This is a genomic window from Chloroflexus sp. (assembly GCF_034434295.1).
Taxonomy (GTDB): Bacteria; Chloroflexota; Chloroflexia; order Chloroflexales; family Chloroflexaceae; genus Chloroflexus.
Map to the genome: position 1 here is coordinate 1 of NZ_DAOTZQ010000130.1, position 46,228 is coordinate 46,228.

Annotated in this window: 43 protein-coding genes and 2 tRNA genes; 18 read left to right on the forward strand and 27 right to left on the reverse strand. The window is 55.9% G+C overall.

Annotation, left to right across the window (positions count from 1 at the left end; genetic code table 11):
- Positions 1–58: 58 nt before the first annotated feature.
- The 4 genes from dnaK to VAE57_RS17370 all read right to left on the reverse strand — a co-directional run bounded on the left by dnaK (position 59) and on the right by VAE57_RS17370 (position 5,262).
- Positions 59–1,933 carry a molecular chaperone DnaK gene (gene dnaK, locus VAE57_RS17355; protein WP_322823093.1) on the reverse strand — a complete coding sequence of 625 codons (1,875 nt, stop codon included), beginning with the start codon at positions 1,931–1,933 and terminating at the stop codon, positions 59–61.
- Positions 1,934–2,052: 119 nt separating this feature from the next.
- Positions 2,053–3,273, reverse strand: a complete 1,221-nt coding sequence (locus VAE57_RS17360) for an NAD(P)/FAD-dependent oxidoreductase (RefSeq protein ID WP_322823094.1) — start codon at positions 3,271–3,273, stop codon at positions 2,053–2,055.
- Positions 3,274–3,575: 302 nt separating this feature from the next.
- Complete coding sequence (locus VAE57_RS17365; protein ID WP_322823095.1) at positions 3,576–4,502, reverse strand: LysR family transcriptional regulator; 927 nt, start codon at positions 4,500–4,502, stop codon at positions 3,576–3,578.
- A gap of 4 nt (positions 4,503–4,506) precedes the next feature.
- Complete coding sequence (locus VAE57_RS17370) at positions 4,507–5,262, reverse strand: TerC family protein (protein ID WP_322823096.1); 756 nt, start codon at positions 5,260–5,262, stop codon at positions 4,507–4,509.
- A 454-nt stretch (positions 5,263–5,716) separates the two neighbouring features.
- Here VAE57_RS17370 and VAE57_RS17375 point away from each other — a divergent pair, with 454 nt between their 5' ends.
- From VAE57_RS17375 to VAE57_RS17390, 4 genes are read left to right on the forward strand one after another with little or no spacing between them, the layout of a single operon-like run.
- Positions 5,717–6,217 (forward strand): hypothetical protein, encoded by a 501-nt coding sequence (locus tag VAE57_RS17375; protein WP_322823097.1) that lies wholly within the window; start codon positions 5,717–5,719, stop codon positions 6,215–6,217.
- Positions 6,218–6,247: 30 nt separating this feature from the next.
- Complete coding sequence (locus VAE57_RS17380) at positions 6,248–9,346, forward strand: SMC family ATPase (RefSeq protein ID WP_322823098.1); 3,099 nt, start codon at positions 6,248–6,250, stop codon at positions 9,344–9,346.
- A gap of 56 nt (positions 9,347–9,402) precedes the next feature.
- A complete protein-coding gene (locus VAE57_RS17385) occupies positions 9,403–9,546 on the forward strand; it encodes a hypothetical protein (protein WP_322823099.1) in 144 nt (47 codons plus the stop codon).
- A gap of 3 nt (positions 9,547–9,549) precedes the next feature.
- Entirely contained in the window at positions 9,550–10,437 is an 888-nt protein-coding gene (locus tag VAE57_RS17390; protein WP_322823100.1) for a metallophosphoesterase family protein, read from the forward strand.
- On the opposite strand, the gene VAE57_RS17395 is transcribed toward VAE57_RS17390, so the two are convergent.
- The gene (locus VAE57_RS17395; protein ID WP_322823101.1) at positions 10,377–11,282 is read right to left on the reverse strand and encodes a PIG-L family deacetylase; all 906 of its coding nucleotides are present in this window, start codon (positions 11,280–11,282) and stop codon (positions 10,377–10,379) included. The genes VAE57_RS17390 and VAE57_RS17395 overlap by 61 nt on opposite strands.
- A 500-nt stretch (positions 11,283–11,782) precedes the next feature.
- Between VAE57_RS17395 and VAE57_RS17400 the strand changes: the two genes are divergently transcribed.
- The 4 genes from VAE57_RS17400 (at position 11,783) to VAE57_RS17415 (ending at position 17,278) form a co-directional block, all read left to right on the forward strand.
- Positions 11,783–14,074: a delta-60 repeat domain-containing protein gene (locus VAE57_RS17400; protein WP_322823102.1), complete on the forward strand. Its 2,292-nt coding sequence runs from the start codon at positions 11,783–11,785 to the stop codon at positions 14,072–14,074.
- Positions 14,075–14,282: 208 nt separating this feature from the next.
- A complete protein-coding gene (gene proC / locus VAE57_RS17405; protein WP_012258104.1) occupies positions 14,283–15,101 on the forward strand; it encodes a pyrroline-5-carboxylate reductase in 819 nt (272 codons plus the stop codon).
- Positions 15,102–15,872: a hypothetical protein gene (locus VAE57_RS17410; protein WP_322823103.1), complete on the forward strand. Its 771-nt coding sequence runs from the start codon at positions 15,102–15,104 to the stop codon at positions 15,870–15,872.
- Between the two features lie 5 nt (positions 15,873–15,877).
- On the forward strand, positions 15,878–17,278 hold the full coding sequence (locus VAE57_RS17415) for a MurT ligase domain-containing protein (protein ID WP_322823104.1): 1,401 nt from the start codon (positions 15,878–15,880) through the stop codon (positions 17,276–17,278).
- A gap of 300 nt (positions 17,279–17,578) precedes the next feature.
- Here VAE57_RS17415 and VAE57_RS17420 read toward each other — a convergent pair whose 3' ends face one another.
- The 12 genes from VAE57_RS17420 to VAE57_RS17475 form a co-directional block, all read right to left on the reverse strand.
- A complete protein-coding gene (locus tag VAE57_RS17420) occupies positions 17,579–19,354 on the reverse strand; it encodes a peptide ABC transporter substrate-binding protein (RefSeq protein ID WP_322823105.1) in 1,776 nt (591 codons plus the stop codon).
- Positions 19,355–19,596: 242 nt separating this feature from the next.
- Positions 19,597–20,559 carry a P1 family peptidase gene (locus tag VAE57_RS17425; protein WP_322823106.1) on the reverse strand — a complete coding sequence of 321 codons (963 nt, stop codon included), beginning with the start codon at positions 20,557–20,559 and terminating at the stop codon, positions 19,597–19,599.
- Positions 20,556–21,068, reverse strand: coding sequence for a zinc ribbon domain-containing protein (locus VAE57_RS17430; RefSeq protein WP_322823107.1), 513 nt, complete (start codon positions 21,066–21,068; stop codon positions 20,556–20,558). Before VAE57_RS17430 ends, VAE57_RS17425 begins: the two co-directional genes overlap by 4 nt.
- A 10-nt stretch (positions 21,069–21,078) precedes the next feature.
- Positions 21,079–21,405 (reverse strand): cyclic-di-AMP receptor, encoded by a 327-nt coding sequence (locus VAE57_RS17435; protein ID WP_012258098.1) that lies wholly within the window; start codon positions 21,403–21,405, stop codon positions 21,079–21,081.
- Between the two features lie 34 nt (positions 21,406–21,439).
- Entirely contained in the window at positions 21,440–22,120 is a 681-nt protein-coding gene (tmk, locus tag VAE57_RS17440; protein ID WP_322823108.1) for a dTMP kinase, read from the reverse strand.
- Between the two features lie 70 nt (positions 22,121–22,190).
- Positions 22,191–23,810 (reverse strand): R3H domain-containing nucleic acid-binding protein, encoded by a 1,620-nt coding sequence (locus VAE57_RS17445; protein ID WP_322823109.1) that lies wholly within the window; start codon positions 23,808–23,810, stop codon positions 22,191–22,193.
- Positions 23,811–23,816: 6 nt separating this feature from the next.
- Complete coding sequence (locus tag VAE57_RS17450) at positions 23,817–24,812, reverse strand: hypothetical protein (protein ID WP_322823110.1); 996 nt, start codon at positions 24,810–24,812, stop codon at positions 23,817–23,819.
- On the reverse strand, positions 24,809–25,381 hold the full coding sequence (gene pdxT, locus VAE57_RS17455) for a pyridoxal 5'-phosphate synthase glutaminase subunit PdxT (RefSeq protein ID WP_322823111.1): 573 nt from the start codon (positions 25,379–25,381) through the stop codon (positions 24,809–24,811). The genes VAE57_RS17450 and pdxT overlap by 4 nt, the downstream gene beginning before the upstream one ends.
- A 41-nt stretch (positions 25,382–25,422) precedes the next feature.
- The gene (pdxS, locus tag VAE57_RS17460; RefSeq protein WP_322823112.1) at positions 25,423–26,304 is read right to left on the reverse strand and encodes a pyridoxal 5'-phosphate synthase lyase subunit PdxS; all 882 of its coding nucleotides are present in this window, start codon (positions 26,302–26,304) and stop codon (positions 25,423–25,425) included.
- A gap of 268 nt (positions 26,305–26,572) precedes the next feature.
- Positions 26,573–27,589 (reverse strand): 3-deoxy-7-phosphoheptulonate synthase, encoded by a 1,017-nt coding sequence (gene aroF / locus VAE57_RS17465; protein WP_416208474.1) that lies wholly within the window; start codon positions 27,587–27,589, stop codon positions 26,573–26,575.
- 95 nt (positions 27,590–27,684) lie between these two features.
- On the reverse strand, positions 27,685–28,104 hold the full coding sequence (gene aroH, locus VAE57_RS17470; protein ID WP_012258091.1) for a chorismate mutase: 420 nt from the start codon (positions 28,102–28,104) through the stop codon (positions 27,685–27,687).
- Positions 28,105–28,344: 240 nt separating this feature from the next.
- On the reverse strand, positions 28,345–28,929 hold the full coding sequence (locus VAE57_RS17475) for an ANTAR domain-containing response regulator (protein WP_012258090.1): 585 nt from the start codon (positions 28,927–28,929) through the stop codon (positions 28,345–28,347).
- Positions 28,930–29,098: 169 nt separating this feature from the next.
- Between VAE57_RS17475 and VAE57_RS17480 the strand changes: the two genes are divergently transcribed.
- From VAE57_RS17480 to VAE57_RS17495, 4 genes are all read left to right on the forward strand, one after another.
- Entirely contained in the window at positions 29,099–29,752 is a 654-nt protein-coding gene (locus tag VAE57_RS17480) for an O-methyltransferase (RefSeq protein ID WP_322823114.1), read from the forward strand.
- Between the two features lie 252 nt (positions 29,753–30,004).
- Positions 30,005–31,777: a GAF domain-containing SpoIIE family protein phosphatase gene (locus VAE57_RS17485; protein ID WP_322823115.1), complete on the forward strand. Its 1,773-nt coding sequence runs from the start codon at positions 30,005–30,007 to the stop codon at positions 31,775–31,777.
- Positions 31,778–31,850: 73 nt separating this feature from the next.
- A tRNA-Ser gene (locus tag VAE57_RS17490) sits at positions 31,851–31,941 on the forward strand.
- A gap of 56 nt (positions 31,942–31,997) precedes the next feature.
- On the forward strand, positions 31,998–32,297 hold the full coding sequence (locus tag VAE57_RS17495; RefSeq protein WP_322823116.1) for a DUF2203 domain-containing protein: 300 nt from the start codon (positions 31,998–32,000) through the stop codon (positions 32,295–32,297).
- A gap of 929 nt (positions 32,298–33,226) precedes the next feature.
- Here the strand turns inward: VAE57_RS17495 and VAE57_RS17500 are convergent.
- From VAE57_RS17500 to mbhE, 8 genes are all read right to left on the reverse strand, one after another.
- Positions 33,227–33,320 (reverse strand) — tRNA-Sec (locus tag VAE57_RS17500).
- A gap of 244 nt (positions 33,321–33,564) precedes the next feature.
- Entirely contained in the window at positions 33,565–33,918 is a 354-nt protein-coding gene (mnhG, locus tag VAE57_RS17505; protein WP_322823117.1) for a monovalent cation/H(+) antiporter subunit G, read from the reverse strand.
- Complete coding sequence (locus VAE57_RS17510) at positions 33,918–34,187, reverse strand: monovalent cation/H+ antiporter complex subunit F (protein WP_322823118.1); 270 nt, start codon at positions 34,185–34,187, stop codon at positions 33,918–33,920. The genes mnhG and VAE57_RS17510 overlap by 1 nt, the downstream gene beginning before the upstream one ends.
- 12 nt (positions 34,188–34,199) lie before the next feature.
- Positions 34,200–34,712, reverse strand: a complete 513-nt coding sequence (locus VAE57_RS17515) for a Na+/H+ antiporter subunit E (protein WP_322823119.1) — start codon at positions 34,710–34,712, stop codon at positions 34,200–34,202.
- Positions 34,713–34,720: 8 nt separating this feature from the next.
- Positions 34,721–36,238, reverse strand: coding sequence for a proton-conducting transporter membrane subunit (locus VAE57_RS17520; protein WP_322823120.1), 1,518 nt, complete (start codon positions 36,236–36,238; stop codon positions 34,721–34,723).
- Between the two features lie 27 nt (positions 36,239–36,265).
- Positions 36,266–36,616, reverse strand: a complete 351-nt coding sequence (locus tag VAE57_RS17525) for a sodium:proton antiporter (RefSeq protein ID WP_322823121.1) — start codon at positions 36,614–36,616, stop codon at positions 36,266–36,268.
- Positions 36,613–37,101 (reverse strand): Na+/H+ antiporter subunit B, encoded by a 489-nt coding sequence (locus tag VAE57_RS17530; RefSeq protein WP_322823122.1) that lies wholly within the window; start codon positions 37,099–37,101, stop codon positions 36,613–36,615. Before VAE57_RS17530 ends, VAE57_RS17525 begins: the two co-directional genes overlap by 4 nt.
- A complete protein-coding gene (gene mbhE, locus VAE57_RS17535) occupies positions 37,088–39,460 on the reverse strand; it encodes a hydrogen gas-evolving membrane-bound hydrogenase subunit E (protein WP_322823123.1) in 2,373 nt (790 codons plus the stop codon). Before mbhE ends, VAE57_RS17530 begins: the two co-directional genes overlap by 14 nt.
- Here mbhE and VAE57_RS17540 point away from each other — a divergent pair.
- Together VAE57_RS17540 and VAE57_RS17545 are read left to right on the forward strand one after the other, a co-directional pair.
- Positions 39,459–39,623 (forward strand): hypothetical protein, encoded by a 165-nt coding sequence (locus VAE57_RS17540; protein ID WP_322823124.1) that lies wholly within the window; start codon positions 39,459–39,461, stop codon positions 39,621–39,623. The genes mbhE and VAE57_RS17540 overlap by 2 nt on opposite strands.
- Before the next feature lie 177 nt (positions 39,624–39,800).
- Positions 39,801–40,178 (forward strand): cupredoxin domain-containing protein, encoded by a 378-nt coding sequence (locus tag VAE57_RS17545; RefSeq protein ID WP_322823125.1) that lies wholly within the window; start codon positions 39,801–39,803, stop codon positions 40,176–40,178.
- A gap of 9 nt (positions 40,179–40,187) precedes the next feature.
- Here VAE57_RS17545 and VAE57_RS17550 read toward each other — a convergent pair whose 3' ends face one another.
- Positions 40,188–41,291, reverse strand: coding sequence for a calcium/sodium antiporter (locus VAE57_RS17550; RefSeq protein ID WP_322823126.1), 1,104 nt, complete (start codon positions 41,289–41,291; stop codon positions 40,188–40,190).
- Positions 41,292–41,442: 151 nt separating this feature from the next.
- Between VAE57_RS17550 and VAE57_RS17555 the strand changes: the two genes are divergently transcribed.
- Positions 41,443–41,586 (forward strand): hypothetical protein, encoded by a 144-nt coding sequence (locus tag VAE57_RS17555; protein ID WP_322823127.1) that lies wholly within the window; start codon positions 41,443–41,445, stop codon positions 41,584–41,586.
- 64 nt (positions 41,587–41,650) lie between these two features.
- Complete coding sequence (locus VAE57_RS17560; protein ID WP_322823128.1) at positions 41,651–42,655, forward strand: TerC family protein; 1,005 nt, start codon at positions 41,651–41,653, stop codon at positions 42,653–42,655.
- Here the strand turns inward: VAE57_RS17560 and VAE57_RS17565 are convergent.
- Positions 42,641–43,582 carry an alpha/beta hydrolase gene (locus tag VAE57_RS17565; RefSeq protein WP_322823129.1) on the reverse strand — a complete coding sequence of 314 codons (942 nt, stop codon included), beginning with the start codon at positions 43,580–43,582 and terminating at the stop codon, positions 42,641–42,643. The two genes, VAE57_RS17560 and VAE57_RS17565, sit on opposite strands and share 15 nt — an antisense overlap.
- 284 nt (positions 43,583–43,866) lie before the next feature.
- Between VAE57_RS17565 and panB the strand changes: the two genes are divergently transcribed.
- Complete coding sequence (gene panB, locus VAE57_RS17570; RefSeq protein WP_322823130.1) at positions 43,867–44,712, forward strand: 3-methyl-2-oxobutanoate hydroxymethyltransferase; 846 nt, start codon at positions 43,867–43,869, stop codon at positions 44,710–44,712.
- Between the two features lie 424 nt (positions 44,713–45,136).
- Positions 45,137–45,982 carry a pantoate--beta-alanine ligase gene (panC, locus tag VAE57_RS17575; RefSeq protein WP_322823131.1) on the forward strand — a complete coding sequence of 282 codons (846 nt, stop codon included), beginning with the start codon at positions 45,137–45,139 and terminating at the stop codon, positions 45,980–45,982.
- Positions 45,983–46,228 lie beyond the last annotated feature (246 nt).

The following is a 46,228-nucleotide window of genomic DNA, read 5'->3' on the forward strand; positions in this document are numbered from 1 at the left end:
ATGCAAAAGTGCGGCAGCTTTTGCTGCCGCACTTGCAAGGAGCAGGTGACAGGAGCGCTTAGTTCACGGTATACTCACCCTCTACCACGCCATCGTCTTTACGACCACTGCTACCGGCACCCGGTGCAGCGCCATCACCGTAGGCCGCCTGCGAGACCTTGAACATCGCCTGCTGCAAGTCGTTCGAGAGTTGCTGGATGCGGCTGCGATCCTCTTGCGCAATCGCTTCGCGCAGATCCTTGATCAGGCCCTCGATGCGACTACGCTCGATGCTGTCAACCTTATCGCCCAACTCCTTGAGCGACTTCTCGGCCTGATAAGCCAGGCTATCGGCCTGATTCTTCAGCTCAACCAGTTCACGGCGAGCCTTGTCTTCAGCAGCATGAGCCTGGGCGTCGCGGATCATGCGCTCGACCTCCTCCTTCGAGAGGTTTGTGCTGGCCGTAATCGTGATCCGCTGTTCCTTACCGGTCGCTTTGTCGCGTGCGCTCACGTTCAAGATACCGTTCGCGTCAATATCGAAGGTCACCTCAATTTGTGGCACACCACGCGGCGCCGGTGGAATCCCTTCGAGGCGGAACCGACCCAACGTGATGTTGTCGGCTGCCATCTCGCGCTCACCCTGCAGAATGTGAATGTCAACCGCCGTCTGCCCATCAGCCGCCGTCGAGAAGATCTCGGTCTTGCGGGTGGGGATGGTCGTGTTGCGCTCGATCAGCTTCGTCATTACCCCACCGAGCGTCTCGACACCGAGCGAGAGCGGCGTTACGTCAAGCAAGAGCACGTCCTTGACTTCACCACCCAACACACCGGCCTGGATTGCCGCACCGACCGCGACCACCTCGTCCGGGTTCACGCTCTTGTTCGGCTCCTTACCGAGCATCTTGCGCACCAGTTCCTGTACAACTGGCATCCGGGTCGAACCACCGACCAGCACCACCTCATCGATCTGGCTGGGTTGCAGGCCGGCATCCTTCAACGCCCGCAACACCGGCTCGCGCAGCCGTTCGGTCAGGTGTGCCGTCAACTGCTCGAACTTCGCCCGCGTCAGCTTCATCGCCAGGTGCTTTGGCCCGCTCGCGTCGGCGGTGATGAAGGGCAGGTTGATCTCAGTCTCCATCATCGAGCTGAGTTCCATCTTGGCCTTCTCTGCCGCCTCTTTCAAGCGTTGCAGCGCCTGCCGGTCTTTGCTCAGATCAATACCCTGATCCTTGCGGAACTCTTCAATAATCCAGTTGACGATGGCTGCGTCGTAGTCATCACCACCGAGGTGGGTATCACCACTGGTCGCCTTAACCTCGATCACACCATCACCAACTTCGAGGATGCTCACATCAAAGGTACCACCACCGAGGTCAAAGACCAGGATGGTCTCATCTTTCTTCTTATCGAGGCCATACGCCAACGCAGCCGCCGTTGGCTCGTTGATAATACGCAGTACTTCCAGACCGGCAATCTTACCGGCATCCTTCGTTGCCTGGCGCTGACTGTCGTTGAAGTAGGCCGGCACCGTGATCACGGCCTGCGTTACCGGCTCGCCCAGAAATGCCTCGGCATCGGCTTTCAGCTTCTGCAAGACCATTGCCGAGATCTCTTGCGGCGCATACTCTTTGTTCGTTTGCGGTACGTAGATTCGTACATCGTTGCGTGGCCCCTTCACCACTTTGAACGGCACACGCTCACGTTCTTCGGTCACTTCATCGAACGAACGCCCGATAAAGCGCTTCACGGAATACAGTGTATTTTCGGAATTGATGGTCGCCTGCCGCTTAGCGGTCAAGCCCACCAGCCGCTCACCATTCTTGGCGAAAGCTACTACCGATGGCGTCGTGCGGTTACCTTCCGCGTTTGGAATGACGACCACATCGCCACCTTCCATGACTGCAATGCACGAGTTCGTCGTGCCAAGGTCAATTCCTACAATCTTGCCCATATGACTGGCCTCCCATTGCAACGTTGTTGTGTCCCCTGCGGGCTTTTGTATCTGTGTGTAGTGTACCTGTTTTCTACCAACGATACACTAGCAGTATGTTAGAGGTGTGTTTGAATCTGCTACCCCTGGGCCAGCAGGATCGCCCGCGCTGCCCGGCGCCCACTCTCAAAGGCGCCATGCACCGTCGCAATCTCGGCACCGGTCACCGTTGCTTCACCGGCAAAATGAATGGGGCCGAGTGGTGCTGCTAACGCGACACGCGCAGCCGGCGTATTGGCCGCACTGAAACTGTACGCCCCCCGACTCCACGGGTCGCACGACCAGTCAACCAGACGCCCATCCCGATAGTACGGCCTGACATCCACCCCAAACAGATGCTGTAACTCACCCAACGCCACGCTGATCGCTTCATCTTGCCCCAAATCGGCCACCGTCAATGCCTGCCGCCCACCCATATAGCCCATCAGCGTAGGCGTGTGAGCACTCAACACCGGCCACCAGGTAGCAATCACGCCATCGGTACTGAGCACCGTAAAATCCGGCCAAAACTGGCGGTCGAACCAGATCACAAGTTTGGTCACGTGCCCCATCGGAATCGCGGCTATCGCCGCCTGCTTCTCGACCGGTAGCGGCGGATCAAATGCCGGAATACCGGCTTGCAGCAATGAAACGGGCACCGTCACCACCAGATAGTGCGCCTGAAGCCATCGTCCATCGGCCAGCCCGACCTCAACCCAATCAGAATCCCAACGCACCTGCGTTACCGCTGCCCCCAGTTCAATCCTCAAACCGGCGCTGAGCGGTGTCAGCAGACGCTCGTACCCGCAATCGATATGAAAATTATCTTCGCCGATGGTACTCAATCGCCGTTCGCGGGCCAGTGCGGTCGCACTCAACCGGTTGAGATCAGCACCTTCGATATTGGCCAGCCAGCGCCCAACCAGCAGCTTCACCTCTGGCGACGCGACTGACTGCTCAATCAATTCGGCAACGCTCAACTCAGGACCACGATAATTGCAGATATGCTGGTAGAGCGCGATCACCGACTGCCCAAACGAATGATCGGCTGACAGAATCTGACCACCAACGGCGAAAAGACGATCACGACCCCACCGCGAAGTCGGCAAGCCAGCCCGCCGCACCAACTCCCAGGTTGCCGCCCGCTGCCCGTGAATAAACTCAGCCCCACATTCAACTGGCCCGTAGCGCGTATCCGTCCAAATACGACCGCCAATACGCTGCCGTGCCTCAACCACAAGCACCTGCAAACCGCCAGCCTGCAACGCATGAGCAGCGGCTAAGCCGGCAATACCCGCTCCAATCACCAGTACATCGTACATAACAGCTCCACTGGATACGTGTTTGATGAGATTCACTGCGTGGTTGCACACCAGGCGCTGTAACCAGCGCCGCTTCTTCCTGCCCTGCCTTCATGGGTGAGAGTGTCTCCTCGCGCCGATCATGTACCTGACCGGCGACACCCGCTCCAATCACCGGTGCATCGTACACAACAGCGCCACTGGATATGTGTTTGATGAGATTCACTGCGTGGTTGCACCCCAGGCGCTACAGCCTGCGCCGCTGCTACCCGCCCCGCCTTCATGGGTGAGAGTGTCTCCTCGCACCGATCAGACGCTCATCATCATGCCGACAATCCCAGGCGCAGGAGCGTTGAGCGCGCCTCTTCACCCAACAGGCACTCGACCAACAAATCAACAATCCGGGCCGTTGTTCGCTCACGCAACCGAATCAGGTACCACTCCTGCACCAGTGGCTGACCGGCTAACGCCACCACTCCCAACCGATCCAGACGTGTAGGTAGCACACTGACCGGCAAAAAGGCCAGCGCCTGGCCGGCCTCTACTGCTGCCCGTAGCAGTAACGGACTATCAGTTTCACAGACAACACGCAATTCGCCAGCCGAAAGACCGCGCCGCCGTAAACCATCTTCGATAGAACGGCGCAACGGATGGCCGACACGTGGCAGTGCCAGCGGATAGTCACGCAGCACACCGGCAGGTACCTGCTCCTGCTGCAACAGGTCGTGTCCAATCGCTGCCATCAATGCCAGCCGTTCACCGGCCAGTAAGCGAGTTTCGAAACCGCGTCGCCGCGGTGCATCGCTCAGAATTGCCAGATCAAAGCGCCGCTCGGCCAGTCCCTCAAACAAGCGCTCAGCCTGCTGCAACTCGATATCTACCGTCAACGCCGGATACTGACGCTGCACAATCGCCAGCAGATGCGGCAGAAATGCCTCAACCCCCCCGGCAAGACAACCAATCGCCACCCGCCCACCAACCTGACCGCGTAACGCACTGACCGCCTGCACTGTGCGTTCAGCCAGGGCTACCATTTCACGGGCGCTGGTCAGCAACTGCTCACCAGCCAACGTCAGCACCATCTGTTGCCCACTCCGCCGAAACAACCGCACACCGCCAACCTGCTCTTCTAAAGCCCGAATCTGCTGACTCACTGCCGGTTGTGAGAGATGCAGTCGCTTGGCGGCGGCTGAAAACGATCCCGTCTCTACAACGGCAAGAAAGGTTTGCAAATAGACGGTATTCAGCATACGATCAATGGCTCAGTTTGGTCGTGTCGTAGCGTTGATGCAACTGTACCGGCTGGCGCGCCCTGGCCGCTACCCGCAGATTCAGCAACTCGACCATCACCGAAAAGCCCATCGCGAAGTAAATATACCCCTTTGGAATGTGCAATTCAAAGCCTTCGGCAACCAGCGAGAAACCGATGAGTAACAGGAAGCTGAGCGCCAGCATCTTGATCGTGGGATGATCGCTGACAAACTTTGCAATCCCTTCAGCCAGAAAGAGCATCACCCCCACCGCAATGATCACTGCGGCCATCATTACCCACAACTCATTCGCCATGCCAACCGCTGTAATGACCGAGTCGAGTGAGAAGACGATGTCCAGCAAGATGATCTGAACAACCACCGCCTGCATTGTTGTCACTGCCGCTGATTTTTCTGAATGCTCGACACCCTCCAGCTTCTCGTGGATTTCGGTCGTCGCCTTGTAGATGAGGAACAGGCCACCACCGAGCATGATCAGGCTCCGACCGGTAACGTGCCACGGCCCAATCTCAAAGAGCGGCTGGGTGAGACCAGCAATCCAGCTAATCGAGAGTAACAACAGGAGTCGGGTAATCAGCGCCAGGGTCAGGCCGATCTGCCGCGCCGGACGTTGCTGCGCAGTGGGCAATTTGCCGGCCAAAATGCTGATGAAGATGATATTATCAACACCGAGCACAATTTCCATCACTGTCAACGTTACCAGCGCCAACAGGTTTTCGACCGAAAAGATAGCTTCCATAACCTTCCTCATTCTCCCCGTGCTGCAAGGATTGCACATTGCGCTAATAGTAGCACTCGCCAATAGGCCGGTCAATAAGCGATCACTAGCGCTTATTGCATAAAAAGCCGTGCTGTCGTGCCACCCAACCATTACACAGGCGCATGCACGTTTGCCAATCACCAAAGATAGTCTACCGCTCCTGGCCCGTTAGCAGAGCGCAGCTTCGGGCGTGTTATCAACTCGCTGAATTGGTTGCCTTGCCCGTTCGCCATGCGCGTGTCGCGGCGTTTGGAGTGCGGCAGCATGGCTGCCGCAGCAGCCGTGCTCACGATCCGGCGTGTGGCACGCCGTTGACCATACTGGTCACGGGAATGCTGTGTGATGGTCACGATCATGGAGACGGTCAGTAATGCATGAGATAACTTCTAACCTGATATAATGGCAATAGCGACAGTACACATAGGTGAACAGTATGACCTGGCAGTTAGCGCAGCGTAATCCCGAACGTCTGACCATTCACTTTATTCCCTGGCTAACCTGGAGTTTTGTTGGCCTGGTAGCTTACGGAGTAGGCACCATCGTGCAGTCAATCGTTAGCGGTAACCAACCATTGACCGGCGGTACCGCCATCGCCCTTGCTCTGCTCGTTGGCATGGCATTCTTTGCCCTGATCACCGGTGGTCAGTTGGGAATTTGCCAGATTGACCATCGTCGCAAACTGGTGACCGTCACCTCATACGGGCTGCTTGGACGCAGGCACCAGGAACGTCAGCTCGTCGATGTCAAGGGGTTAGAAGTTCGCGTCTTGCGTCGGTCCCAATACCGGCTGCTCCTGGCCCTTCGTTCGGGAGAACGCTTACCGCTGGCGCCATTTTATCTGATTAGCTTCAGCGATCAGGTCATTCGCCGCATCGCCGAAGCACTGAACGTCGAACCAGAACTGATCCCAGAGAAGCCTGTTGGGCGCAGATAGCGCTCGCCATGACAATACTGAAATCACCCTATGATCCCTCTCCAACTGGCCCTGCGCAACTTTATGTGCTACCGCGCCACCGAAGATGGTGATCCGCTCCGCCTCGACCTCGACGGCCTGCACGTCCTTTGCTTATCGGGCGAAAACGGGGCCGGAAAATCCACCCTGCTCGACGCGATTACCTGGGCATTGTGGGGCGAAGCACGCCGACCCGACGATGATCTGATTACCCAGGGCGAGACAGAGATGATGGTGGAGCTGGTCTTTGCCCTTGACGGACGCAAATACCGGGTTATTCGCCAGCGTCAACGCGGGCGGAGTAGTGGGCGCGGCACGGGCGCTGGCAAAACCTGGCTTGATCTACAACAGTTTGACGGTACCACCTGGCGCCCCATCGGGGAAAACACCATCCGCGAGACCCAGCGCAAAATTACCGAACTGTTGCGCATGTCGTATAACACATTTGTCAACGCTTCCTTCCTGCTACAGGGCAGAGCCGACGAGTTCACCAGCAAAACCCCAGCCGAACGCAAAGAGGTACTGGCCGAAATCCTCGATCTGGCCGAATACGCCGAACTCGAACGCCGTGCCCGCGAACGGGTGCGAAACCTCGAAGCCGATCTGATTCGGGTACGTGGCCAGCTCGAAGCACTCCAACCGCTTGCCAGTCAGGTACCATTCTGGCAGCAAGCCGTCGCTGAAGCCGAACAACGACAGCACGCACTCCAACAGCAACGCACAGCGCTAGAAGCAGAGTTCACCCAGGCATCCGAACAGTTACGTCACCTGGAGCAAGCAGCGCATCGGCAACGCGAAGTCCAGAACCGCATTGCCATCCTGACCGATGAGATTCAACGCTACAGCCATGAGCTACGTGAGCTGAATGAACGCATTGCCCAGGCTGAGCAGACCATCGCCCAACGTCCGCTTATCGAGGCCGGTCTGGCCGACTTGCACGCAGCTCGTGCCGATTTGGAACGACTTGAGCAGCTTCGTAACCGCTACGACGAATTAATCGCCCGCAAACGCGAGTTACAACAGGAATTAAAGGCTGCACTCAACCTGCTCAACGAGCGGTTGTCACACGCCATTCAGCAACGTGATCGGCTGTACGCCGAAGCCCAACGCCTTGTCGGGTTGCAGCAACGGGTAGCAGCGATTCACCAGCGCCTCCGCGAACTGGTACCAGTTCACGAACGGCTGGTACAGTGTCAGCACCAGCGCACTGCACTTGAACAACACCTTAACCACATTCGTGACCTGGTGATGCGACAGCGCCTTCTCCAGAATCAACTCGAACAACAGCGGAATATGCTGCAAAGTGAGCTAAACCGTTCGCATGAGGAACTTGCCCGCCTCGACCGCCAGCTCAGCGACATTGAAACCTGGCGAAATGCGTTGCGTGCGGCACAGGATGCCCAGGCCCGTGTCCAGACCCTTGAAGCTGAACAGCTTGAACGTCGCCAGCAAGAGCAAGTCGTGCTGGATCGGTTGAGCGCCGCTCGTGCAGAGGCTGCCCAGGCCCGCCGTGACATCCAGACATTGCAGACCAATCAGGCATTACTCGCCACCGGCCAGGGGGAGTGTCCGGTCTGTCGGCGTCACCTGGCCGCTAACGAAGCCGACCACGTGTACGCCCATTACCGGCAAGAACTGGAACGGCTGCAAGCCCAGGAGACCCAGGCGCAAGCAGCGATCCGGGCCGCCGAACAAGAACTGAAACAGATTCGCCACATTCTGACCAGCACAGAACAGGAGCTAGCCAGACTCCGTCAACAGGCTGCAACGATTGAATCCCTGCACCACCAGCTCAATCAGGCTGCCACCTGGCAAGCCGAACGTGACCAACTGGCGCAGCGCATTGCCGCACTGACCGAACAACTGGCCACCGGCTCCATCAATCCGGCGGTACAGGCCGAGCTGGACACCCTGATCGCCAATCTGCAGGCGGCGGGAGACATTGAGAGTGTGCAGCGCGATCTCCGCATGCTCAACGACGAGATGATGATACTTGAGCAGCAGTTGCGCGAACACAGCCGGCTCGAAGGCGAATTGAGTACCTGCCAGAACGATATTGAACGCATCGAGCATGCACTGCGTGATCTGCCCGCTGCCGAAGCGACAGTAGCTGAATTGCAACGCCAGATCGCCGAAAATGACTTTGGTCACGAGATTCGGGTTGCCGGACGCCAGGTGGTTGCCGAACTTGAATCTCTCAACTACCGACCGGAAGACCTCGAAGTGGCACGTGCGCTGGTACGCAGCCTCACCCGCTGGGAACAGGCAGAACGCGATCTGCTTCTGGCCGAGCAACGCTACACCACCGACCGCAAACTACGCGAGCAGGCCCAACAGCTCTGCGATCACGCCGAACGCGAACGGCAAGCCCTACACACCGAAGCTGAAGCATTGGCCCATCAGTTGCGAATCTTACCGACCGTACAGGCAACGGTCAATCAGGTAAAACAGCAACTCAGCGCGAACGAACAGGCACTTCAGGCAGCCGGACGCGATCTGGCTGAAAAGCAAGCCTACTGTAAACAGGCTGAATCTGCGGCAGCCGAGGTTGAGTCGCTTCAGTCACAGGAACGTCAGCTTAGCGAACGCACCGCTCTCTTTTCCGAGCTGGCGGAAGCCTTCGGCAAAAAGGGCGTTCAGGCCATGCTGATCGAAACTGCCATTCCTCAACTCGAAGACGAGGCTAACCGGCTGCTGGCACGCCTGACCGATGGGCAGATGCATCTGCGCTTCGAGATGCAGCGTGACACCAAAAAAGGGGATACGGTTGAGACATTAGAGGTACGGATCGCTGATGCCCTCGGCACCCGCGATTACGCTGCGTTTAGCGGTGGTGAAGCGATGCGGGTCAATTTTGCTATTCGGATCGCTCTTTCGCGGTTGCTCGCCCACCGCGCCGGTGCCCGGCTCGAAACCCTCGTGATTGATGAAGGTTTTGGCGTGCTCGATACCGATGGTCGTGAACGCATGGTCGAAGCAATCACCGCTGTGCAACGCGATTTTGCTCGTATCATCGTAATCACGCATATTGATGATTTGAAGGATCGCTTCCCGGCGACGGTCGAAATTCGCAAAACGCCGCTCGGTAGCCGCTGGGAACTCCGTGGATAGACGAGACATTCCTGAAGTTGAACGAACCTGCTCTACCCAAGAAGAAAGGAACCGCCGTGGAGATCATACCAACGCTACTCAAGTATGGCTTCGTACTGGCAGTCGCGGTCGAACTCCTGCTCATCGTGCGCGCCATTGTCCGTCTCGCCCGCGAGAAGGCTTGTGCTACCGATACCACATCCCCAACCAGCGGAGAGTAAGCTATGCCATTTCGCATTCTCCACATCTCCGACATCCATACCGGCCCACCGTTCAACCCCGCTGCCGCTGAACGGTTGATCGTCGATGCGCACGCACTCAACCCCGATCTCATCGTTATCTCAGGGGATTTTGTGCAACGCGCCGATTTCTCTCGCCAATGGCAGGCCGCCTGTGAGCTACGCCGTCGTCTACCGCAGCCACAACTGGTCGTGGCCGGCAATCACGATGTTCCCCTCTTCCTGCTCCACGAGCGGCTGTTCAGACCACTCGACCGCTATCGCCGTTATATCACTCCTGATCTAAACCCGGTCTTCACCGCACCTGGCCTTGCCGTAATCGGGGCGTGCACCGCGCATGGCTGGACGATTGACGGCGGCAGGCTCAATCGCGACCAGATGCAGGCACTGCGCAATCAGCTTGCCGGTCTCGCTGCCGACACCTACAAAGTTGTGGTCTGGCATCATCCGGTTGGCTTTCCGCCTGCGTACCGGCGCAAGCGCCCCCTGGTTGCCAATGCCGGCGAAGCGATGCAGCTTCTCGCCGAATTTGCCGTCGATCTGCTGCTGTGTGGGCATCTCCACCTGAGCTTTGTCGGCAACACCCGTGATTTTCTACCCGAACTCCGGCACGGCACCTACATCGTGCAGAGCGGTACAACAACATCGCGCCGTGGCTACGGTGACGAGCACGGCGCAAATACCTGCAATCTGATCACTATCGAGGCTGATGGTGCCCGTGTCCAGCATCTCCGTTTTGATCAACGCAGCACCGGCTTCCAACCGGTCGCCGAACACTGGCTACCGCGCCCCAACACCACCGGCGGCGATCATCACCACGTAACGCCGGCAAACAGATCATCTTCGCGCACATCGGGCGTCGCCGGCGGATAGGCGCGCATAAACGTATCTGTCCGCCCCAATAAACTCAACACCTTACTCAATGGGCCACGGGTCAGTGGCCCACCGGCGCCCTGGCTGACGTGAGCCAGCGCCGCAGCTCGCACCTGGGACTGCACCGCGGTCGTATCAATCCGGGCATGGGTCGGAAACTCAACATTGGCGAGCTGGGTCAAATCAACGTCCCGATTACGGCCAAAGGCCCGTGGATCACGCCCAAAGAGTGGCATCAGCCTGACCAGCAAACGCAACAGGCGCCGCGAGAAGGTCGTGTAATAGAGCTTTTGTGGCGCATACGGCACACCGGCTGCCGGAAAGGCAGCCGGATCACCTGCGGCGTGAAATGCGGCAACCGTTGCCTCGTGAATGGCAATGTGATCGGGATGCCGGTAACCACCGATTGGATCAAATGTGATCACCGCCTGTGGCCGAAAGTGCCGGATCAGGCGCACCAACTGCGTAACCACCTGCTCGCGTGGCTGATTAATGAGAGCCGCCGGGTGCTGATTGGCTGCGCTACCAGCCATACCCGAATCGCGATACCCAAGCAGCGTCACACTACTCAAACCCAACGCCTCGGCAGCACGCAGCAACTCTGCCCGGCGCAACGCTGCTACCGACTCGTACCCTTGCAACAGTTCGGCGTCAACCGTTCCCTCTTCGCCACCGGTGGCACAAATCAAATGCACGGCGGCACCCGACCAGGCGTAACGGGCGAGAGTCCCACCCGGCCCAAAACTCTCATCATCAGGATGCGCAAACACCGCCAGTAGCGTCGGTCGTGTACCTGCCGCCACTGCCGGGCGTAAGACGATAGTCTCTTCGTGTGTGAGGGTCATATGCTTTACACCTGCATTCAAAACGATCTCGCACTACATCGTATAACACAATACAACTATCCGAATCATTTTGCTGACCGTGGCACCACTACTGCGCCTGCTTGTAGCATCATCGTACCACGCATAGCCATGATACACAGAAATAAATGCTAATCCTGAAGCTATAACCGTCAATGAATACAACCGAAAGACAACCGTAACATTGCGTATAGACTCACAGATATCAATCCCATTAAATCAACAACTGCATAGATTCAGGTGTTTTTGCAGATTGGCAAAACATATTGAACTGAGAATTGATACATTGGTCAGTTGTTGGTAAGCCTGGAAAGATTATTATGAGCAGTTACCAACCCTTCACACCAAATAGAGGATTCGTACATTGTTAAAGAAAAAAACAGCGTTATTGTTATGATAACGCTGTAACAATTTCTGCTCAACGTTTAGCCCCCGGTTCACTCAACACCAACAAAACCACTTACAGAAACGAAGGACCACCTATGAACACCATTGCATCCCACCTGACAAGATGGCTTCTGACGGGGCTATTACTCTGTGCGCTCGTAACACCGACAACCGACACATCCCTTGCCCAACCTGAATCATACGGTGATCAGGCTATTCCTACTACAAGCACTACCGATACGTTATTTACAATGAACCCGGCCATCTTTACCTCACCAGGCACCATTAACACGCTGGTTCCGCTAAGCGATGGACGAACATTAATCGGGGGACGTTTCGTCAGTATTGGTGGACAGCCGACTCCACGCAGTCTGGCTATCCTCAACAGTGATGGAACTGTTGACACCACCTTTCAGGTTGATAGCCGCCTCATGGTAACAGAAATCTATGAAGCTGCCGTCCAGTCTGATGGTAAGATCATCATTGCCGGTACATTTAGGGTATTACCGTCACCATTTACCTATTTCCTCTTGCGTCTTTACCCAAATGGATTGGTGGACGAAACATTCAATGTCATAAGCATCGGTGGACCGGTTTTTGCCGTACTGGTTGATGAAGCCAAGATAGTGATTGGTGGAGCTTTTTATCAACCAACTCCGTATGTTGCCCGTCTGAATCCTGATGGAACGGCTGACACAACCTTTAACGGCACAGGCAGTGGCCCCAACGGTACTGTACGAGATATTGCCAGACAACAAGACGGCAAATATATCATCGTTGGTGACTTTACTCAGGTGAACAACACCCCTCAAACTGGCATCGCTCGCCTGGGAAATAATGGCGTGCTCGATACCGGATTTGTGCACGGCGGTTCGATGGAGAGTAAACGAGTAGCCGTGTTACGCGATAATTCGGTCGTCGTTGGCCGCGAGGACATTTGCGGTGATAGTTCATTTGCGTGGTACACACCGGATGGTGTTCTCAAACGCATGCCTCTCGATCTCGATCCCGATCCAAACTGGCTTGAATCGATTACCACCTTAGTCGCACTGCCCGATGGGGGGTTCTTGATCGGAGGCTGGTATTCAGCAGTATGTATCAACGGTTCCCCAACGCAACATCAGGGCCAGGTATGGCGGTATGCTGCTGATGGCAGATATAGAACAATGGTCAGTTTTGGCGACAACTCAGATGTTCTGGCCCTCGCAGTCCGCAGTGATGGTCACGTTGTCGCTGGCGGGAAAGGCTTACCTGCACGTTCAAGCGAGATTGGTATCTTCGATGGATTGGCACTGCTCAATTCTGACTACAATGGTTTAGAGAGAGTACCTGCATTCCACCCGCTGGTTGGAGACGAAGCAACTATCTACAGCATCAGCCGGTATGCAGACGGCAAACTACTGATCGCCGGTAATTTCAGTCATGCCAACGGTTCTCCCCACTTTGGCCTGGCCCGTCTTCTCGCCAATGGCACCCTCGATCCGGACTTCTATCCATTTGCGAACGATCCTGACGGATACAGTCGCACCACGCTCACGTTACCCAATGGCAGTGCGCTTACAGGGTTTTGGCCTAATCGACTTTTTCTGGTTGGAACGAACGGCAACCTCACCGATATCTCCGCCTTGAATGATTATAGTTATGTGACTGCATTAGCGATTCAAAGTGACAATAAAGTGTTAGTCGGATCGTGGGGATGGCTAAGACGACTGAACGCTGATGTTTCAGGTACGGATCCAACCTTCACGATTGGTAATGTCAATGGGACAGTCTATGCACTTGCTATACAGGGGAACAAGATCGTTGTGGCCGGCGATTTCAGCAGCTACAACGGAGTCAGCGTACCCGGCCTGCTTCGCCTCAATAGCGATGGCAATATTGATAACACGTTTACGCCTCCGGCATTTCGGACTTCATCTACCCAGCTCGGCTCCCTGTACAGCATTACACCACTACCTGCTGGTGATTTGATGGTGGGCGGATTCTTTACAATGGTTGATAGTGAAGAACGCCCCAACCTGGTTCGTTTGAATAATGACGGAACAGTAGACACTGGCTTCTCTTCCCCAACCAGTTTTCATACCGTCCAATCCACGTGCCTGGCAGGAGATGGGTCACTATGGGTCGGTGGGATAGCGAACACATATGAGCGTCACCCGTTTCTCACTCATCTTGATCGCAACGGACAGATCATACCCACTACCTTTCCAAATACTTATCAAACTGCTCACTACTATGACGACGCAATCCACAAGCTGCTGTGCGACGCCAACGGCCTGACCTGGGTAAGTGGGACGTTTAGCCTGATTGATGGGAAGGCATTTTACGGGCTGGTCAGATATGTCCCTCTGCGCAGTCAGGTCTTTCTCCCCCAGATCATCAGATAATCAGCACCAGAGATGCAGGTTTTGGGTACTGAAGTCTGGCCTCAGTACCCAAAACACTCAGTGATAGCGATCCGACAGCACCTGACCCACCAGCCTCAATCTGCGCTTCCTCTTCCCCACCCATCCCGTGGTATCATATTCCCCAGAACAGACATGATTTGCCGTCCAACGGCGAACAGACAAAGCACTAGCTACAGGTACAACAACTATGCTCTCAGATTTACCAATTGCCGTTATCGGGGCCGGCGCGATGGGCGAAGCAATTATCGGTGGCCTTTTACGCAACGAGCTGGTTGCCGCCGATCAGATTTTAGCCAGCCATCCCCGCGAAGACCGCCGGCGCGAATTGAGCCATCACTACGGCATTCAGACCACGCACGATAATCTGGCCGCTGCCCAATGGGGACGGGTTGTCATCTTCGCCGTCAAGCCGCAGCAGTTACGCCGGGTGCTGCCACCACTGCGCGGCGCTTTGCGTGACGACGATCTGGCGATTTCGGTCATCGCCGGCGCTACCATCGCGTCGTTTGCTGAAGCTCTTGACCATCAGGCGGTTGTGCGCAGCATGCCCAACACTCCCGCCCAAATCGGTTGCGGGATGACGGTGTGGACTGCGGCACCGGCGGTGAATGAGCGTCAGCGCGGCTGGGCAGCTACTGTGTTGGGTGCGCTCGGTCGTGAGTTGTTTGTCGATAACGAGACCTATCTCGATATGGCAACCGCGATCAATGGCACCGGGCCGGCGTATGTCTTCCTGATGATGGAAGCGATGATCGATGCCGGTGTTCACCTTGGCCTGTCGCGGCGGATTGCCGAAGAGCTGGTACAGCAGACAATGCTCGGCTCGGTGCAATACGCCATTCAGAGTGGTTTGCATCCGGCACAATTGCGCAATGCAGTCACCTCTCCCGGTGGTACCAGCGCCGCCGCGTTGAGTGAGCTTGAGCGCGGTGGTCTGCGCACTGTCCTGGCCGATGCCATTTGGGCGGCTTATCGGCGGTCGGTTGAATTGGGAAGGAATGGTTAGATGGCGGTGAGCTATGCGCGGGTGCGCTTAACAACCGAAGACGACCGTCGCTACCGGGCCTTTGTCGAGCAGTTCAGGCTGCAACGCAAAAATCAGAAAGCGATTCGTCCACCACGCCAGCGCGATATTTTTGGTGGACAGGCTGAAGCTGCGTTGCGCGACTGGCTGGCTACTCACCTGACCCTCGACGAACGCCGGATTCTTGAGTACGAAGAGCGTCGCAACCGGACGGCCCAGATTAAGTATCGCGAGCTGGATGCCCTGGCAATTGTTGATGGCACAGCCTGGGTGTTCGAGATCAAAGCCAGTCGCACCGCCAGTGCCCTGCGCCGGGCAGTTGCCCAGCTTAACGAGACCCGCCAGATTCTGCGTTTGCTCTTTCATCGGGTAGGCATCACGATTTTGCTGGTTGATACCGGTATACCGGCTGATAGTGCTGCCGCCGATGCGCTGATGGCAAGTGATCATCCGCCACCCCGCCGACCAGAACCGCTCGCTGAAGTGCTCGCCGCCCTGCCACAACTACACCTGATTGACGACCTGTCCCTCCGCTCCGCAGCGGATGATCAGGTCAACCTGATGTTGTTCAGTGTCGATGATATTATTGCGCTGGTCGGCGCCGAAAACCTGGCATTGGATTGGGAAGAAGACGATCTCTTCGATGAAGTTGAAGTACCCCCATCAGCATCGCTCTTTGCCAGCAGTGGCGATGACGATGACGACGATGATAATCCGCTGGCTGCTGCTCTGCGCCAAGCAGGCTTGAGTTAAAAGCTATGTACCGTCTCCGCACAACCGCAGCACTCGCACTCGCTCGCACTGCCGGTACTCTCTCGCGACGGTTGGGCTTAGGTGGTGGTACCAGCCTTCCCGGCCAGGTCGCTCGCATCCTTGATCCGACCATTCTGACCAACTTCTGCACCGCTTTGCCCGAAGGTGTTGCGTTGATCGCCGGTACTAATGGCAAGACGACCACCAGTCGGATGATAGCCGCTATTCTCGAACATGCCGGGCAACCGCTCCTACACAATCGCGCTGGCGCGAACCTGTTGCCCGGTCTGACCACAGTTGCCATTGCCGATGCCGACTGGCGCGGACGGCCACGTGCACACAGAGCACTTTTCGAGACGGATGAAGCGGCACTGCCCCAGGCAATCGCCGAGACTCAACCACGCCTGGTTGTGCTGTTGAACCTGTTCCGCGATCAACTTGATCGCTACGGTGAGATCGACACCATCGCCAGGCATTGGCGAACCGCACTGCAAACACTTCCCCCAACCAGCACCGTCGTCTTCAATGCCGATGATCCGGCATTGGCCAGTATCGTACAGAGGTTATCGGCACAGGTTATTGCCTTTGGCCTGGCAGATGTTCGCCATGCTACCGGTGCGGCACTGCACATCGCCGACTCACAGTTCTGCCACACCTGTGGTCATCGCTATCACTACCAGCACGTGTTCTATGCTCACATCGGTCACTATACCTGCCCGCAGTGCGGTCAGCACCGTCCAGAACCTGAAATTGCCCTGACCGTGCTTGAACCACGCGGACTTGATGGGAGTGACCTTCAGATTACCCATCCCGATGGCACGTTCCAGTTCCGTCTACCACTGCCCGGCCTCTACAATGCCCAAAACGCCCTGGCAGCCGCAGCAGCGACGCTGGCATTAGGAATCCACCCTACCACCATTAGCAGTGCCCTCCAGAACTTTCAGGCCGCTTTTGGTCGGATTGAACGAATTACTGCCGGCCCTCATGGGCCACCGCTCTTGATTGCGTTGATCAAAAACCCGGTCGGTGCTTCCGAGACGGTACGGATGTTTACAACAGCCACCAGCCAACCCCTGCATCTTTTGATTGCTATCAACGACCGTTTCGCCGACGGCACCGATGTCTCGTGGTTGTGGGATGCCGATTTTGAACCGTTGGCAAACCGGGTTGCCCACGTCACCGTCAGTGGCACCCGCGCCGCCGACATGGCCCTGCGTCTCGACTACGCCGGTGTGGCCGGTGAGGTTATTACCGTTATCGATGATCTTCCCACTGCCCTGGACACCGCCCTGTCCAGACTACCACCCGGTGAAACGCTCGCCGTTCTACCCACCTACACCGCCATGCTCGATTTACGGAGCGAAATCAGTCGTCGCGGTTGGGCCAAACCCTTTTGGGAAGCGTAACCGCGACGACCTGTTGTGCCGGTAGCTGATGCAGTCACATCGGGTAGGAGAGAAGGCGTGGGTACAGTTTCCAGACCGGATTACCCGAAGACGAAGCCACGCTTCCGAGTCTGCCGGTGCGCAACGGTAGACGCGGCGTGTAGCGCGACCCCATGCCGGTACGTCACCCTGGTAACGGGGATGGATGAGGAGGGGCGGGAAACTCGCCCTACGAGGAGCGGCATCGCAGCAGAACGCCGTGAAGCGCCTGACCGCAAAGTATCCTCAACCAGGATACACCGTACCCATCAAGATGTAATCTTACTCACCGGCAACCCGCCACTCCTGAATATTCCACGTAAACGGTGCCGTTGGATTAAGCCGCCAGCCGCTCAAACCAGGCCGGGCAATCAGCGCATCAATCCGCTGAAAGAGTGGCAACACCGGCACCTCCTGCGTGAAGAGCTGTTGCTGGCGGAGGTAGGCAGCAATCTGCTCATTGGGATCAAGCGCCGTCGTCGCCGTATTAATGGCCTCATTTGCCTCGAAGAAGCACCAACCGGCAAAATTATTGCCCGTCCAGTTGTTTGCTTCACCCGGCACCCCGCTACAACTCCACAACTCCCAACCCCGCGGATGCGCGCCGGCAATCCAGCCAAACAGCGCTAACTGGAACGTTCGCTGATATAACGGCCCTTCAGTGCTGTACAACTCGCCCGGCGGTAATGGTACGACCTCAATATTCAAGCCAACTTGAGCCAGATCATTCGCAATCTGAGCTGCTACCGCTTCGCGTAATGGCGAATTGGCCGTAGTCACCAACGACAGTACAATTGGCAAATCTTCATATTCACGCCAGCCATCACCATCGGTGTCGAATAAACCCGCCTCATCGAGTAGGCGCCGGGACTCTTCGGGATTGTAAGCATAGCGCGTAATCTGGTCGAGAGGCGGTTCGCCGAGCTGTCCCGGCAGAATCCAGCTTTCCAACACATTACTCCGGCCACCGAGGAGCTGTTCAACGAGTGCAGGGCGATTGATGGCATAGGCAATGGCCCGGCGAACCCGAATATCTTGCAGTAATGGAACATCGAGATTGAAATCGAGGTGTTCCCAGATGGTGTTCGGTGAGGTACTGAGCTGAAGTTCTTGTTGATCGGCACCAGCCAGCAATTGATCGAGCAGGGCCGGTGTTGGCTGTTCAATGAATGCCAGATCTAATCCGCCACCACGCACCAGATCTACCAACTGACCGGGTTCACTGCGAAAAACAACAACAATGGTATCGAACGACGCTGCTTCACCCCAATAGTACGGATTACGAACTAATTCGAGTGTTCCCCCCTCGAAACTTTTAATTGCGTATGGCCCATACCCCAGCGGACGGCGGGCAAATTCACTCTGACCTATCTGCTGTGCATCCAGATCGGCCAATAGATGGCGCGGCAATGGCGTCCAAAAACTGGTAATATACGCCGGATCGGTAACATCAGGGGGCAACACCGCTCGCGTGGTGTATTCGTCGATTTGCTCGTAGCGTTCCGTCATCGCCAGCCGACTATTTGCCGCTTGACCGAGGTCGATCTGTTGCGCCAGTTCGTAGGCAAATACCGAATCGGCTGCGGTCACCGGTGTTCCATCAGCCCAGCGCAGATTGGGGTTCCAATGAAACGTCACGCTCACCTGAGTGACATTATCAGTCGTGTCGGTGGGTGTTTCTGAGATTTGCCCCAACGCATCACGAAAGACCGTCACTGTTGCTGTCATCACATCACCGTTTGTGAAATCGGGAAGATGTGTTAACACGTCGGTTGGTTGCAGTTGAAAATCAACTGCCAGCATTGGTGATGGGAAGATCAACTCAGTCAGTGGCGCTGTTAAACGCTCATCGGTGGGATTGCTGTGATACGGCAGCAGATCAGGTGGTTCGGTCACCATTCCGATGCGCAACACCTGTTCTCTGACTACCGTTGGCGTTGATTCTGGAACCGCAGTGCTCACAAACGGACTGGCTGTCGGCACATCGGTAACGATCGTGCAGCTCACCAGCACCATCAACGCGAACATGGCGATTAATGATGTTGTCCAACGCTTCATGGCGTGATCTCTTCTATTGTATTGAGTAACTACCTGCCTTACCGCACGTGGGTACGTTCTTGTTGCACGAGTGTGACCTTGCCGGCTCGACACGGGCTCACATTAACCGGGGAAAGAGTGCAAGACCTGACGGGCAGATAGCTACTGCTAACGTTGTAACCCGTATTCCGATGATACCACTATCTGTGCATCAGGGTAACAGGAAAATGAAGCCAGATGGCTCGCCACGCAAAACCAGAGAATTACCGATCGCACGCTGCCGGTATGCCAGCCGCTGCTGTGGCAGCCTGGACGGCTCGCATAATTGCAGTTGCCAGCACATCAGCCGCAACCGCGCCCAACGTCACCAGCGGCGGTGCTTCGTAGACACCTGTTGCCAGGGCAAACACGGTATCACCATCGAAAGGTGAATGCGCCGGTCGAATCGCCCGTGCCAGACCATCCTGGGCCATTATTGCCAGTCTGGTTGCAGCCGCTTTGTCGAGCCGTGCATCGGTTGCCACAACCGCAATCGTTGTATTCTGTCCAGTAGTATCAGCAAATGACCGGCGACTCAATCCACTGCGCAATAACGCACCGGTACCAACCAGCGATTGATCAGGAGCGCGCGCACCGGCAATGATCCGTCCATTGTCGTCTACGACATCACCAAACGCATTCACCACTGCCAGCGCACCTACCGTTACGCCATCAGCCAGTGTTTCACTCCAGCTACCAACGCCGCCTCGCATTGCGGTTGCCATACCGCCCACCTTACCGACGGTCGCGCCAATACCGGCGCCCACACTCCCCTCCGCAACAGCGGCTTCCGCTGCCATACAGGCCGCATAACCCATCGTAGCATCTGGCCAGACGTCAGACCGACCAATGCCTAAGTCAAAGATAACCGCCGCCGGCACAATCGGCACCTTCGTCAGGCCAACATCAAAACCATAGCCACGCTCGTGGAGCCACGATACAACACCTGTCGCCGCTGTGAGACCAAATGCACTTCCACCTGTCAGCACCACGGCATGCACCTGTTGCACCAGATTTACCGGACTAAGCAAATCGGTCTCGCGTGTTCCCGGTGCGCCACCGCGTACATCAACGCCAGCGGTCGCTCCATCAGGCGTGAGCACAACCGTCACCCCGGTAAGTGCATCCTGGTCGGCAACCTGACCAACCAGGACACCCTGAACAGCCGTGATCGAAGGAATAGTCATCGTTGAGTCACCTCTACTGGCGGTGCAACTGCATAAGCCTCGGCTCGTACTGTCGGCGCACTGCCCGTCTGTGAGTGACCACAGTACGGACAAATTCGCCACGTCAGGTCAACAACTTTCTGACATGCATCACAGCGTCGGCGCAACTGCGTATGGCAGTGCGGGCAGAACAGATAATCTGGTTCAATAGGCCGTTGGCATTCGGGACAAACAAACTGTTCTTCGAGATCGCGGCGCAGAAATTCTTCTTCCAACGTCCGCTCATACTTCTCGGCCAGCGTCTGAGGAGGGCGCAAAATCAAATGCAACGGGATACCTAAAAAAGGCAGTAACAACACAATTCCAACCGCCAGCACTTGCACCGAGACATCTTCGGTACGCCGAAGAATATCGCGATAGGCCCACAAGACTGATGCTGCCCACAGCAAAACCGCATATGCGCCTAGAAAAATTGCTCCCAGGCGAATAAGTGGTAGAACATTGGCTAAAAACTCTTGTATTGCTTCCATAATATCGCCACTATAACTTGCGTGTCTCGGCGCGTAACACAAAGACTGTCGCCCCACCGACCTGCACTTCAAGCGGTGCCGGTGGATAAAATTCACCCGACTCCGCAATCGGCGGCATGGGTGAAACGTAGCGGGTACGGGTCGAACAGTGCTCCCGAATAATACTGATCACCGGGTTTACCTGCTGATCTTCGACACTCAGTAACAAAGTAACATTGCCCTCGCGCAAAAACCCACCCTGGCTGCTCAGGCGTGTTACCCGATAGCCGTGCTCGGTTAGCGCTTCTACCAGATTTGTTGCGTCTTGAGACTGAACAACAGCAAGAATGAGGCGCATGATCTTCACCCTTATACACTATGCAATACACGCATCATTGCGCAGCAAGTGGCATTACCTGCGCTAACCGGGCCATCACAACCTGCCAGATCTGTTCGGCCAACTCGTCTACCGGTTGATCGGCATTCAACGCATACCAGCGCTCAGGCTCTTGCGCCATCAACTCGTTGAAGCCCTGGGCTACCCGTTGATGGTACGCCAGATCACGGGCGTCGAGTCGATTCCATTCCGGCGGTTGCGCACTGCCAAGTTCAATTCGTTCCCGACCGGCTCGTTTACGCTGCAAACCGACTTCGACATCAATTTGCAAATACAGCGTCAGATCGGGTTTCAAGCCACCGGTAGCAATATCGGTAATCGTCCGTAACTCTTCAAGATCGCGCCCCAGACCGTACCCCTGATAGGCAAACGTCGAGTCAGCGTAGCGATCACATACCACGATTCCACCAGTTGCCAGGTATGGCCGGATCAACTCGCTCACCAATTGGGCCCGGGCTGCCGAAAACAGCAATATCTCAGTTGTTGGTGCCATCTCGGTATGGCGGAGATCCACCAGAATTCGCCGAATCAATTCACTAATGCGAGTACCACCCGGCTCACGAGTTAAAATTGTTGGATAGCCGATAGACTGCAATCGCTCATACAATCGACGAGCCTGTGTGCTTTTCCCGGCTCCTTCTGGCCCCTCAAACGTGATAAAGAACCCTTGTTTCATGAAATCGCTACCAGCAATGACGGTTTAACCTTCGTTAAGGATAGCCGATCTTCAGCGATCTGTCGATCTACTACCGGAAGATCTTCACCCGTCGGTTAGGATCATCACCTCGACTCTCCGAGCGCAAATTATACCGATCAGCCATCTGATGTTGCAAGCGGCGAATATAGCTGCTACGCGGCGTCAACTCTACTGCATTCCGCTCACCATTAATCACTTGCGTAATCGCCTGCTCCGTTTCCAGCAACGCCTCTTCAACCACCGAATCGTTGCCAAAAGACGTCGGTTCATCGTCAACCAGCTCGCGTAACTGAAAGACCTGGGCGAGCTGTCGTTCCATCTGAGTAATCGTATTGTTGCGCAACACGTAGACCGGCACACCCTGCTCTTCGGCCTGCCGCAACTGTTGCGAGCTTTGCCGGTAGTAGTTTTTCAACGTCATGACCAGGGTAGCCTCTTTCAAATCACGCACAATCACCGCCGGCACTCGCAGGCGTTCAATTGCGCTTTGCAACCGGTTACGACTGACGCCGAATGGAAAGATGCGCTGTGGCGGCATTGTTAGTGTGGAGGAAGTGGAGCCATTGCGATCACGTAAGCGAGGACCACTACCACCCATCTGGCCTTGTTCACGGCCACCACGACCACGCCGCAGACCAAACGCCGGGGCATCAATCGGTACCCGTCGCACCGGTTCCCGGTGAACCACACCGTTTGCATCGCGGAAGCGCTGTTCGCAGGGCGGGTCTTCGCCGCGCAAAATCGCATCGACGGCTGCCGCAACATCGGGATAGACCATCACTCTATCCCAGGACTGAATCTCAACCAGAATGCTGAAGGTCGGTGGAGCCTTCCGCTCTAACACCGTCTTCTGCGTGCCACGGCGCCGGGCCTCTTCATCACCCAGGGTCACTGCCTGAATGCCACCGACCAGATCGGACAACGTTGGATTGACCATAAGATTGTCGAGCGTATTTCCGTGCGCTGTCCCGACCAACTGAACGCCACGTTCAGCGATAGTACGGGCTGCGGCTGCCTCCAGCTCAGTACCGATCTCATCAATGACGATCACTTCCGGCATGTGGTTTTCGACTGCCTCGATCATCACGTTATGCTGCTCGGCAGGTCGTGGCACCTGCATCCGGCGTGCCCGCCCAATACCGGGATGGGGAATATCACCATCACCGGCAATCTCATTTGAGGTATCCACAATCACTACCCGCTTCCGCAGCTCATCACCCAGGACACGCGCCGTCTCACGTAACAGGGTTGTCTTACCGGTACCAGGTTTCCCTAACAGCAGAATACTCTGACCGGTCTCGACCAGATCACGAATAATATCAACCGTCCCATACACCGCCCGCCCAACGCGGCAAGTCAGACCAATCACAACCCCACGGCGGTTGCGAATCCCTGAAATGCGGTGCAGCGTACGCGGAATACCTGCTCGATTATCTTCACCAAATTCGCCAATACGCTCGATCACATATTGGATGTCTTCGGCTGTCACTTCACGATCACTTAAGAACAGCTCGTGACCGCGATAACGAGCTTCTGGCAAGCGTCCCAAATCCATCACGATTTCGAGCAAATTATCCTGATCATTTGCCTTACGAATCGCCTCGCTAATCGCTGGTGGCAGCGTTGCTAACAAGAGCTGAATATCATTGCTCGTATCCGTTACAGCCATACCTGCTTAGCACTCCTCCCGTGCAGTTGGTGGCAACACATACCGACGCACTGACACTCTCGGCTCCAACCCAACCTCTAGTGATGGTGCCAGTACCGCTCGACGGATCGGCATCACCATGTGTTTCACCAGTAAGGTCTGCTCACCAACCGGTTGAAAGCCGAGGCGCATTGCTGGTTCAAACAATTCTTGTTGATACTCACGCAGCAAGAGATAGACCGGACGGCTATCGCTGAGCTGCGCCAGCCCAAACCGCAAGACATTGACTGCCTGCTCACGCTCATCAGGCCGGATGATCAATGAAAAGACATGACCATTCGGCCCACTAAGCAGACGCAAATAAGCCACCAGATCATCATCAGGGCCAAGAACCCATGCCTGGCGACGTACCAGGGAATAGGTCTGATGCAGCGTCCAGTGACGGGCGTTGTGCACTTCCGCCTGCTGGACGAGGTGCGGTGTTGCCATACCGTAGAGTTTATGTATCGCCCAGTGGTCACGACGCGCTTGCATACGCATCGGAGCCAGGCGTGTACCCTGATCCCAATCCGGGCCAGAGAGATGAAAGAGGTGACGATGGGTGTAGGCCTGGAATCCAACCTGGCGGAAGATTTCGCGCAATTCATTGTGCTGACAGGGTAGCGCTGCATAGAGGCGCTGCACCGAGTGGTGCGCAGCATTCGCGCACAACTGGTGCAAAAGATGGAACCAAAGTTCGTAATCACTGGGAGTATGTTCGCTTCGCGTCCCGTTGGTCGCCAGATAGATCACGTCTTGCTCTGGCCGGCCACGACGGCCCATCGCCTGTGCCAGGGCAAACCCACCACCCTCAGCCAGCACCAGGGTTGTCCGTTCTCGATGATTGCCGGCCAGCATGCTTTGCAGAGCAAACCAGAGCGGCCGATGGCTATACGCCAGCAGTCGTTCGGTGTAGAGCACCTGTTGATAGCGAGGTTTACGCCGCAGTAACCAGAGATCACCCGGCGTTACAGTTCGAATCATAGTTCCAGAAAGAGCCGGTGAACCCGATCATCATCGGTCAGCTCAGGATGGAACGTAGTCGCCAGCAAGCGACCCTGCCGGGCAGCCACCACACTGCCGTCCTCCAGCCAGCCAACCGCCTCACACCCTGCCCCCACGCTGATAATACGCGGTGCCCGGATGAAGACCCCTTGCAATGGCTTCTCACCGATAATCGGCATTGCAATCGGTGCCTCGAAGCTGTCGAGCTGGCTACCGTAAGCATTTCGCTGAATGGTCAGATTCATCAGGCTCAACGTGGGCTGACCGCCCTGTTTCTGATCGGTAACAACACTGGCAAGCAAAATAGCGCCAGCGCATGTGCCCCAAATTGCCAGATCACGACCGGCACGTGCCCGAATTGGTTCCAGCATCTGATAGATCGTTAGCAGCCGCCCTATCGTCGTGCTTTCGCCACCGGGAATAATCAACCGTTCAACCTGTTCAAGCTGACGTGGCAAACGCACCTCAATCGGTTCAACCCCGATTCGGCGTAGCACTGCACAATGTTCACGAAAATCGCCCTGCAGGGCTAATACACCAACTGTCATACCTCATTCTATGCGGACGGGTTTACCCCGTCCGCCCCCTCTTACCAGCCACGGCGAGCCATCAACTGCTCGGCTGGAATCTGATCGATGTTGATACCAACCATTGCTTCACCGAGGCCCTTGCTCACCTCGGCGATGATCTCCGGGTCATTGTAATGGGTTGTAGCCTCAACAATGGCCCGTGCCCGCTTGACCGGATCGCCACTCTTGAAGATACCCGAACCGACGAAGATTCCATCAACCCCAAGCTGCATCAGTAACGCCGCATCAGCCGGTGTCGCAATACCACCTGCGGCAAAGTTAACGACTGGTAATTTACCTTCAGTCGCCACCTGCTTCACCAGCTCATAGGGAGCCTGGATTTGCTTGGCGTAAGTGAACAATTCATCTTCATTCATCGACTGCAAGCGCCGAATTTCGCTGTACACCGCACGGGCGTGCCGCACAGCCTCGACCACATTGCCGGTACCGGCTTCGCCTTTCGTGCGCAGCATTGCCGCGCCCTCAGCGACACGGCGCAGCGCCTCACCAAGATTACGACAACCGCAGACAAACGGCACACGGAACTTATGTTTATTAATGTGATGCTCTTCGTCGGCAGGAGTCAATACTTCGCTTTCGTCAATATAATCAACGCCAATCGCTTCCAATACCTGCGCTTCAACGAAGTGACCAATCCGTGCTTTTGCCATCACCGGAATGGTTACCGCCTGCTTGATTGCCAGGATCAGCTCTGGATCGCTCATACGGGCCACGCCACCCTGAGCGCGAATGTCTGCCGGTACCCGTTCCAGCGCCATCACTGCCACTGCCCCGGCCTCTTCAGCAATTCGCGCCTGCTCTGGGGTGACAACATCCATGATGACGCCACCTTTCAGCATCTGCGCCAGCCCAACTTTCGTCGTCCATGTCGATTTTTCCATATTGCCTCGCTCTAACATATCAGGTGACGCTGGTAAATCTCGTCATAATATTGTACCACGCTGTACCGGTGAGGGCAATGCATCGCAAGGCGGAACGCAGGATAGCGCATCAGCAGGCCAATCATCCGCGACCACAAGCAACGTCAACCAGATCACGAGACGGCCACAGATCACCGTATCCTCCGAGGAGCACAGTCATTGTGCAGCGTTCGGGCAGCTCTGCCGGGGAGGAGAGCACCTCGTTGTGCGCTCCTGACATGCGTGGTAATTACCAGGTCTTGCCAACCACTTTCGCGATGGTGCGCATTTGGGGCACCAGGCCCATGAAGTTCTCTGGGTTCAGTGACTGTCCGCCGTCTGACTTTGCCCGATCAGGATCGGGGTGAACTTCAATGATCACGCCATCAGCACCGGCAGCAATTGCAGCCAGGGTTAATGGCGGAACCAGATACCACTTCCCGGTACCGTGACTCGGATCAACAATTACCGGCAGATGCGAGCGCTTCCTGGCCACAGCTACTGCATTCAGATCGAGCGTATTGCGGGTCGCCGTCTCGAAGGTACGGATACCACGCTCACACAGAATCACATTTGGATTACCCTGGGCAATAATATACTCAGCCGACAACAACCACTCTTCAATCGTAGCCGATAAACCACGCTTGAGCAGCACCGGCATGCCGGTACGCCCCACCTCTTCCAGCAACTGGTAATTCTGCATATTGCGGGCACCGATCTGCAAGACATCGGCATAGCGGGCAACCAGATCAACATCAGCCGGAGTCATAACTTCGGTCACAATCGGCAACCCCGTCTCGGCACGTGCCTGCGCCAGCAACTGTAAACCAACCTCACCCAGACCCCGGAAACTGTAAGGCGATGAGCGTGGCTTGAACGCACCACCGCGCAACATGTTCGCCCCAGCCTCGCGTACCGCACGGGCGGTTGCCATGATCTGCTCTTCGCTCTCAACTGAGCACGGACCGGCAATAATCGCCAGATGCCCACCGCCAACCTTCACATCACCAACCGTTACCACCGTATCGCTGGGCTTCACCTCACGGGATACCAGCTTGTAGGGTTGCGTGATGCGCAGGGTCTCCTTCACACCGGCAAAGTGTTCTAGCTCTTCCCGCAAGGTTGGCGGGATCGCTGCCCCCACCACCGCAATCACCGTGCGCTCCTCGCCAACGGTCAGGTGGCCGCGCAAATTGTGTTCGCGCAGCCGGTTTAACACCGCTTCAATCTGTCCGGGGGTTGAGTTGGTTTGCATAACGACAATCATGGAACGATCCTCCTCAGGCATACAAGAACAGGCATCGGTAGACAAAACGGGCACAACACGCAACGCTGCGTGTCCGGCAGGGTCTTGACGACGACTCATGGCAACTCCTCCGGTGAAAGTGGTGTCACCACGCGAAAGGCGTTCATCGCGGCAGCCCGTTCGGGTCGCAGACCACGGGCACCGCGAATGTACACATGGACGACTTCATCGGCGCGTTTGGTGGTATTCCAGTGGATCAAAACACGAATACAACGGGGTAAACTACCTGGCACAGCCATTTCGTGACCACACAGGAGGGCAGTATCTACCCAGCCAATTGCGCGGGCTGCCACAGCGGGAAATTCGGCATTCAGGTCGGGAGTCGTCGTAAAAATGGCACTGGCGATGTCTTCCGGCTTAATGTCGTTGGCTTCGATCAACAATGTGAGCAATTCGTGCGTTGCAGACAGAATAGCTTCGCGTGTGTTTTCGCTGCAGGTCGTCGCCCCTCGTACTCCACGACAACGAACGTCCATCGGCTCTCCTCCCTGGGCAACAACAGAAGGGGCGCGAGGTTTTTCGCCTCGCGCCCCTTTGTGATTGCTCTATACTATCGTCTATCTCCAGGAAATGCGAAGCGACCAGTCCGGTTTTCGGCTGGTAAAGTAGAAAAAGTAGGTATAAAAGCGCGAACCGACCATGAGATCGCTTCCTTGACTATCTACTCGCTTCGACGAGGCAACTATACCACAGCCGCAATGTTCCGTCAAGCACGTTCATGAACCGAGCAGCTCTTCCGCTTCGATAATCGCCTGAGCAATGTCCTTCATCTTCGTGCGTTTATCACGGGCACGCTGACGCAAACGTTCATACGCATCGCGTTCGCTCAGACCGAGGCGTTGCATTAAGATACCTTTTGCCCGCTCGATCAGTTTACGTGCTTCAAGCGCCTCTTGCAGTTCGAGATTTTCGTTCCGCAGATTCTGGATTTCGCGATGACGGGCCAGTGCAATTGTAATAGCCGGTGGCAATTCCTGCTCGTTCACCGGCTTCACCAGGTATGCCAGCGCCCCCGCCGCTTCTGCCCGCCGGATTGTCTCTTTATCGGCGAACGCCGTTAACATCACCACCGGAATACCGGTTTGATCCCGGATCCGCGCAGTTGCCTCGGTGCCGTCCATCTCCGGCATCCGAATGTCCATAATCACCAGGTCTGGTTTCAGGCGTGATGCTAGCATCACTGCCTCGGTGCCAGTCCGGGCAATCCCAACCACCTCGTACCCCAACCCCTTCAGTTGGTCCTCCAACGTGAGCGACACGAGATCATTATCCTCGGCAATCAGGATGCGAATCGCGGCCACGGCTGCCTCCCGCTGCAAGCTATCCAAAAGTGATGACTAAGATCATACCACAAGATGCCCGATGGTGTGATACAATTTAAGTGAACGACGAAGTGTTTGCGTATGCAACTGACGCTACAGGAGCGGCAGCCGCACACACCGCCAACGTGAGCAGGGTGAGGAGAGCGTGATGCGCTACGATATCACGAATATTGCAATCGAAGACTATCTGCACGACCTGATGCCGCCGCGCGATGAGGTGTTGGCTAATCTTGAAGCACGTGCCAGACAGCAAGGTTTATCGCTGGTTGGGCCGGTACAGGGGCAATTTCTTTACCTGCAAGCGCTGATGATGAACGCCCGTCATGCGCTGGAGGTTGGTATTACCACCGGGTACGCCGCCATTTACATTATGAAGGCACTTCGTCAGACCGGTGGCAAGATGACCGCTATCGAACGGAATCCTGAGCGGGTGAAACTGGCCAGTGAGGTGATCGAAGCCGCCGGTATGCGCGATTTGATTACTATTCATCTTGGCGAATGGCGCGAGTTGTTGCCGTCACTCCGTCAAGAGTTCGATCTCATTTTCCTCGATATTCTGCGTAATTCGTCGAACGATGAACAGGCTCTTCAGGCGCTTGAGTTGTGTGTATCGTTGCTCAGTCCGGGTGGTATCCTGATCGCAGATAATGTCTTGTGCAGTGCTCAGGTACTCGAAGAAGATGCCTCTCCGCTGGTACGCGGCATTCAACGTTTCAACCGTGCCATTATGGAACACCCATTGCTGGAGTCGGTGATTATTCCATTGCGCGACGGCGTGTCGATCAGTCGCAAGCGGAAGTAATGATTGGCCCATGCGCTGCTTGATGTATTTCACGAATTGATTACCAGTCGTTGTTGTTGGTTTGAGAGAGTGTGTTCGATCTGACCTGGTGCGCAGCCAGGTATACCAACAACGATTGGTAATCGCTTTCTTCTTTCTTCACCGTCAGCAGTCGTTATTTTCCGGATAGCTTTCAATCGCTGTTACATTCACGCCTCTGCAATGACATGTGTTTGCTGATCTGTGCGGATACATACTTTCCGGTGGGTTTTTATGCCATCTTCGGAACGACAACACCGTATCGCCGAATGGTCTGCGTTGCGATTACTGGCCCAAACGCTGAACCAAACGCTGAACCTGCGCTCGGCGCTTGACGCAGCACTTATCCATATTCTTGAGTTGACCGGCCAGGAAGCCGGCTGGATTTATCTCCGTGATGAGGGCGATCAGTTTATTCTGGCAGCGCGTCAGCGATTGCCACCGGCCTTGACCTATCCCGGAACGATCTGGCAGGGTGAATGTGTATGCCAGGAAGCCTGTCGTACCGGTCAGATCCGCCAGGAACCGATGCTCATGCCGTGCTCACGATTGCGCGGTGCTGTTGGCGACAAGCGGGGTCTGACACACCATATTTCGGTTGAGTTACGTGATGGCTCTCGCTCGGTGGGTATTCTTAATCTGGCGACGACGCAATGGGCAAAACTGGAAGTTGTAGATCAGCAGCTCATCGCAGCCATCGGTGATCTGTTAGGTACAGCTATCGCCCGTGCCCACCTCTACGAAGAGTTCAGTGTGCGCCGTGTGCAGGAACGACGTGCGCTGCTTTCTCTTTCACAAGAGCTGCTGCTCACGGATGATCTCGAACCGACGATTCAACGGCTGGTGCGGATCGGCGCACGCCTGCTCGATGCTGATGCATGTGCGTTTATCGAAGCCGATGAAGCAGGCGGACGGGCACTTCTACGCGCATGCCACGGCTGGGAATTGCCCACTGTTAGCGTTTGGCCGCTGATTCTTGATGAAAACCACCCCCATCTGTGGTATCTCCCGGAACGAAGCTCACAGCTAGCCGCAGATGCGCTGATGCGCCTGCCCGTTTTGCTGCGACGCCAGAGTTTCCAGGGTCACCTGCTGGCACCGGTCGAACTTGGTGGCGTGCAAATTGGCTTGCTCATGGTGAATACCATCAATCCGCGCAGTTTTCTCGACAGCGAAGCCGAGCTGCTTGGGCTGCTCGCCAGCCAACTGGCTCAGATGATTGATCGTGAACGCCTGTATCAAGAAGCATTGGCCCGTCAGCGCCTCGAACGGGAACTTGATCTGGCAAGTGAAATCCAGGCCAGTTTCTTACCCGATTGTTGTCCATTCGTGCCCGGCCTCCAGATTGAGGCGTTTTATCAGGCGGCCCGTCAGGTTGGTGGCGACTTCTACGATTTCATTGAAATACCGGCTGCCACACCTGATGGTCAGTCTCGTTTCGGGGTTGTCATCGCTGATGTCACCGACAAAGGCGTGCCGGCTGCCCTCTTCATGGCCCTCTCACGCACACTCTTGCGCGCCAGTGCCATTGATGGACGTTCGCCGGTTGCTGTCCTGGAGCGCGCCAATCGCCTGATCCTGGCCGACTCGCGCGCCGGATTGTTCGTCACCTGCTTTTATGCGCTTATCGATCCGGCTACCGGTCGCGTTACTTACGCCAACGGCGGCCACAACTATCCACTCCTCTACCGTCAGGCAACCGGTCAGGTCATCCCCCTCGCCGCCCAGGGCATCGTTCTGGGTGTTATCCCGGATCCACACTTCGTACCGGGCGAGACTGTGCTTGACCCCGGCGATATTTTGCTGTTCTACACCGACGGCATCACTGAGGCAATGAACCCACAACGCGATCTCTTCGGCGATGAGCGGCTAGCAGCAGTCTTGCGCACCTCTCATCAGCATGCACCGGGCGACATTGTGGATGCTGTACTCGCCGCAGTGCGCGAATTTACCGGCGATACGCCCCAAACCGATGATATGACCATGGTTGTGATCAAGCGCGTGTGATCACCGGTCAGTCCGGCATGACTTGCACAGATCCGAACAGCCCATTATAATAAGCGACGACATGACGTGGCGCGGGGAGATGACGGAGTGGTTGAACGTGCCCGTCTCGAAAACGGGTAGGGCCTAATAAGCCCTCGTGAGTTCGAATCTCACTCTCCCCGCCAACATATCGGCGCCCGACCTGCTATCAGGTTGGGCGCACCGATTCTTGAGGTGATGTATGACACCGGTCGAGCAACGGCTGCGCGAACAGTTAGAGGAACAGATTCGTTTGAACGAGTGGCTCTACGAGCAGCTTGAGCGACAACGGGCGCTCAATGCCGAATTGCGCCGGGCAGTTGCCGATCTGGCTCGGGCATTTCAAGAGTCGCTCGCCTCAGCAGTTGAAGCCGGCGAGGCAGGCGATCTGGCCGCAGTACGACGCCTGACAAGAGCCAATCAACAACACTGGCAGCATTACCTCCAGCAAATTGTGGCTGCCGCCAATCGGCTCACGACCAATGATGCGGACAAGGGATGATGTGGTGAGGGAGGAGGGAGGAGATAATAGAAGATAGGAGATAGAAGGTAGGAAGTAGAAATGCTGGAGAGCTGTACAGAGTGGTGGGAGGGTAGGAGCGGTTGGTGTGATTTGGGAGAGTATCGGTTCGGTAATTGCAAATTGGCCCCTTCACCTCACCCCCTGCTCTCGCTCGTCTCCCACCTATGCATTACCCATAACTGGTATCAACCACGTGCATATCAGCGGGTATGATCGCCATGGGTGCTGTTTGGACGACTGGTCCGGTATCAGTGCGCCGCTCCAGCCGTGACAGCACGTGCTGGATGGATTACCGTACCCGCTCGTTATGCGCGTGTCGCACGGTTTGGAGTGCGGCAGCCATGCTGCCGCGCCAGCCGCGCTCACGATCCGGCGCGTGGCACGCCGTTGACCCTGCGGTGTACGAGGATGCTGTGGGGTGCTCGTCACGATCATAGCGTCGGTCAGGAGTGTGCGTAGACGTTTTGTTGCAATAGATTCTCGCCTGCGTACCAGCGGCCACGGTCAGCACCTGACGGTGATGGAGAGGATGCCTCCACGCAAGCTGGAAGCCTGCGCCACGGGAAGCCTGCGCACCAGCGGCCACGGCCAGCACCTGACGGCGGTAGAGAGGAATGCCTCCACGCAGGCTGGAAGCCTGCGCCACGGGGAGCACTTGCAGTCCAGCTTAACGCAGCGCGATATGTGGGTGATGCATAGCCTCTCCCACTAGGGCAGAGAAGACGCTAGCCATGCCTCGAGCCGGGCGTGTGTCACGCCGTTCATCCAGATGGTCATTGGGACGCTGTATGCTCTCGGCATGATCACGAACTAGTGAGACAAGTGCTATTTCAACCCGCTGATCCACTACGTCAGGATAGAGACCTTGTGCCGTTCAAGGCAGGTAAGATGAGGGTGAGCAACTCACACGAGAGCGCGTGGGAGTCGAACCCACCGGCGCAGTTCGTCACTCCGCCCAACGGTTTTGAAGACCGCGACAGCCACCGGGCCACATGCGCTCTCACCAGCGATTGTAGAGTGAGCCAGGGGGGTTGTCAACTCTTCGACGCAGCGCAGGTCGGAGGTGGCGCACTTTCACTATCGAAGCTTTGAACGTAGTGATGACCACGCGGCTAGCCGGGGATTGACAAAACGCCACCCGGTCTTATCCTGGGTGACGTTTACGCACAACGGTTCCTGTCGTGCGAGATGCCTGACAGCTATCACCAACCATCTCCCGACCCGTGATCAGTACACGTGGTACAGGCTAACGCAACCGCCCCTGCTCCATATCGTACTTCCCGGCCAGATCATCCTGCACCGTCTGCGGTGCCCGCTTCACGCCGGTCAGGTAGGCTGCCCGGTCGAGCATATGAGCAGCGACCGGTGCCGTCAGGAAGAAAAAGGCGATTAGGGCAATCATCTTGGCCGCTGCCACCAGATCGCCGTGATGCACCGCCACCGACAGCAGAACACCGGTAATCCCCAACGTCCCCGCTTTACCGGTCGCATGAACGCGCGTATAGAGGTCGGGCAATTTCAGCATCCCGATTGCTGCCAGCAGCATGAACAGCACCCCAATGGTTGCCAGGATCAGGGTCACAATCTCATTCAGACTCATCAACTGTGCCCCTCCTCGATATACCGCGAAATCGCCACGGTACCCAGAAATCCCAGTACGGCGACAACCAGAATTGCATCGACCAGACTCAGTTGGTCGGTGATCACCACGTAGAGCGCAACCAGCGCTACTACGTGAACCATCAGCGTATCAAAGGCCATTGCCCGGTCAGGAATACTCGGCCCCATCAGGAGACGAGCGGTACAAAGGATCATAGAGATGGCAACGACCCCCATTAAGCCGGCAACGATCATGGTAAACAGCGTCATGGTGTGTAACCTCTATGGAAATAGCTCCATCACCCGCCGCTCGAAGTTTTGCTTAATATCGGCACGCACGGCGTCGGCATCTTGAACATCGATACAGTGAATGTAGATTGTACGGCGATCAGTCGCCACATCGAGCGAGACGGTACCCGGCGTTAAAGTGATCAGGTTGGCGAGCATCGTAATCCCGGCATCACTTTTTACGTCAAGTGGAATCGCGATAATACCGGGCCGAATATCGGCCACCCGCCGAAAGAGTACAATCCGGGCCATATCCAGGTTCGCCTTGAGAATACTCCACAAGGCAAAACCGATAAAGGCGATCCATTTGAAGGTCAGACGAGCATAGTTCCGGTTGTCAATCCGGGATCGCCCCAACCCACCATCGGTAAACGGCATGCTCAGAAAGCGGCTGGCCAGCGACACAATCGCAAAACTGACCAGGAAACCGACTATCAAATCGGGCAGGGTAAAACTGCTGTGCAATGCCATCCAGGTGATTGTCAGCACAAGGATCAACACAATCATAATCACCTCTACCGCATAGCCGCCTGGTAAACCGCTTCACAGCCATCGCTGCCACAGACAGCCGTAATGTAGACAGTCCGATCAAAGAACTGTTGCGCGGCGATAGTATTGTAATCGACCAGCGGCCCGGCCAGTAGCCCAAGCACGATGCTCAGAATCACCAGAGCAGCTCCTGGCGCCAGCAAGCCGAAACCAACCCGTGGCAGGCGATTCACGTCCTCGTAGGATTTCTTCCAGAAGACCTCGTTCCAAATCTTCAACATTGAGAAGAAGGTGAGGATACTGGTACCGGCAGCCACTGCTGTAATCAGATACGCCTGCTGACTCACGCCAACCTGGAGCAAGATCAGCTTCCCGATAAACCCACTCAGCGGTGGAATACCGGCCAGCGATAGAATACCCACGAACCAGAATATAGCCAGCCACGGTTCACGCCGGGCCAACCCACCCATCTTTTTCAGATCACCGGTACCGTAAATCTGTTCAGCAGCGCCACCGATAAAGAAGAGCGCCATCTTCACGATCATCACGTGGGCGGTAAAGACCAGACCGGCAGCCAGCCCGGCCACACTGGCTAATCCCAGGCCCATCACGCTATACCCGATCTGACTGATGATGTGGAAACTGAGAATACGCCGCACATTCATCTGGGCAACCGCACCCAGCACCCCAATCACCATCGTCAACCCGGCCAGCAACGTAATCCAGGGTGCGTAGATCGCCAGCTCGTTTTGCAGCATCAGCCCAAAGACCCGGTACAGCGAATAGACACCCACCTTCGTCATCAAACCGCTGAAGATTGCGGTTACCGCTACCGGTGGCGTGTGGTAGCTCGATGGCAACCAGAAGAAGAGGGGCACAATCGCCGCTTTACTACCGAATGCAAAGAGGAAAACGCCGGCCAGCACCGTCTGAAAACCGGGATTTGTCAATGTAGCCATGCGCTCGGCGATGTGCGCCATATTTAACGTACCGGCAAAGCCATACATCAGGCCACAACCAAACAAGAAGGCAGTACTGCCGAGCAGATTGAGCACAACGTATTTCAAGCCACCTTCGAGCTGATCGCGACTGCCACCGAGGGTGATCAAACCGAATGAGGAAACCAGTAAGACCTCAAACCAGACGTACAGGTTAAAGAGATCACCGGTAAGAAACGCACCACTCACCCCTAGCAGCAATAACAGCAACAATGGGTAATAGAAATAGCGTTCACGCTCGCGATCAATTGAGTAAAAGCTATAGACAACCGTCGTCAGCATCAGGAGCGCGGCCAGCATGACCATCAACGCGCTCATGCCATCGGCAACCAGCGAAATACCAAACGGTGCCAGCCAGCCCGACGCTTGGGCAACCAGTGGGCCACTCTGAGGTACCACGTTCATCAGCCAGAGACCATAGCCCAGATTAATGAGCACACTCACCAGCGTAATCGCACGTGCAACCATACGCTGATGACCAAACAGAACGGCCAGGGCAGCACCGATCAATGGTGAGACTATTGGCACGAAGAGATGAAATACCATGCTTCTTTCCTACGCCAGATCGCAACACTATAACTTATCAGTTGTTGAAAGATCATCGAGATCATCGCTCCCAACCGCCTGATTCGAGCGATAGGCCAGGGCCATCACGAAGGCAGTGAAACCGAAACTAATCACAATCGCGGTCAGGATCAATGCCTGCACCAATGGATCAGCCGATCCGGGAAGCGGTTGTCCGCTAGCATCAACCAGTGGTGGTGCGCCACGTCGCACACCATCACCCATCGTGAAAATGAGCAGGTTGACGCCATGGCTCAACATAATCAGACCCAGAATCAGCTTCACTACCGAACGGCGCAAGATCAGATAGGTAGCCCCACCAAACAGAGAGCCGATTGCTATCGCCAGCAGAATGATCATGCAACCTCCTCTTGCTCAACAGATGCCGATTTCATTTCCGGCAAAGGGAAAAGGATCGGCTCTTCTACCAGCAGGAGTGCAATCTTCGTGGTTACACCAATAACCGTAAAGTAGACTCCAACATCAAACAAGACCGGCGTACCAATCTTACCTACCCCAGGAATGGGTTCTGGTATCCAGAACGCTTGCATATAGGGGAGACCGGCAAACAGCGCCGGCAACCCCCAGATCGCCCCGAAGAAGACACCGAAAGCTGCCAGCAGCAGGTAATTGACCGGCAAAATGCGTTGGGCAGTTTTCGGGCCAAAGGCCACTATCTGCAAAATGATCGCACTTGAAGCCAGCAGACCACCAATAAAGCCACCACCCGGCAAATTATGGCCGCGAAGGAGCATAAAGATTGAAAGCAACAACAGCACCGGCATCATCAACCGGCTAATCGTGCGCAGAATTAACGAGTCGTATAAGGCACTATCTCTGGGCATCGACCGGTTCGCTGACCGGTTCGGTTGTGGTGACCCGCTCTGGTGTCGCATTGTCTTTCCCCTGTCGTAACCGTAACAAGCCATAGATACCAAGGAGCGCGATGAACAAGACTGTAATTTCGCCCAGGGTATCGAAACCGCGGAAGTCAACCAGGATCACATTCACGACGTTGGCGCCTTTGCCCAGTTCCAGACTATTTTCCAGGAAGAAGGGAGCTAACGGCGCAAAACTATCGTTTGTGGCCGCTGCCAGCACCAGACCACCCATCAGCACACCCACGACCGTCGCCATAATCGCATCGCGCCGCCGCACCCAGGCTGACGAGAAGCTCTCGAAGCGTACCGGTAGAACGGAGAAGACCAGTAACAGAAACACGGTTGAGAGCACTTCAATCAGCAACTGGGTCAATGCCAGGTCAGGTGCCGAGAAGAGAACGAAGAGGAGCGATACCATGGCACCGACAACACCAACGGCAATGATGGCACCCAGTCGGGTGCGGGCGTTAATCGTGGCAATCACCCCAATCGGTATGAGAGCTGCCGCCAGTATCTCGTAGACCTGCAACTGTGGATCGAGATCGAAGCGAATTGCCCCAAGTCCAAAACTGACAAACGGAACACCCACGAAAACCAGCATGGTGAGCGCCGTGAGCAGAATATATCGGCGCAGACGGCCTTCCTGAATGGTTCGCGTCAACGCGGTACCCCCGGCCAGAGTACGCTCGATCAGATGGTCGAAGATCATATCGCCGCGTGTCCAGGCTGGCCAACCGCGTAACCCGGCCAGTTGATCGGCGAAACGGAACATCACGACGCCAATCACAATCGCGCTCAGACTTACCAGCAGCGCGGGATTAATCCCGTGCCAGAGCGCCAGTTTCACGTCAAGCGGCTGACCATAGATTGACGCACTGGCTGGAGCGATCAGCGTGCTTATCGGTCCTAGAAAGGCGATGGGGATGATCAACGACAATACAGCCGGAACACCAGGACCGATCAACATCCCCGGTACCGGATCGGTGATATGCTGCTGCATCACCGCAACACTGCGCTGACCGAGGAAGGTATTGCTGAACAGGCGCCAGCCGGTAATCAGATAGGCGATGGCAGTTACGGCAATGGCCCCCACCGCCAGCACACTCAATGTTGCACCCAGTTCGGTTTCCAACGCGGCTTCGAGCATCAGCTCCTTAGCCACGAAGCCAAACATCACCGGAATGCCACCAAAGGAAAGTAAAGCCAACGCCGTAATCACCATCGTCTGCGGCATGTACTTACGCAGTCCGCCGAGACGGCGGAGATCGCGCGTCCCACACTCGTGGTCAATCACCCCGGCAAGCATAAACAGGGCCGATTTGTACAGCGCGTGGGCCAGAATATTTGTCGCCACACCTTCAGCGCCATACTTCCCGCCCAATCCGATCTGCATCGTCAAGGCGCCCAGCATGCTGATCGTGGTATAGGCCAGCATCGCTTTCAGATCGAACTGCCGCATCGCTACAATCGCAGCGAAGGTCATTGTCGCCCCGCCAACCACTGCCAGCGTCACATCCCACAGCGCGGTTCCGCCTAATGCCGGGCTGAGTCGCGCCATGAGGTACACCCCGGCCTTGACCATTGTGGCTGAGTGGAGAAAGGCACTGGCCGGCGTCGGTGCCTGCATCGCACCGGGAAGCCAGAAGTGGAAGGGTATTTGGGCCGATTTGGTGAAACAGCCAAGCAGAATTAAGATCACTGCCGCCGGGTAGAGCGGATGCACGTGCAACGTATCGCCGGCAGCCAGAATATCACTGAACTCATAGCTTCCAGCCGCCTGACCGAGCAGTAACAAACCGACGAGTAGCGCCAGTCCACCACCACCGGTTACCAGGAGCGAATGCAGGGCACCCCGCCGGGCATCAGCATAGTCGTGCTTGTAGCCGATCAGCAAATACGACGTTACCGAGGTCAGTTCCCAGAACACAAACATCGTCAGCACATTGCCGGCCAGCACCAGCCCCAGCATCGCACTCATAAACAGCATCAGGTAGGCCAGAAAACGACCAAGACCGCTATCTGATCCGAGATAGTGGCCGGCATAACCGACGATCAATGTACCAATACCAGAGATAATGAGGGCAAACAGCAGGCTCAAACCATCAAGCGTAAAGCTCAGATGCAACCCTAGCGCCGGCACCCACTCTATCCGTTCAGTCACCAGCCCGCCTTCCCACACCGGCGCAGCCTGCACCAGCGTCAGACCGAAGATGAGCAACGGGATCAACGCCAACCCCCACGCAATTCGGTCACGTGCTGGGAAGCGGGCGAGCAATGCCAGGGGAGCTGCCGCCAGCGCAATGAATACAAGCGGATAGATCATGCTCTCCTCGTTCAAACACTACAAAACGCTACTACCACCTGACATGGCACAATACGACGCCATCAGCGAAAGTGGCAGCGACAGGACAACGTTCCAGTTTATCAGCTCGCCGGTAGAGAATGAAGCCGAATACCACTTTATCTTTTGCCTGAACAACATTTGAATGTGTTGGGTTTACTGCCATTGTACTCCAAAACAGATAAGCTGTCACACTCCGCATAATAACGGTGCTGGAAACAATTACCACGCACAGTGATCGTATACAGCCCGATGTGCCACACACTCTGCAAATATCTGGTAGAGTTATCATGCGAAAACGTATGATGAGTACGAGTGAGCTATGAGCAGAGTACCCACCATTCCCATTTTGAATGCACTTCAAGTCATCGGTATCGCCCTTCTATTTCTGACACTGCTCAGCGCCTGTGGTGAACCACTGCGTGAACGCAGCATCGAGGTAACAGCCACCGAAATGCGCTTCGATCCCGACCGTGCAGAAGCTCGTACCGGTGAACAGGTCTTCTTACGCTTACGCAATCGCGGTGAAGTAGCGCATAGCCTAACCATTGAGCTACCTTCCGGCGACCGTACCGTCTCGGCTGATCCGGGTGTTGATGCAGTACTGGCCTTTCGCGCTCCAGCCCCCGGTGAGTACCGTTTCTACTGTCGCATTCCCGGCCATGAAGCCCAACAGGGTGTGCTGATCGTCACCCCATAACGATTAGCATTACGAGGTCACCCAGTCACGGCGGCGAATGGCGTTGACGGTCAGAATAGCCAGGGTGAACAGCGTGATTGGCAAAACGAAGAGCATCATGATACCGCTGAACGCGGGCAACGCATCGTGTTCAGTTGCAGCCAGGATGAGATAGGCTGTATACGCCACATAATAACCGAGAAAGAGCGCCCCCTCCCAGCGGTTGATGCTCAGGCCAGAAACAAAGATCGGCATAACCGCAAAGGCCACGGCAATCATCACCGGCAGATCAAACGTGATGACCGACGGAGCCACCACCAGACCACTCGGCGTTACCAGCGCTGCAATCCCCAAAATACCGAGAATATTGAAAATGTTACTCCCTACTGCGTTGCCAATCGCAATATCGCGTTCCTGTTTGAGGGTGGCAACAATGGAAGCAACAACTTCCGGCAACGAGGTACCGGCAGCCACAATCGTCAAGCCAATCACAACCTCACTGATCCCGATGGATCGCGCAATGGTGGTTGCGCTTTCGACCAGCCAGTTCGAGCCAAGTGCCAGTAATCCCAAACCAATAATAATCATGACGGGCTGCATAACCCAGACCGCAACAGTCGGGCGTTCGTGCAGTTTTTGCAAACCATACTCCTGGGCATACTCATCCTGCACGGCGGCACTCTCCTTACGGCTAGCATAAATTGACCAGGTAATATAGCCAAGCAGTAAGCTGAAGAGTAACAATCCATCCGACCAGCCAATCGTCCCATCGAGTACCAGCACCGCTAACAAGAGTGACACCGCAATCATAAAGGGTACTTCACGTTGAATGAGCTGTACTGCAACGATCAATGGGCTAATCAGGGCACAGGCACCCAGGATGAACAAAATATTGAAAATATTACTCCCTACTACATTACCTATCGCAATATCACTTTTGCCGGCCAGACCGGCCTGAATGCTGACCGCCAGCTCCGGTGAACTGGTACCAAATGAGACCACTGTCAAACCGATGACGAGCGGTGAAACTCCAACCAGTGCGGCCAGGTGGCTCGCACCACGCACTAACAGCTCACCACCAATCGCCAGACACACCAGTCCGCCTAGCATCAAGCCGATTGTTATGGCATCCATAAGATTATTGATGTTCTCCTTTTGCACAGGATTTGACACGATGCACGTTGATACATTATACGCAACCCCCTTCGCCCTTACGAGGGCGAAACTTCGTTATATGCGCTACCGAAGGCGAGCAGTAGCAATAGGGAAAATTTCCCTATGAGAAATGGCAAAAATCCTGTATAGTGCGAAGCGTTGGGGAGTAGCCGCCCGCAAACTGCGGGTTGATGTCACCGTCAAGACGGAATGCAACATTCCCGGTGGCATCGCGTATCGGGTAACCGTACTGGCGAGACCGACGCAGTGGTGAGCTGCGTTTGGCTCGCCTTTTTGTTGTAGTAAAAAACAAACTGTACGACAGGGAGAAAAGCACAATGTTCGATGCAGTGTGGGTCTGGATCGGTTTTAACCTCTTTGTACTGGCCCTGCTGGCCCTCGATCTGGGGGTATTTCACCGTGACGCACACGAAGTCTCGTTACGCGAGGCAGCAATCTGGAGTGTCGTCTGGATTTCACTGGCGCTGGTCTTCAATCTTGGATTGTATCTCTTCTGGGATCAGATCATGCCGGGTAGCAGCCTGAGTGCCGGCGATGCCGGGCTGGCCTTCCTCACCGGCTATTTAATCGAAAAAGCGCTGAGCGTTGACAATATTTTTGTCTTCGTATTGATCTTCTCGTATTTTGCAGTGCCGGCCAAATACCAGCACCGCGTCCTGTTCTGGGGGATTCTCGGTGCGCTGATCATGCGGGGTACCATGATCGCCGCCGGCGCAGCACTCATCAAACAATTTCACTGGATCATTTGGGTCTTCGGCGTCTTCCTGATCTTTACCGGTATTCGCATGGCCACATCACAACACGAGGAAGTAGAGCCTGATAAGAATCCGGTAGTACGCCTCTTCCGGCGCTTTATGCCGATCAGTGATCGCTACGACGGGCAGAAGTTTCTCACCCGCCAGAATGGCGTGCTGATGGCAACACCATTGCTACTGGTGCTGGTGATGGTTGAGACAACCGACCTGATCTTTGCAGTCGACTCAATTCCGGCCATTTTTGCCGTAACCCAAGACCCGTTTATCGTGTATACGTCAAACGTCTTCGCAATCCTGGGCCTGCGGGCACTGTACTTTGTACTGGCCGGTGTCGTTCATCTCTTCCACTACTTGAAACTGGGTCTATCAGTAGTGCTGGCCTTCGTCGGTGTGAAGATGCTGCTGCCTGATGTAAGCGCAGCCCTAGTCGGTACAAGCTGGAAGATTCCTACCGGTATTTCGCTCGGCATTGTTGCCACGATTATCACAGTATCAATCGTAGCCTCGCTGATCAGGGCACGACTGGTTGAGAGTAGCGAACATACCGCTCCGTCAAACACAGTCTAACGGCTCACCCTGAAGCTCCAGGTCTACCGCGGACACAGCAGGAGATAGCCCACAGATCAATTCACAGATGAGATCGGGCTGCTCCTGCTGTGGCATATGACCACAGCGAGAAAGATAAATGTATTGTGCCCGTCCCTCCAGCACAACTTCCATCGACTCAATCAGTTCACCATCGACAATCAAGTCGTGATCACCACTGATTAAGACCGTTGGCGTCTGACATTCGCTGACCAGATCGAGATACTGTTCCGCCCGGAAGAAGGCATCAATCGTCAGCCAGCGCAAGGCCGAGAGGGTTGCCCGTCGTTGCCGCGGATGATGAAGGCGCTTCCAGACGCGCCGACGGAGAAACCGCCGTTCACGAGCCGGCAAGTCGTAGAGGCTATAGTAGAACGGCTGTAAGCTAAGAAAAGCCAGTTCCTGCGAACGACGCATACTGGCCATCACCAGCTCACCAAGACCGGGAATGAGCAGCGGCCACCACTGACGAGGTGGAGTGCGCCGTTTAACCGGTAAACATCCACTGATCAGTATCTGTTGCTGGATCAGGTGAGGCAGGCCAATGCTGAGACGTTGGGCAATCATTGCCCCCATTGAATGACCGACAAGGGTAATCCCTCGTAGCTGTAACGTGGTGATAAATTCAGCCATGGTGCGGGCAAAAAACGTCAGGCTGTACCCACCATTAGGCCCGGAACTACGGCCAAAACCTGGTAGATCAGGGGCGATCACGCGATACATTTGCGAGAGTGGTGGAATAATCGTACGCCAGGTATCGGCTTCATCGCCCAGGCCATGCAAGAGAAGGAGCGGCGGTAGATTGGTGGAACCGGCAGCGTAGTAGAAGATGTCCACATCACGCAGCGCAACCCGACGAGCGTAAGGGACAAGGTCAACGGGGATATCCATCGTGGGTTCTCGCTTCATGGCGCTACCTTTATGCAAGGAATCCTGGTTAATTTTAGAATACGCAAGTTAGTTTGTCAAATGTTTTTTAAACATGACAACACTACTGTTTTCACACGATGGTATGTCGTAGATTTACAATGAGATATAATCGACGGCATCTATCAATATTGAGATAGTGACACAATAAGGCATAAAAAAGCAGGGTATCTAGCGAAACAGCCAGCTTTTTCCGTTGGTGTGCTACAATCGAGCAATCAAATAGCCGGAATGACCGGCAGAGGATAACCAACAAGGAGCCGGCAATGCACACAACCATTCGCGATATTCAGCAGATGCGCGATCGCGGCGAGCGAATCCCGATGGTCACCGCATATGACTACACCTCGGCTCAGATTGCTGATCGCGCCGGAATTCCATTAATTTTGGTAGGGGATTCGTTGGGCATGGTCGTGCTGGGCTACAATTCAACCGTACCGGTGACGCTTGACGACATGATTCACCATACGCGCGCCGTGGTGCGTGGTACGCAGAAAGCCCTGGTTATCGGTGATCTGCCATTCCTTACCTACACCTCACCAGAGCAGGCGATGCAGAGTGCCAGACGGATGTTGCAGGAAGCCGGTGCGCAGGCTGTAAAGCTGGAAGGCGGTGTCGCTATCGCTCCTACCATTGCCCGCCTGGTTCAGGCGGGGATTCCGGTGATGGGGCACATTGGCTTTACTCCACAGGCGGTTAACCAGATTGGGTTGCGCGTGCAAGGGCGACGGGCGAGTGAGGCAAAACGACTGCTCGCCGATGCACTGGCCGTGCAAGAAGCAGGCGCCTTCGCGATTGTGCTGGAACTGGTACCGGCAGAGCTGGCCGAGGCCATTACAGAACGGTTGCGGATTCCGACCATCGGGATCGGTGCCGGCGCCGGCTGTAGCGGTCAGGTGCAGGTCTGGCACGATATGCTCGGTCTGTACAGTGACTTTTTACCTCGCCACGCCAGGCGATACGCCGATCTGGCAACAATTATTGCCGAGGCGCTGAGACAGTACGCCAGTGATGTGCGTAATGGCGCGTTCCCTGGCCCTGAACATAGCAGTCGGATGGATCCGGCAGAACTGGCCGCAGCGCTGGGGAGCGAAGGTCAGGCGACGGAGTAAGCAACGATTACCTGCGGACAGCATCCCACAGCGGTTTGCGAAGTCGCTTGTTGCAGATGGGCACGCCGGAGGTGCACGCTCCCAGGAGATGCTGACCCGCCCCCACCCTACCCCGCCCCCGCTGGGGGCGGGAACCACTGGCGCGTGGTGGGGCTGATTTGCGCGACCTCGCCGGACGAAGGCACAGCAGGGGGTAAGTGCGCCGAATGTGTGCGCTCCCAGGGGATGTCGGTGCTGGCGTACCGCTGTGATATGCTCTTCCTTCACCATACGCCTAACGCAACACTACGTAACCAATTGTTGTAAGATGGTGTAGCCTCACCTCGCAGGATGAGGATGAGCAGAGACGCAGAAATGCCACATTTGTTATTGATGATGGGTGCGATCAGGCTCAACGTTGCGCAAGACAACGAGGAAACATGCTATGAAAGTCCTACACACAGTCGCCGAATTCCGTCAGGCACGGGCAGCGTTTGATGTTCTGGGGTTTGTGCCGACGATGGGGTATTTGCATCAGGGACATCTGGCGCTGGTTGAACAGGCTCGTCGCGAATGCCCGGCAGTAGCGGTGAGTATCTTTGTCAATCCAACGCAGTTTGGCCCCAACGAGGACTATGCCCGCTACCCGCGCGACACCGCCCGCGATCTGGCGCTACTCGAAGCAGCCGGTGTTGATCTGGTGTTTATCCCTTCGGTCGAAGAGATGTATCCGCCCGGATTCGGTACCTATGTCATTCAGCCCGCCGCTGATGAGGTGCTGGAAGGGGCGGCCCGACCCGGCCATTTCCGGGGTGTCGCGACGGTTGTCTGCAAGCTGTTTAATATTGTGCAGCCGACCAAAAGTTACTTTGGGCAGAAGGATGCCCAACAGACGGTTGTAGTGCGTCAGATGGTTCGCGATCTGAATCTGCCAGTTGAGATTGTGATTGTGCCGACGGTACGCGAACCCGATGGCCTGGCGCTTAGTAGTCGCAACGTCTATCTGAACGCCGAGCAGCGGGCCGCCGCACCGGTGCTCTACCGGGCACTGCGCACCGCTGCCGAACGCTACGCTGCCGGTGAGCGTGACGCTGAGACATTGCGGGCAGTGATGAGGAGTGTGCTCGCCGGGGAACCGCTCGCCCGACCTGATTACGTTAGCGTGGCCCATCCGCTCACGCTGCGTGAACTGGATCGGATCGGTGCAGACGGTGCTTTGTTGTCGCTGGCTGTGCGCTTCGATCAGGTACGCCTGATCGACAATTGGCTGCTGGAAGGGGAAGGAAAATAAACGATAGTGAGCGGGTTGGCCCTCACCCCCGGCACCTCTCCCGCTGCGCGGGAGAGGGGAGAGGTGAAGTTTGATCCAGAGCTTCCTGATACGGTAGAAGTTGCGTTGGCTTATGTTTTCTGTCTACCCATAAGCATTGCGGGAGAGCGAGACTAGAGACCTCTGCCACGGGTTTCTGATGCGGTAGAAATCGCGTTATATCAATCCAGGCTAAACACTACACCCCGCACCTGTGTCGGGGGGGGG

What these genes read in the sequence shown, in the direction of transcription:
- dnaK (WP_322823093.1), bottom strand. Translation starts at nt 1,933, where the DNA reads ATGGGCAAGATTGTAGGAATTGACCTTGGCACGACGAACTCGTGCATT.
- VAE57_RS17360 (WP_322823094.1), bottom strand. Translation starts at nt 3,273, where the DNA reads ATGTACGATGTACTGGTGATTGGAGCGGGTATTGCCGGCTTAGCCGCT.
- VAE57_RS17365 (WP_322823095.1), bottom strand. Translation starts at nt 4,502, where the DNA reads ATGCTGAATACCGTCTATTTGCAAACCTTTCTTGCCGTTGTAGAGACG.
- VAE57_RS17370 (WP_322823096.1), bottom strand. Translation starts at nt 5,262, where the DNA reads ATGGAAGCTATCTTTTCGGTCGAAAACCTGTTGGCGCTGGTAACGTTG.
- VAE57_RS17375 (WP_322823097.1), top strand. Translation starts at nt 5,717, where the DNA reads ATGACCTGGCAGTTAGCGCAGCGTAATCCCGAACGTCTGACCATTCAC.
- VAE57_RS17380 (WP_322823098.1), top strand. Translation starts at nt 6,248, where the DNA reads ATGATCCCTCTCCAACTGGCCCTGCGCAACTTTATGTGCTACCGCGCC.
- VAE57_RS17390 (WP_322823100.1), top strand. Translation starts at nt 9,550, where the DNA reads ATGCCATTTCGCATTCTCCACATCTCCGACATCCATACCGGCCCACCG.
- VAE57_RS17395 (WP_322823101.1), bottom strand. Translation starts at nt 11,282, where the DNA reads ATGACCCTCACACACGAAGAGACTATCGTCTTACGCCCGGCAGTGGCG.
- VAE57_RS17400 (WP_322823102.1), top strand. Translation starts at nt 11,783, where the DNA reads ATGAACACCATTGCATCCCACCTGACAAGATGGCTTCTGACGGGGCTA.
- proC (WP_012258104.1), top strand. Translation starts at nt 14,283, where the DNA reads ATGCTCTCAGATTTACCAATTGCCGTTATCGGGGCCGGCGCGATGGGC.
- VAE57_RS17410 (WP_322823103.1), top strand. Translation starts at nt 15,102, where the DNA reads ATGGCGGTGAGCTATGCGCGGGTGCGCTTAACAACCGAAGACGACCGT.
- VAE57_RS17415 (WP_322823104.1), top strand. Translation starts at nt 15,878, where the DNA reads ATGTACCGTCTCCGCACAACCGCAGCACTCGCACTCGCTCGCACTGCC.
- VAE57_RS17420 (WP_322823105.1), bottom strand. Translation starts at nt 19,354, where the DNA reads ATGAAGCGTTGGACAACATCATTAATCGCCATGTTCGCGTTGATGGTG.
- VAE57_RS17425 (WP_322823106.1), bottom strand. Translation starts at nt 20,559, where the DNA reads ATGACTATTCCTTCGATCACGGCTGTTCAGGGTGTCCTGGTTGGTCAG.
- VAE57_RS17430 (WP_322823107.1), bottom strand. Translation starts at nt 21,068, where the DNA reads ATGGAAGCAATACAAGAGTTTTTAGCCAATGTTCTACCACTTATTCGC.
- VAE57_RS17435 (WP_012258098.1), bottom strand. Translation starts at nt 21,405, where the DNA reads ATGCGCCTCATTCTTGCTGTTGTTCAGTCTCAAGACGCAACAAATCTG.
- tmk (WP_322823108.1), bottom strand. Translation starts at nt 22,120, where the DNA reads ATGAAACAAGGGTTCTTTATCACGTTTGAGGGGCCAGAAGGAGCCGGG.
- VAE57_RS17445 (WP_322823109.1), bottom strand. Translation starts at nt 23,810, where the DNA reads ATGGCTGTAACGGATACGAGCAATGATATTCAGCTCTTGTTAGCAACG.
- VAE57_RS17450 (WP_322823110.1), bottom strand. Translation starts at nt 24,812, where the DNA reads ATGATTCGAACTGTAACGCCGGGTGATCTCTGGTTACTGCGGCGTAAA.
- pdxT (WP_322823111.1), bottom strand. Translation starts at nt 25,381, where the DNA reads ATGACAGTTGGTGTATTAGCCCTGCAGGGCGATTTTCGTGAACATTGT.
- pdxS (WP_322823112.1), bottom strand. Translation starts at nt 26,304, where the DNA reads ATGGAAAAATCGACATGGACGACGAAAGTTGGGCTGGCGCAGATGCTG.
- aroF (WP_416208474.1), bottom strand. Translation starts at nt 27,589, where the DNA reads ATGATTGTCGTTATGCAAACCAACTCAACCCCCGGACAGATTGAAGCG.
- aroH (WP_012258091.1), bottom strand. Translation starts at nt 28,104, where the DNA reads ATGGACGTTCGTTGTCGTGGAGTACGAGGGGCGACGACCTGCAGCGAA.
- VAE57_RS17480 (WP_322823114.1), top strand. Translation starts at nt 29,099, where the DNA reads ATGCGCTACGATATCACGAATATTGCAATCGAAGACTATCTGCACGAC.
- VAE57_RS17485 (WP_322823115.1), top strand. Translation starts at nt 30,005, where the DNA reads ATGCCATCTTCGGAACGACAACACCGTATCGCCGAATGGTCTGCGTTG.
- VAE57_RS17495 (WP_322823116.1), top strand. Translation starts at nt 31,998, where the DNA reads ATGACACCGGTCGAGCAACGGCTGCGCGAACAGTTAGAGGAACAGATT.
- mnhG (WP_322823117.1), bottom strand. Translation starts at nt 33,918, where the DNA reads ATGAGTCTGAATGAGATTGTGACCCTGATCCTGGCAACCATTGGGGTG.
- VAE57_RS17510 (WP_322823118.1), bottom strand. Translation starts at nt 34,187, where the DNA reads ATGACGCTGTTTACCATGATCGTTGCCGGCTTAATGGGGGTCGTTGCC.
- VAE57_RS17515 (WP_322823119.1), bottom strand. Translation starts at nt 34,712, where the DNA reads ATGATTGTGTTGATCCTTGTGCTGACAATCACCTGGATGGCATTGCAC.
- VAE57_RS17520 (WP_322823120.1), bottom strand. Translation starts at nt 36,238, where the DNA reads ATGGTATTTCATCTCTTCGTGCCAATAGTCTCACCATTGATCGGTGCT.
- VAE57_RS17525 (WP_322823121.1), bottom strand. Translation starts at nt 36,616, where the DNA reads ATGATCATTCTGCTGGCGATAGCAATCGGCTCTCTGTTTGGTGGGGCT.
- VAE57_RS17530 (WP_322823122.1), bottom strand. Translation starts at nt 37,101, where the DNA reads ATGCCCAGAGATAGTGCCTTATACGACTCGTTAATTCTGCGCACGATT.
- VAE57_RS17540 (WP_322823124.1), top strand. Translation starts at nt 39,459, where the DNA reads ATGCTCTCCTCGTTCAAACACTACAAAACGCTACTACCACCTGACATG.
- mbhE (WP_322823123.1), bottom strand. Translation starts at nt 39,460, where the DNA reads ATGATCTATCCGCTTGTATTCATTGCGCTGGCGGCAGCTCCCCTGGCA.
- VAE57_RS17545 (WP_322823125.1), top strand. Translation starts at nt 39,801, where the DNA reads ATGAGCAGAGTACCCACCATTCCCATTTTGAATGCACTTCAAGTCATC.
- VAE57_RS17550 (WP_322823126.1), bottom strand. Translation starts at nt 41,291, where the DNA reads ATGGATGCCATAACAATCGGCTTGATGCTAGGCGGACTGGTGTGTCTG.
- VAE57_RS17555 (WP_322823127.1), top strand. Translation starts at nt 41,443, where the DNA reads ATGGCAAAAATCCTGTATAGTGCGAAGCGTTGGGGAGTAGCCGCCCGC.
- VAE57_RS17560 (WP_322823128.1), top strand. Translation starts at nt 41,651, where the DNA reads ATGTTCGATGCAGTGTGGGTCTGGATCGGTTTTAACCTCTTTGTACTG.
- VAE57_RS17565 (WP_322823129.1), bottom strand. Translation starts at nt 43,582, where the DNA reads ATGAAGCGAGAACCCACGATGGATATCCCCGTTGACCTTGTCCCTTAC.
- panB (WP_322823130.1), top strand. Translation starts at nt 43,867, where the DNA reads ATGCACACAACCATTCGCGATATTCAGCAGATGCGCGATCGCGGCGAG.
- panC (WP_322823131.1), top strand. Translation starts at nt 45,137, where the DNA reads ATGAAAGTCCTACACACAGTCGCCGAATTCCGTCAGGCACGGGCAGCG.